Source organism: Nonomuraea sp. NPDC048826 (genome assembly GCF_043198225.1).
In the GTDB taxonomy this organism is placed as follows: domain Bacteria; phylum Actinomycetota; class Actinomycetes; order Streptosporangiales; family Streptosporangiaceae; genus Nonomuraea.
This window is the reverse complement of the sequence record NZ_JBICUQ010000005.1, coordinates 678,606-732,559: the sequence shown is the minus strand read 5'-3', so window position 1 is coordinate 732,559 and position 53,954 is coordinate 678,606. Positions and strand designations below refer to the sequence as shown.

Sequence of the window (53,954 nt, the reverse complement as noted above, 5' to 3'; positions counted from 1 at the left end):
GCGCGTCGTCGAGGCCCTGGAGCACCGAGCCGGCGCCGACCTCGTAGGAGACCTCGCTGGCCTGCTGCTCCTCGATGTTCTCGCCGTCGATCTCGGCCCGCAGGTCCATCACGACGTAGTCGCCGACGGCGGCCGCGCGCTCGACCCCGGTCAGCGTGGCGAAACGCTGGCGCAGCGCGTCGAGCTGGGTGTCGACGTCGGCGTCGGTGACCTCGGCGGAGTCGACGGTGATCTCGACGCCCTGGTAGTCGGGGACGTCGAAGCTGGGACGGACGTCGACCTCGGCGGTGAACTCGATCTGCTCACCGTCCTCGATCTTCGTGACCTCGATGTCAGGCTGGCTGACCGGGAACACGTCGACCTCGTCGACGGCCTGGCCGTAGAGCTTGGGCACCGCGTCGTTGAGGGTCTCCTCAAGCACGACCGCTCGGCCGAAGCGCTGCTCGATGATGCGCGCAGGGACCTTGCCAGGGCGGAACCCGGGGACCCGCACCTGCTGCGCGACCTTCTTGTATGCCGCATCCATGCTCGGGCGCAGCTCGTCGAACGGCACCTCGACAGTGAGCTTCACCCGGGTCGGGCTGAGCTCCTCGACAGCGGTCTTCACGGGGTGGTCTCCTTGATCAAGCTTCGAGTGATCGCGGGCGCGTCCATTCGGTACGGCTCGCGCGCCGCGCCCACGTAATCGGCGTTGGGGCACGCTCCGCAACGGCGGCATCCAAGCGCCACGGTCAGTCTAGGGCAGACCCAGCAACTCTCAGAACTCATCCGCGATGGCGCGCAGCAGCTCCACCGTCTCGTCAGGGGTCGTGCTGACCGCGCACAGCCGCTCCATGACCTCGGTGTAGCGGTCCACGTCCTCGCGCTTGTCCAGGTAGAGGGCGCTCGCGAGCTGCTCCACGTAGACGACGTCGGGCAGGTCGTTGTCCGGGAAGCGCAGGATGGTGAACGCGCCACCCTCCGCGCTGTGGCCGCCGAAGCTGAACGGCATGACCTGGATCGTGATGCTCGGCTGGCGCATCAGGTCGATCAGGTGCTCGATCTGCGCGCGCATGACCTCGGCGCCGCCGATGGGCCGGCGCAGCGCGGCCTCGTCGATGACCGCCCAGAAGACCGGGCCGTCGGGCTTGTCGAACAGCCGCTGGCGTTCCAGTCTCAGGTCGACCCGGCGGGAGATCTCGTCGGGGCCGAGTCCGGCGGAGCCCGCCGTGACGACCGCGCGCGCGTACTCCTTGGTCTGCAGCAGGCCGGGCACGAACTGGACCTCGTACGTCCTGATCCGCGTCGCGGCCTCCTCGAGGCCGACGTACGCCTGGAACCAGGTGGGGAGGATGTCGTTGAAGCGGTGCCACCAGCCGGGTTCGTTGGCGGTGGCCACCAGGTCGAGCACGGCGCCGCGGGCCTGGTCGTCGGTCACCCCGTACAGCGTCAGAAGATCGGCGACGTCGCGTTCCTTGAAACCGACCCGGCCGAGCTCCATGCGGCTGATCTTGGATTCGGACCCTCTGATGAGATGCCCCGCCTCCTCGCGGGAGACGCCCTTGCTCTCCCTCAGCTTGCGGAGTTGGGAGCCTAGAAGGATACGCAGCGCCGTAGGGCCGGAACCCGGCTGGTTCTGCGTCACTTTGCCTCCTATCAAGGTCCGCACCACACACTGACACCACATCGCCGGGTATGACAAGGTCTCAGCCTGGTGTCCGATTCGGATATGTCCGTGGATACTGAGCATGCGGCTGCACATTGCACATGCACGTGCATTTGGGTCTTGCAGCAGCACCCCGTCGTGACCCATGATGGCTTAGTGCATTTTGGGCCAAACATGCACTAGCCGATGGCGTCTGGGAGGTAACGGCGGGATGGTGGAGGACCCTCTGGCCACTGCCGACTGCCTCCAGATCACCCGCGAGGTGGGGTTCGACCAGCTGCTCACCTCGGCCAAGCCGTACACCACGGCGTGCCCGCTCCCCTTTCAGGCCGACTCGGTCAAGACGGCCCGGGACGTCACCCGCTCCACCCTCGCCCGCTGGGGCCTGTCCGAGCTGGGCGACGACGCCGCCCTCGTGGTCTCCGAGCTTGTCACGAACGCCGTCAGGTACGGCATGTACGCGCGGGGCCGGCACGAGATCACCCTGCTGCTGATGAGGGTGGCGCCGCACGTGCTGCTGGCGGTCGCCGACCCCAGCGACGACGTGCCTCGGCCCAAGGAGCCCGACTTCGTCTCCGAGAACGGCCGCGGGCTCTACATCGTCGAGACGTACAGCCAGTGCTGGGGCTGGGACCCGCTGGCGCGCGGCGGCAAGGCCGTCTGGGCCCTCTTCCACGCCGGCCCCTGATCACTCCCCCACGCCGAGCCTGATCACTCTTCCACGCCCGCCCTGATCACCGGGTCGCGGGCTCAGGACCCGCGGCGATCCAGGAAGAACCACGCGCCCAGGCAGAGCAGCGCCATCACGCAGAAGAAGGCGACCAGCTCCCGCCCGTCGACGACGAAGGCCGCCAGCACGAACACCGCGCCGGCTCCGGCGGCCAGAGAAGACACACGTATCACAGGGGCATTGTGCCGCACGCACAGTGCGCCGAGGTCGCCGCCGCATTACGCTGGAGATCGTCCCGGCTCGGCGGCGCCCCCAGGAGGCAGCGTGTCGACGATGGTGATGACCGGCGGTACGTCCGGGTTCGGCGCGATCGCCGCCGAACGGCTGGCGCGCGATGGCGCCCGTCTCCTGATCGGCGCCCGCCGTGAGGCGCCCGCGGGCGAGGCGATCCCGCTCGACCTGACGGAGCTCGCCTCTGTACGGTCCTTCGCGGAGTCCGTCCGCGCCCGGCTGGGGACCACTCCCGTCGACGCGCTGGTGCTCAACGCCGGCATGATCCTTCCTGACGTGACCGGGCGGACCGCCGACGGCTTCGAGACGGCCTTCGCCGTCAACCACCTCGCGCACTACCTTCTCGTACGCCTGCTGCTGCCGACGCTGGCCGACCGGGCGATCATCGTGCTGACGACGAGCGGCACGCACGACCCCGCCAACCGCGCCGGGCTGGAGACGCCCCGGCACGCCGACGCCGAGCTGCTGGCGCACCCCGATCGCGACCCCGGCCTCGACCCCCGGCCGGCCAAGGCGGGCGAGCACGCGTACACCGCCTCGAAACTGTGCGCCATCCTCACCGTACGATCGCTGTCGGCGCACCCCGACGTCCTGAGCCGCCGCATCACGGTGATCGCGTACGACCCCGGCCAGGTCTTCGGGACGGGGCTGTCCAAGAACCTGTCGCTTCCCCTGCGGGTGGCCTGGGTCGTGCTGGGCACCCCGCTGGGCAGGCCGATGCGCTGGTTCAACCCCTTTCTCAACGGCCGCGCCGCCGCCGGCGGCACCCTGGCCGACCTGTCACTCGGCCGCGTCACCCCGCCGGACGGACGCACGTTCACCGCCCTGCGCCGCGAGCGCCTCACCTGGCCGGACCCGTCGGAGCAGGGCCGCAGCGACGCCCTGGCCCAGGCGCTGTGGGACGACAGCGCCAGGCTCACCGGGCTTCCGCCCACGTGAGACCCCTGGTTAGACAGGAGACCATGGACGGAGATCAGCACCGATCAGGCGGCGATGACCGTCTCCCCGAGACCTACGACGAGTTCATCGCCCATCCCATGGCCCGAAGGCGGGCGATCTACCAAGATCTCTCACCACGGACGCGCAGCCGCCTGTGGGCAGAGCAGCTTGCCCGGTACCGCGCCGCCCATCCGGACTTGACCGAGGAGCAGCGACGCATCCTCGACGAAGCCCAAGAGATCATCAACGACGAGGAAACCTTCGCGCCGCGCGGCGAACCGCACCCGGGCCTCGACCGGCTCGGCGACGCCGCCGTCTCCGCGTTCGGCTGGGAAGAGGCCCGCAGGCTCATGGCGACCCTCGGCCCTGAAGAGCCCGGGGGATCATGCGGGATCGCCTGACCGGGCGACTTCGGACGCGATTCCGCATCCGCTCGCCGAGGCGCCGGCCCAGGAGTGGCCGTGTCCCGTCCTTCCTCGCAGCGCGCTGGGCGTCGTGTGCGGCCTTGCCCGCGGCTCCGGGTGAGCGGCGAAAGGGTTCTCCCCTTGTTTCGTCAGGGTATCCTGACGCCTATGACGTTCACATGCGCAGACGTGCCCGGCCACGAGGGCTTCGCCGCTCCGGTGCTCCCCACCGGGGAGCTGGCCTCGTCCGCCAGCGCCTTCACCAAGACCTTCGTCGGCTACCAGGCCGCGTGCTCCTGCGGGTGGGCAGACCGGCGCCGGTTCACGGCCTCGCCGGAAGGGATCAAGGAGGCTGAGTACCGGTGGTGGAGCCGGCACATCGCCTCCCTGCTCGCCGCGGCGCCGCCCGGCGAACTGGTGATCAAGTCGAACCTTCTCCGCGAACGCATCGCCGCCCTCGTCGCCGAACGCCCCCTGGCCGCCCTCACCCTGCTGTCCCAGATGGAGAGCTGGCAACGCGCCCTGCTCAACGAGGCGGTCGCCGGGGCCCGGGAGGCCGACGTCTCCTGGGCGCAGATCGGCGAGGCGATGGGAATCTCCAAGCAGAGCGCCCACGAGCGGTTCCGGGCGCACGTGGGCGCGTGATCCAAGCTCGGCAAGATCCACTTCCGGGGACTACCGTACCGTCGTGACGTTCACAGACACCGACGTGTCCGCTCTTCTCGCACCGGCCGGCCTGCAGTTCATCAGGCGCATGGACTCGGACAGCGTCCGGCTGCCTTCGGCCGTGGAGTAGCTGATCGCGATTTCCCTCGTCGTCCTCAGGGTCGGCATTCGCGAGCACGCTACGACTCTGTCGCTGGTGTCACGGCAAGCGCGGGGCCGTCGAGGCCGAGCAGGACGGCGCCGGTGGCTCGGGGTCTTGGTCACAGAAGGCCCCTCCCGATCCGGGAGAGGCCTGTGAGCTGGTCGGGGCGACAGGATTTGAACCTGCGACTTCTTGCTCCCAAAGCAAGCGCGCTGCCAAGCTGCGCCACGCCCCGCCGCGCCGGGTACGCGCGCGCTCCGGGACTCCGGTACGCTTACGCCCTGACGACCGGATGCAGTCTAGACCAGACTTCGACCGGTTCGCGCGGACGTAGCTCAATGGTAGAGCCCTAGTCTTCCAAACTAGCTACGCGGGTTCGATTCCCGTCGTCCGCTCCATGCGTGAAGGCCCAGGCCAGGGAGGTGCTCCCGGGTCTGGGCCTTCTGTTGTCGCCGGGGAAGCCTTGTAGGTGCCGGTCGGGGCTGTGGCACTTGCTGGGGTGACTCGTAGGCTCGGGGGATGCGGGTACGACCGATCTCGGGTGCGGCGTTGGCCGAGGAGCTCGCCGACAGGATCGCGGGGTGGCCGCGTGAGGCGTGGGTGCGGGTGATCCTCGATGGGGCGGCCGCGGCTCGGCCGGGAGAGCTGGCCGATCGGCTGACCGCGCCGCTGCGGGTGCGGGGGCGGGAGGTGCTGCGGGTGTCGGCCGGTGACTTCCTGCGGCCGGCGTCGCTGCGGCTGGAGTTCGGGCGGACGGATCCGGACGTGTTCTACGACGAGTGGCTCGACGTCGGGGCGTTGCGGCGTGAGGTGCTGGAGCCGCTGGGGCCCGGGCGGACGGGGAAGGTGCTGCCCGCGCTGTGGGACAGCGGGGCCGACCGGGCCTACCGGGTGCCGTACCGGACGTTGCCGGCCGGCGGGGTGTTGCTGCTCGACGGCACGCTGCTGCTGGGGCGGGGGTTGCCGGTCGAGCTGGCCGTGCACGTGTGGCTCTCGCCGGGGGCATTGGAGCGCCGTACGCCCGAGGACGAGCGGTGGCGGTTGCCGGCGTACGAGAGGTACGAGCGCGAAGTGCGGCCGAGGGAGGCCGCGGACGTGGTGGTGAGGGCGGATCACCCGGATCGGCTCGCGGTCGAGGCGTAGTCAGCCCGAGTCCAGGGTCAGGGCGTGGGTAAGTGGGCGGTATGAGCGATTATGGGCGTCCGCTGGAGTTCGGGTACTTCCTGGTGCCGTATGCCGATGATCCGCTGGTGGAGTACGCGCGGCTGGCCGACCGGCTGGGGCTGGATCTGGTCGGCGTGCAGGATCACCCCTACCAGCGGCGCTACGTCGAGACGTGGACGCTGCTGAGCGTGATCGCCACGGCCACCGAGCGGGTGCGGGTGTTCCCGGACGTGGCGAGCCTGCCGATGCGCCGGCCCGCGGTGCTCGCCAAGGCGGCGGCCAGCCTCGACCTGCTCAGCGGCGGCCGGGTGGAGCTGGGGCTGGGCGCCGGGGCGTTCTGGGACGCGATCGAGGCGTACGGGGGGACGCGGCGCACGCCGGGGCAGGCGATCGGCGCGCTGGAGGAGGCCGTCGCGGTCGTCAGGGCGATCTGGAGCGGCGAGGGCAACCAGCGCTTCGACGGGGAGCACTACCGGCTGGCCGGGGCGCAGGCGGGGCCGAAGCCCGCGCACCCGATGGAGATCTGGCTCGGGGTGGGCGGGCCGCGGGCGCTGGCGCTCACCGGCAGGGCGGCCGACGGGTGGCTGCCGTCCTCGTCGTGGGCGCCGCCCGAACGGCTGCCGGAGCTGCAGGCGCGCATCGACGAGTCCGCGGAGAAGGCGGGCCGGCGGCCCCGGGACGCGCGCAGGCTCTACAACGTCAACGGCACCATCACCGGCGGCGCGAGCGAGGGCTTTCTCAAGGGTCCGGCCGGGCAGTGGGTGGACGAGCTGACGGACCTGGCGGTGGCCTACGGCATGGACACGTTCATCCTGTGGCCGGAGGGCGACCAGCGGGAGCAGCTGACCAGGTTCGCCGAGGAGGTCGTGCCGGAGGTCCGCCGCCAGGTCGCGGCCGAGCGAGGCGCCTGACAGGGCTGGATTCGGGACCGGCGGCGGGAGCAGACTGGGACGATGATCCCGAGCAACTGGTACAACATCGTTCCCGATCTGCCCGTCCCGCCGCCTCCGCCGCTGCACCCGGCGACGCGGCAGCCGATCGGGCCCGATGACCTGGCGCCGCTGTTCCCGATGGAGCTCATCCGTCAGGAGGTCAGCCAGGAGCGGTACGTCCCCATCCCGCAGGAGGTGCTGGACGTCTACCGGCTGTGGCGGCCGACGCCGCTGATGCGCGCCCGCAACTTGGAGCGGTCCCTGGGCACCCCGGCGCGCATCTACTACAAGTACGAGGGCGTCTCCCCGGCCGGCTCGCACAAGCCGAACACCGCCGTCCCGCAGGCGTTCTACAACGCCCAGGAGGGCGTGCGCAGGCTCACCACCGAGACGGGCGCCGGTCAGTGGGGCAGTTCGCTGGCCTTCGCCTGCGCCCAGTTCGGCCTCGAGTGCGAGATCTGGATGGTGCGCGCCTCGTACGACCAGAAACCGTACCGTTCGGCGCTGATGCGGGTGTACGGGGCGAGCGTGCACGCGAGCCCGTCATCCGTGACGCAGTCCGGCAGCAAGGTGCTGGCCGAGCACCCCGACTCCCCCGGCAGCCTGGGCATCGCGATCAGCGAGGCGGTCGAGGCGGCCGCGTCGGCCGACGACACCAGGTACGCGCTCGGATCTGTGCTCAACCACGTGCTCATGCACCAGACGGTGATCGGTGAGGAGGCGCTGGGGCAGCTGGAGGAGATGCCGGACGTCATCGTCGGCTGCACCGGCGGCGGCTCGAACTTCGCCGGCCTGGTCTTCCCCTTCCTGCGCGAGAAGCTGGCCGGGAAGATCGACCCGGTCATCCGGGCCGTGGAGCCGGCGGCGTGCCCGTCGTTCACACGCGGCCGTTACGCGTACGACTTCGGCGACACGGCGGGGCTCACCCCGCTGATGAAGATGCACACGCTGGGCCACGACTTCGTGCCGGACCCGATCCACGCGGGCGGGCTGCGCTATCACGGCATGTCGCCGCTGCTGTCGCACATGTACGAGCTGGGCATGTTCGAGGCGGTCACCCGGTCGCAGAAGGAGTGCTTCGAGGCGGGGGTGCGCTTCGCCAGGACCGAGGGCATCCTGCCCGCTCCGGAGCCGACGCACGCGCTGGCCGAGACCATCGCCGAGGCGCTGCGCTGCAAGGAGACCGGGGAGGAGAAGGTGATCCTGACCGCGCTGTGCGGGCACGGCCACTTCGACCTGGCCGCGTACGAACGCTACCTGTCGGGTGAGATGGAGGACTTCACGCTGCCGCAGGAGCGCATCGACGAGGCGCTGAGCGGTCTGCCGGTGTGACGAGGACCCGCCGCCCGCGTCGCGGGCGGCGGGCCGGGTCCGTCAGCGCGCGGTGGGGCGCTTGCCGTGGTTGGCCTTCTTCTTCTTGCGTGCCCTGCCCTTACGAGCGCGCCTGGCCATACGCTCTCCTCTCGACGACTCTCGATGTACGGGTACGGGGTCCGACCCAACGTCCCGCGTCAGGCGCCTCCCGGCAAGGCCTCAGGTCAACCTCACAATCCCCAACATATTCGTGTCATAATTTGGTGGAATCTGTTGGAAGGAGCGGGGGCGTGCTCGCACAGCAACGCCAGCAGGCGATCCTCGAACGCGTGCGCAGCAAGGGCGGGGTCCGCGTGGCCGATCTCGTACGCGAGCTCGGCGTCTCCGACATGACCATCCGCCGCGATCTCGAGGTGCTCGCCGATCGCGGACTGCTGGAGAAGGTGCACGGCGGCGCCACCGCCATCGGCCCCGGCTCGACCGAGGAGCCGGGCTTCACCGCCAAGTCGGCCCGCCAGCAGCAGGAGAAGGAGGCCATCGCCCGTCGCGCGGCGCAGCTCGTGCGCCCCGGCACCGCGGTCGCCCTGTCCGCCGGCACCACCACGTGGTCACTGGCCCACCACCTCATCGGCGTGCCCGAGCTCACCGTGATCACCAATTCGGTGCCGGTCGCCGACGTCTTCCACCGCAATCCCCGCGCCGACCGCACGGTCGTGCTGACCGGCGGCGTGCGCACCCCCTCCGACGCCCTCGTGGGCCCCGTCGCCGTCGCCGCGATCCGCCGCCTGCACGTCGACACGCTCTTCCTCGGCGTGCACGGCATGAGCGTGCGCGCCGGGTTCACCACGCCCAACCTGCTGGAGTCCGAGACCGACCGGGAGCTCATCGGCGCCGCGCACCGGCTCGTGGTGCCCGCCGACCACACCAAGTGGAACACGGTCGGCATCAGCACCATCGCCGAGCTGTCGGAGGCCGACGTGGTCATCAGCGACGCGGGGCTGCCGGAAGAGGCGCGCAGGGAGCTGGCCGACAGGGCCGGAGAGTTGATCATCGCGGAGGGGGCGGCGTGAAGCGCACCATCACCCATCTGGCCGACGGCCGGGAGCTCATCTACTTCGACCGGAGCGACGGCGCCGACCGCGGCGCCGTCGACCGGCGGCCGCTCGATCCGCGGCCGGTGGCGTCGGAGCTGCGCTACGACCCGCTGACCGAGGAGTGGATCGCGATGGCGGGCCACCGGCAGACCCGGACGTTCCTGCCGCCGGCCGACGAGTGCCCGCTGTGCCCGTCGTCGGACACACGGGCGTCGGAGATCCCGGCGTACGACTACGACGTGGTCGTGTTCGAGAACCGCTTCCCCTCCTTCTCCGGAAATCTCGGGACTTATGCGGATGTCGGTGGGTTGAGCGAGGTCCGGCCGGGGGTGGGACGATGTGAGGTGGTGTGTTTCACCTCACAGCACGACTCCTCGTTCTCCCGGCTCTCCGACGACCAGGTGGAGCTGGTCATGGAGGCCTGGGCCGACCGTACGGCCGAACTGTCCGCGGTGGAGGGCGTCGAGCAGGTCTTCTGCTTCGAGAACCGGGGCGAGGAGATCGGCATCACGCTGTTCCACCCCCACGGGCAGATCTACGCGTACCCGTACGTGACGCCCCGCACCAAGCTGCAACTCGGCGCGGCCCGGCGGTACGCGGAGCGGCGGCCGGGGCGCAACCTTTACGCCGACGTGCTGGAGGCGGAGCGGAAGGCGGAGATCCGGGTGGTGGCGGCCAACGAGCTGTGGACGGCGTTCGTGCCGGCCGCCGCGCGCTGGCCGTTCGAGGTGCACGTCTACCCGCATCGCCAGGTGCCGGACCTGGCCGCGCTGTCGGAGGCCGAGCGGGCCGCGTTCGCGCCGCTCTACACCTCGGTGCTGCGGGCCCTGGACGGGCTGTTCGGGGTGCCGATGCCGTACATCTCGGCCTGGCACCAGGCGCCGGTCCGGCAGGACCGTGAGCTGGCCTACCTCCACCTGGAGCTGTTCAGCATCAGGCGGGCCCCGGGCAAGCTGAAGTATCTGGCAGGATCGGAGTCGGCCATGGGCGCGTTCGTCAACGACGTGCTCCCCGAGGAAGCCGCCAGCATGCTTCGATCACAGGTAGATCACTAAAGGATTTCTGTTTGGGTCGCATTACCCGTGATCTACCACTAATATGCCTTCGAGCACGGCCGTAACCGTGCGTCACGCCTAATCCCGGGCGAGTGCCCGGGAGCCGGGGACCCAACCGCACTTGGGGTGAATCCACTTCGGTGGTAGGGAACTGCTCCCGTGCCCGAACCCGTCAGCTAACCCGGCAGGCAGAGGGAGAGGACCCAGTACGTGGCGGCAGCGTCCCCCGCGCACCATGCCATCGGTTTCATCACCGCCGCGGCGGTGGCTTTCATCCCCGTCCTGACCGCGCCCGCGGCAGCGGACCCCAAGCCCAGCGAGCAGCAGCTCCGCAAGGAGCTGAAGCAGCTCAACGCGAAGGTCGACAAGCTGATCGAGCGCTACAACCTCAAGCGCGTCGAGCTGGCCGAGGCCCGCAAGGCGGCGCAGGCCGCCGAGGAGCGGCTGGCCACGGCCGAGAAGGCGCTCGACACCGCCGAGCAGCGGGTCGCCGACCTGGCCAGGCTGCAGTACCAGAACGGCGGCGGCATGCGGCTGCCCAGCCTGATGACGCTGCCCGACGGCCGCGGCGCTGCCCTGCTGGAGCAGCTCACGGCCGAGCAGCAGGCGATGGTCGCCAAGGTGGCGGCGGCCCGCGACGAGAAGAAGAAGGCGGTCGACGAGGCGGCCAAGCTGGCCAAGGAGATCGAGGCCGACGCCGCCGAGGTGACCGACCAGCGCGAAGACGCCGAGGACGTCATCAAGGACATCCAGGGCAAGCTGGAGGACCTGGTGCCGTTCGCCACCGGCCGCCGTTCCGACGGCAGCTGGGCGCCGCAGCTCCCGTCCGGCTCCGACAACATCACGCCGCGCACCCGGCTGATGAAGACGGAGCTGGCGAAGAACTTCGCCCTGCCGTTCAGCGTGGGCTGCTTCCGCGCCGGCTCCAGCGGAGAGCATCCACTGGGCCGGGCCTGCGACTTCATGATGAGCACCGGCGGTTCGATGCCGACGGCGGGCAACGCGGCACTCGGCGACCGCATCGCCGAGTGGGCCCTCAGCAACCGCGCCAAACTGGGCGTGAAGTACGTGATCTGGAAGCAGCGCATCAACCACGGCTCGGGCTGGAGCGGCATGTCCAACCGCGGCAGCATCACCGAGAACCACTTCGACCACGTCCACATCTCGATGCACTGAAAGCAGCCGGTGAGCTTCTCGGGATCGGCGACCGAGAGGCCAGTACCGCGCGGCACGTCGAGACCACGGCTGCCCCTGTCCCGGCGGCTCCGTCGACGCCATCGGCGCACTGCGTGCCTTGGGCCGCGCGGACGCGCCACCCCGTTCGTGCCGCGCCATGGGTTGCTGAAACAGGAGATAGTGCCTCTGAGTGATCAGAACTGAGAGGCAGACGACGTGGCTGAGGTGGCCGAGAGCCTGCTGGCTGTCTACGAGAGCCAGTTACGCGGCATCGTTCCGCGGGACACGCCGTGGGGAGCCGTGGTCGAGCGGGACGGGTCGCTGGTCCGCACGCACTACGGCACCCACGGAACCGTCGACCACGCCGGTCCGGTCGGCGACGACCTGGCGGAGTCGATCCGTCGGCAGCAGGCCCTCTTCGCCGCGCGCCACGAGCCGGTCGAGTGGAAGGTCTACGCCCACGACTCCCCGTTGCTCGGCGCGTCGCTGCGGGCCGCGGGGTTCGTCCCGGGGCCGATGCGCGCCGTCCTCGCGGCCGGCATCGCGGACGTCCCGTCGGCCGAAGCCCTCCGGCCGGGCATGCGCGTACGATACGAAAGCTACGGAGAACTCGAGCGACTGCTCCGCAAGGCCGCGGCCGCGCCCGAGCAGCGGCGGCCGCTCTCGGAGATGGTGGCCGACGGGATGGCCCGCAGGACGGGATCGGAGATGAAGATCCTGGTGCTGGAGCACGAGGGGCGGATCCTGGACGCGCTCTGGATCGAGCACGTGGGCGACACCGACTTCGCGGCCGTCGGAGGCATCACCGGCCCCCGGCCCGAACTGCTCCAAGCCGCGGCCGCCTGGGCCGAAGGGCGTGATCTACGCGGGTTCCGGCCCCGTACGCCGCGCTATCTCGTCGCCGAAGCACCCGACTCGCTGGTGCCCGCTTACCTCACCACGGGCTTCCATGAGATCACCCGGGTGAGCACCTACCGCTGGGCGCCCGCGGGCGAGCCGGCCAGGGAGCGGGCCACCATGCAGCTCCTGTCCGAACCCGAGCATGACGAGATCTGGAAGCGGTTCGAGACCCGGTTCGAGGTGACCTACGAGACCGCCGATCGCGGCATCGTCGAGCCTCCTGCCTCCGCAACCTGGTATCTCGGCGCCATCGAACGTTCGGACGATCCGGTGCTGGCCGAGGTGGAAGGGATCATCGCGCGCGGTGTACGTGCGGTCGCTCGACCTGGGGACCGGCTTTACCGTCTCAAGTGGTTCATCAGCGGCTCCCGCACGGATCCACTCCGTGCCGGTGGGCCCGGGCAGCCATACTGGGTGGGTTACGCCTACCTGGTCGACGAACACGTCGTCCAGGTCACCGAGGACCTCAGGATGGGCACGTTCGGCAACTGGAGCGAAGCCTCCCTGTGCGTCTTCGGCGAGGAGCTCCTGGCGTACGTGGACGAAGACCTGACCGCGCTTCTCGGCATCGTCCTCCGACGCGGCGGGCGCCCGGTCGGCAACGTCTGGAGCTTCGGTCCCTGACACCGTCAGCCCAGGACGAAGGGGACGGGCAGGTCGCGCAGCGTCGCTCGCTGGGTGGCTGTCGGCGTTCGCCGGCCGGTGCCGATCAGCAGGGTCTCCTCGTCGGTGAACGACGTGGGGAACGACGTGGGGAACGGGGTGCCGGCGATCGTCTCCAGCATCTGGCGGGACCGGGCCAGGGCCTCCTCGGGGGGTCCCGGGACGGAGGGGAGGTGGGCGACGAGGTCGAGGTGGTGGAGTGTCCACTCCAGGACGTACGCGGCGAGGTAGTCGCCCGTGCTGAGGACCTCGTCCCGGGTGGTGACCAGGGCGTGCGGGTCGGCCAGTTCGGCGGCGCGTCCGGCGGCGGAGCCCACGTCGTCGAGGTGGAAGCGGAGCAGCCGGGGATCGCCGTACGCGGCGGCGAGCCGGACCGTCAGGGCGTCGAGCGGATCCTCGCCGGTCGGCGGCGTTGAGGAGACCTCCCAGTAGGTGATCGCGTCGCGGGTGGGCGGGCCGTTCGCGGGGGTCACCAGGGTGATCAGGACGTCCTGGGCGTCGATGATCAGGTGGCACACCAGGTCGCGTACGAGCCAGCCGGCGCAGCCGGAGGGCCGGGTGAAGGCGTCGTCCGGCAGGTCGGCGACGGCCGTGCGCAAGGCTGTCCACGAGCGTCCGAAAAGGTCCATCAACGCACGCTAGCGCGGCCGGAGACCTCGTGGGGCGGCTCAGGCCACGCGGGTGGGGATGCGCGCAGCGGCTCGGCGGAGGCGGGCAGGGACGCTGCCAGGCGGCTCAGGGCAGTTGAGTGAGGAGGGACTTGGGGGCGATCTGCCGGTAGGCGTCGGTGACGAGTTCGGCGATCTCGTCCCAGTCGACGCCCTCGACGTCGAGGTGGACGCCGAGCCAGCCGCGGTGTCCGACGTACGGGGGGCGGAAGAAGCGGATCGGGTCGTGCGCCACCAGTTCCTCCTGGGCGCCGGGCGGGGCCGCGCACCAGAAGGCGAGCCGGTCGTCGTGGTGGTGGTCGGCGTACATGACGAACGTCTTCTTGCCGCGGACGAACCAGGTGGGCTCGCCGTGGCTCAGCCGTTCGGTCACCTCGGGCAGGGACAGGCAGATGGCGCGCAGCCGTTCCAGCGGGTCCATGCCCACGATTATGCGCCCCGGGCGGGCGGGGTCAGCCGGTGAGACGGAGCGGGTTGATCAGGTCGGCGTAGACCAGCAGCCCGGCCATGACGATCATGACGATGGCCAGGGCGTAGGTCAGGGGCAGCACCTTGGCGATGTCGACGTAGGACGGCTCGGGACGGCGCATGATCCGCGCCCAGGCGCGCTTGAGGCCCTCCCAGAGCCCGCCGGCGATGTGGCCGCCGTCGAGCGGCAGCAGCGGGATCAGGTTGAACATGCCGATCGCGAGGTTGAACCCGGCCAGCAGGTTGACGAAGACGAACAGCTTCTGCACGCCGGTCAGGTCGGAGGCGAGGATCTCGCCGCCCATGCGGCCCGCGCCGACGACGCCCACCGGGCCCTCGGGGTCGCGCTCGGCCCCGGAGAACGCGGCGTCCCAGACGCCGACCATCTTCTGCGGCAGGTTGACCAGGGACATCGCGACGCGGCCGGTCAGGTCGGCCATGTACGGGAAGACCGCGCCGAAGCTCTGCTGCTGCATGACCTCGGTCGGCAGCACGCCGAGGAAGCCGACGTTCTTCTCGATCACGTCGGGCTCGCCGGGCTTGGGCCGGTCCTGGGCGATGAGCGAGGTCTGCAGGGTCATGGCCGTGCCGTCGCGGACGATGCCCAGCTCGGCGGGGCCGGCGCCGTGGGAGCGGATGATCCGGGTGGCGTCCTCCCACGTCTCGATCTTCTGCCCGTCGAGGGAGACGATCTTGTCACCGGCCTTCAGCCCCGCCTGGGAGGCGGGGGTGGGCTGGTCGCCGGAGCGGCACTCGGTGCGCTGCTCGCTGATCGGGATGACGCACGTGTTGGTCTCGGGCGAGACGATCGGCGCGTAGGTGGGCACGCCGATGCCGACGAGCAGGAGCGTGTAGAGGAAGAAGGCCAGCACGAAGTTCATCGCGGGGCCGCCGGACATGACGATGACCTTCTGCCACCACTTCTTGCGGTAGAAGACGCGGCCCTCGTCGCCGGGCCTGACCTCCTCCAGCGCCACCTCCCTGGCCTGCTCGATCAGGGCCTGGAAGGGACCGGTGGAGCTGCCGCGCAGCTTGTTGGGGTCGTCGCCGGGCTTGGGCGGCAGCATGCCGATCATGCGGATGTAGCCGCCGAGCGGCAGCCACTTGATGCCGTACTCGGTCTCACCCTTGCGCCGGGACCACATGGTGGGCCCGAAGCCGACCATGTACTGGGTCACCTTGATGCCGAAGAACTTCGCTGGCAGGAGGTGGCCGATCTCGTGCAACCCGATGGACACCATCAGTCCGATGAAGAAGATGGCGATCCCCAGGAGGAAGAGCCAGTCCATATATGCGCGCTCCAGGCCGGAAGGTCTCGACGTTCCAAGACTAGTCGACCCCACCGCCCGCGGACGCTTACCCGCCCTTGACGGTATGCGGAGGAACGCCCGACCCTAGGGGCGCCAGATGAGCACCAGCGCGCAGTCGTCGTTGTGACCTGAGGCCATGGCGTTGACCAGCGCCCGCGCCCCGTCGCGGAACCCGGAGGGCAGCAGCCGCTCGGCCTCGCCGAGCAGCCGGTCGAGCCCGGCGTCGATGTCGCGCCCCGGCTGCTCGATCAGCCCGTCGGTGTAGAGCAGCAGCGCGTCGCCCTTGTGGAGGGTGCCGGTCTCGGGCTCGCAGTGGAGGTCGGGCACCACGCCGAGGACCACGCCCTTGGCGGAGGCGACCTCCCAGTTGCCGGTGCCGGCGTCGAACTTCACGACCGGCGGGTGGCCCGCGGAGGTGATGGTGTAGTCGCCGGTGGCCAGGTCGAGCCGGACGTGCACGGCGGTGACGAAACCCTCGTCGCCGCGCTGGCGGTGGAGGTAGGCGTTGCAGGCGGGCAGGAAGTCGTCGACGGAGCCGAGCAGCCCGCCGAAGGTGCCCGACAGCAGCAGCGCCCTGGTGCCGGCGTCGACGCCCTTGCCCGAGACGTCGACCAGCGCGATGTCGACCCGGTCGCCGTCGCGCATGGACACCAGGAAGTCGCCGCCGAAGGAGGAGCCGCCGGCCTGCTTGAGCACCACCTTGCCGCCCCAGTCCTTGGGCAGCGGAGGCAGCTCGCCCTGGCTCCTGAGCCGGTCGCGCAGCTCCAGCAGCATGGCGTCGCCGCGCAGGCCCTGGACGCCGAGCTTGCCGCGGGTGCGGGCCATGAGCAGGGCCAGTACGGCGGTGAACCCGATCGTCACGGTGAGGCCGACGCCGACCCGGCCCGCGCCGAGCGTGACGGCGATGTAGCCGAGCGAGACCGCCACCGCCACCAGCAGCACGACCAGGCTGCGCAGGCGGAGCTGCAGGCCGCCGATCAGCGTGACCAGGATGAGCAGCGACGGCGAGAACCACTCGGTGGACACCTGGGCCGCGAGCAGCCCGACGACGACCGTGACCACGGTCAGGGCGATCAGCAGGTTGCGGTCTCTGGCCAGCGGGCCCCGCCTGACGAACCGGACGAGCTGCACCAGGAACGGCACCCGCACCAGGATCGCGCGGAGCCGTGGCGGGATCAGCGGCGCCGGTCGGGTACTCATGATGCGCTCGACTGTATCGGGCTGGCACCGATTTGGGCAGCCGACTTGACCAAGACCTTGATCATCAACCGGCTTATTCGGTGGCCCGCCCCGGTGGCTCGCTCGTACCGTGGACGGATGACGTACCCGATCCGTCCGATCGACGAGAGCGAGTGGCCCGCGTTCGCCGGTGTGCTCGCCGAGGGTTTCAGCTGGACACCGCATCCGCAGCAGGAAGAGCGGTGGAAGAGGCAGACGGAGTTCGACCGCACGCTCGCCGTCTTCGACGGTGACACGATGGTGGCCTCCACGTCAGTGCACAGCCTCACCATGACGGTGCCGGGCGCGCGGCTCCCCGTCGCGGGCGTGACGGCCGTGGCCGTGCTTCCCTCCCATCGCCGCCGGGGCATCCTGTCGGCGCTCATGCGCAGGCAGCTCGCCGACGTGCGCGAGCGCGGCGAGTCGGTGGCGGCCCTGTACGCGTCGGAGGCGCCGATCTACGGCCGGTTCGGGTACGGGCGCGCGGCCGGGCTGATGTCGTTCACCGTCGCCAGGCACGGCGGGGCGTTCGCCCCGGGGGCGCCGGTGGACGCGGCGCTGCGGCTGCGCGTGGTCAAGCCCGTCGAGGCGCGCGGGGATTACGAGCGGCTGTTCGCCGCGGTCGCCGGCTCGCGGCCCGGCCTGTACGACCGGGGGGCGGCGTTCTGGGACGCGGTCCTGGCCGACGAGGAGCACGACCAGGGCGGCGCGGGCGTGCTGCGGTCGCTGGTGGCCGAGGACGACGGCGGGGTGCGCGGTTACGCGCTGTTCAGGGTCAAGGGCGACTGGGACGCCCACGGGATGCCCGACGGCGAGGTGCGGGTGCAGGAGGTGTTCGCCGCCGATCCGGCCGCGTACGCGCTGCTGTGGCGCGGGATCCTCGACCGCGATCTGGTGACGCGGGTCGTGGCGCACGGCAGGCCGGTGGACGACCCGCTGCTCGCGCTGATCGCCAACCCGCGGCAGCTCCGCGCCACCTGGTCCGACGAGCTGTGGGCGCGTCTCGTCCAGGTCGACAGGGCGCTGGAGTCACGGGCCTACGCGGCGCCGGTGGACGTGGTGATGGAGGTCTCGGACGCGACGTGCCCGTGGAACGCGGGCCGCTGGCGGCTGCGCGCCGACACCGCCGGGGCGGAGTGCAAGCAGGTGGACGAGGAGCCCGACCTCACGCTGGACGTGGCCGCGCTGGGCTCGGCCTATCTCGGCGAGGGGGCGCTGGCCACCATGCACGCGGCCGGGATGGTGGGCGAGCGCACCCCGGGCGCGGTGCGGGCGCTGGCCACGGCGATGAGCTGGGAGCCGAAGCCGTGGGGCGGCCTGGTCTTCTGACGTACAGTCGTCGTATGGCCCTGCAGAGCTTGCAGATCACGGCGATCACGGCGATGCGCGCGCGTGACGTGTCGCGCCCGTCGAAGGAACAGCAGGAGGCCGCCGACCGGCGGCCCCTGCGTGACGAGATGCCCAGGCGCGAGGGCAAGCGGCGCGGTTAGCCGGGGAGCGAGGGCAGCTGCCCGATGGTCTCGTAGGCCTCGACCTGGGCGATGCGCCGGCTGTGGCGTTCGCTGCCGGAGAACGCGGTGGCGAGGAACACCTCGACGAACCGCGTGGCGTCCTCGGTGGAGTGCATGCGCCCGCCGATCGAGACGATGTTGGCGTTGTTGTGCTCGCGGGCGAGCGAGGCGGTCTCCTCGCTCCAGGCCAGCGCGGCGCGGATGCCGCGCACCTTGTTGGCGGCCATCTGCTCGCCGTTGCCCGAGCCGCCGATGACCACGCCGAGGCTGCCGGGATCGCCCGCGACGCCCTCGGCGGCGCGCAGGCAGAAGACGGGATAGTCGTCCTCGGCGTCGTACACGAAGGGGCCGCAGTCGGTCACCTCGTGACCCTGGTCCTTCAGCCACGACACCAGGTGGTTCTTCAGCTCATAGCCGGCATGGTCGGCACCGATGTAGACACGCACACGTCCAGTCTTCCACAGCCGGGCACGATGGGTTCCGGCCGCCGTCCGCCTCGCTAGAGTAAGGGACGCTGATGGCCACCGGTCCTTACTGAGAGGAAGCCTCCATGCGCGAGATCCGCGTGCTCGCCGATCCCGTCCTGCGCACGCCCGCCGATCCCGTCGACAGCTTCGACCGCGAGCTGCGACGGCTGATCGACGAGATGTTCGAGGCGATGTACGCGGCCGACGGGGTGGGCCTGGCCGGCCCGCAGATCGGGGTGGGGCGCCGGCTGTTCGTCTACGACATCAGCGGGCGCAAGGGCCACGTGATCAACCCGGTGCTGACCGTCGACGACCCGGCGGAGGTCGTGGAGGAGGAGGGCTGCCTGTCCGTCCCCGACCGGCGGACCGGCCGCCCGGTCTACGCGCCGACCGCCCGCGCCGCCGGGGTGACGGTCGTGGGCGTCGATCGGCTGGAGCGGCCCGTACGGATCAGCGCGCGCGGCTCGCTGGCCCGCTGCTTCCAGCACGAGACCGACCACCTCGACGGCCGGCTGTTCGTGGACCGGCTGCCGAAGGACGAGGCGCGCAAGATCGTGCTGCGCACCTAGGGTGGGGCGCATGACAGTTCTTTCCGGCAAGGGCGCGCTCGTGACCGGAGGCTCCCGCGGCATCGGCAGGGCCGTGGTGGAGCGGCTGGCGGCCGACGGCGCGCGGGTGGTCTTCGGCTACCGGCACGACGCGGAGGCCGCCGAGCAGGTCGCGAAGCAGACGGGCGCCGTCGCGGTGCGGGCCGACCAGGGCAGTGAGGAGGACCTCGCCCGGTTGTTCGCCACGGCGGAGGAGCGGCTGCCCGGGGTCGACATCCTGGTCAACAACGCCGCCGAGACCGGCCCGGCGCTGATCGCCGACGTGACGCCCGAGTTGTACGAGCGGATGTTCGCGGTCAACACCCGCGCCGTCTTCCTGGCCTTCCAGTGGGCGGCCGGGGTGATGCGCGACGGCGGGCGGATCGTCAACGTCTCGACGCTCAACACCGAGATGCCGGCGCCCGCCACCGCTCTCTACGCGGCCACCAAGGCCGCGATCGAGCAGTTCGCCAAGGTGGCGGCGCGCGAGCTGGGCGGGCGCGGCATCACGGCCAACAACGTGCTGCCGGGCGCGACCGACACCGCCATGCTGCGCTCCGCCAACCCGCCGGAGGCGCTGGAGCAGGCACAGGGGTTCACCGCGCTGCGCCGGCTCGGGCGGCCGGAGGACGTGGCGGCCGTGGTGGCCTTCCTGGCCGGGCCCGACGGCGGGTGGGTCACCGGCCAGAGCATCCGGGCCACGGGCGGGATGATCCTCTGAGGCCGCCCGGCTAGAGCTGCACCGCCTTGACCTCGAAGAACTCCTCCAGACCGTACTCGCCCAGCTCGCGGCCGACGCCCGAGCGCTTGTAGCCGCCGAAGGGCGCCAGCGGGTTGAAGTTGCCGCCGTTGACCGCGACCTGCCCGGTGCGCAGCCTGCGCGCCACGCCGACCGCGCGCTCCTCGGTGGCCGCCCACACCGCGCCCGCGAGCCCGTACGGGGTGCCGTTGGCGATCTCGACGGCCTGGTCCTCGGTGGTGTAGGGGATGATCGACAGCACCGGGCCGAAGATCTCCTCCTGCTCGATGACCATGCCGGGCTCGACGCCCGCGAAGACGGTCGGCTCGACGTAGTAGCCCTGGGGCAGCGGGCGGTCGGTGCCGCCGGCGACCAGCCGGGCGCCTTCCTCCTGGCCCCGGTTGATGTAGCGGATCACCCGGTCGCGCTGCGCCGCCGACACCAGCGGGCCGACCCGGGTCGTCTCGTCGAACGGGTCGCCGACGGTGTAGCGGGCGGTCGCCTCGACGGCCAGGCGGACGGCCTCGTCGTAGCGGTCGCGGTGCACGATCATGCGGGTGAGCGCCGAGCAGGTCTGCCCGGCGTTGATGTAGCAGTTGGCGACGCCCACCTTGACGGCCGTGCCGAGGTCGGCGTCGGGCAGGATGACGTTCGCGGACTTGCCGCCGAGCTCCAGCGCCACCCGCTTGACCCCGTCGGAGGCCAGCGCGGCCACCCGCCGTCCGGCGACGGTGGAGCCGGTGAAGGACACCATGTCGACCTCGGGGTGGGCGGCCATGGCCTCGCCGACGACCGGGCCGCGCCCGCTGACCAGGTTGAAGACGCCGGGGGGCAGGCCCACCTCGTGGAAGATCTCGGTCAGCGCGTACGCCGCCAGCGGCGCCACCTCGCTGGGCTTGAGCACGACCGTGCAGCCTGCGGCGAGCGCCGGGGCCACCTTGGCGACGATCTGGTGCAGCGGGTAGTTCCAGGGCGTGATCGCGGCCACCACCCCGACCGGCTCCTTGACGATCAGCGAGTTGCCGACGCGGGTCTCGAGCGGGTGGCTCTCGGCCAGCTGGGCGTAGGAGGCCAGCACTCCCGCGGGCATGAGCGTCTGCACCTTCAGCGCGAACCCCAGGGGCGAGCCCATGTCGGTGGCGATGGTCCTGGCCACCTCGTCGGCCCGCTGCTTCAGCGACTCGGCGGCGGCGGCCAGCAGCTTGCCCCGCTCGGCGGGCGGCATGGCCGACCAGCCGGGGAAGGCGCGCCGCGCGGCCGCCACCGCGGCCTCGACGTCGGCCGGGACGCCCGCCGGCACCTGGTCGACGGTCTCCTCGGTGGCCGGGTTGACGACATCGATGGCCTCACCAGAGGCGGAGGCGGCCCAGGCACCGCCGATGTATAGCTGACGCATAGCCCCATCCTGGCGTGCCCCGGGTCACATTGCGAGATGGCGGGGCGTCCCGGGGTGAGCCGACTCAACCGGGAAGACAGCTTCTTCTACCGTCGCAGGGGAAAATCAGTCGAACCGCGGCTCGCTCGTACGGGAGCGCTTGAGCTCGAAGAACTCGTCGAAGCCGGTGACGAGCAGGACACCGTCCCACAGCCGGCCGGCGTCCTCGCCGCGCGGGATGGAGGAGATGACCGGGCCGAAGAACGCGTTCTGCCCGACGCGGATGACGGGGGTGCCGACCTCCTGGCCGACGAGGGTGATGCCCTCGTCGTGCGAGCGGCGCACGGCCTCGTCGTAGTCGGTGGAGTCCATGGCGTCGGCGAGCGCGGTGTCGAGACCGGCGGCGGCGAGGGCGTCCTGGACGGTGTCGCGCAGGTCGCCGAGGCGGCGGACCGCGCGCTGGTTGTGGAAGCGGGTGCCGAGCTCGGTGTAGAGAGGGCCGACGACGTGCTCGCCGTACTTGGCGGCGGCCGCGGCCACCACCCGGACCGGGCCGATCGCGCGGGCGATCTGCTCGCGGTAGGCCTCAGGGACGTCCTTGCCCTCGTTGAGCACGTTGAGGCTCATGATGTGCCAGCGCGGCTCGATGGGACGGACCTTCTCCACTTCGAGAAGCCATCGTGACGTCACCCAGGCGAAGGGGCAGAAAGGATCGAACCACAAATCCACAGGAGTCTTCTCGCTCATGTGGGCCATAACCTGGGGAGGTTCGAATCCTATTCCAGGGTCCGGCGAACCCCGACGAAGTGGTTGAAAAGGAGCGCAACTTGGCAGGCAACCTGACCCGGGACGAGGCACGCGAGCGGGCCCGCCTGTTGAAGGTCGATTCGTACGCGGTGGCGCTCGACCTGACTGCGGGTGACGAGCGCTTCGACAGTGTGACCACGGTGCGCTTCACCTGTACGAGGCCGGGCGCCGACACGTTCATCGACCTGCACGGCGCGCACGTGCGCAAGGTGACGCTCAACGGCGCGGACCTCGACGTCTCCGCCTATGACGCCGACCGGGGCCGCTTCCCGCTGACCGGGCTGGCCGAGTCCAACGAGCTGGTCGTCGACGCCGACTGCGTCTACATGCGCAGCGGCGAGGGCCTGCACCGTTTCGTCGACCCGGTCGACCAGAAGGTCTACCTGCACAGTCAGTTCGAGACGGCCGACGCCCACCGCATGTACGCGTGCTTCGACCAGCCGGACCTCAAGGCGACCTTCCAGCTGACCGTGCTCGCCCCCGGCGACTGGGAGGTGGTGTCCAACGCCGCCGCGTCGACCGTGGCGGACGAGGGCGCCGCCAAGCGGTGGACGTTCCCGGCCACGCCGGTGATGTCGACCTACATCACCGCCCTGGTGGCCGGTCCGTACCACAAGGTGACCTCCGAGCACGACGGCATCCCGCTGGGCATCTACTGCCGGGCGTCGCTGGCCGAGCACCTCGACGCGGACAACATCCTGGAGGTCACCCGCCAGGGGTTCGACTTCTTCCACAAGGTGTTCGGGGTGCGCTACCCGTTCGGCAAGTACGACCAGCTGTTCGTGCCGGAGTTCAACGCCGGGGCGATGGAGAACGCCGGGTGTGTGACGTTCCTGGAGGATTACGTCTTCCGGTCCCGGGTCACCGACGCGGTGGTGGAGCGGCGGGCCGAGACCATCCTGCACGAGATGGCCCACATGTGGTTCGGCGACCTGGTCACCATGCGCTGGTGGGACGACCTGTGGCTGAACGAGTCGTTCGCCACCTACATGTCCGTGCTCTCCCAGGCCGAGGCCACCCGGTGGGGCAAGGGCGCGTGGACCACGTTCGCCAACGTCGAGAAGGCCTGGGCCTACCGCCAGGACCAGCTCCCGTCCACCCACCCGATCGCCGCCGACATCCCCGACATGCAGGCGGTCGAGGTCAACTTCGACGGCATCACCTACGCCAAGGGCGCCTCGGTGCTCAAGCAGCTGGTCGCCTACGTCGGGCTGGACAACTTCCTGGCGGGCGTGCGCGACTACTTCGACGAGCACGCCTGGGGCAACACCGAGCTGAAGGACCTGCTCACCGCGCTGGAGCGGACCTCCGGCCGCGACCTGTCGGCGTGGTCGAAGGAGTGGCTGGAGACCGCCTGGGTCAACACGCTGCGGCCGTCGTTCGAGGTGGCCGACGGCAGGTTCACCCGGTTCGAGGTGCTGCAGGAGGCTCCGGCCGACTACCCGACGCTGCGTTCGCACCGGGTCGCGATCGGCCTCTACTCACTGGCCGACGGCGAGCTGACCCGGACCAAGCGGGTCGAGCTGGACGTGGTGGGCGCCCGCACCACCGTGGCCGAGCTGGCCGGCGAGGAGCAGCCCGACCTCGTCCTGATCAACGACGACGATCTCACGTACGCGAAGATCCGGCTGGACGAGCGGTCGCTGCGCACGCTCGTCGACGGCGGCATCGCGAAGTTCACCGAGTCGCTGCCCCGGGCGCTGTGCTGGTCGGCGGCCTGGGACATGACCCGCGACGGCGAGATGTCCACCCGCGACTACGTCAAGCTGGTGACCTCCGGCGTGGGCACGGTCAAGGACCTGACCGTGCTGCAGACGGTGCTGCGTCAGGGGCGGCAGGCGGCCCAGCAGTACGCCGACCCGGCGTGGCGGGCCGAGGGGCTGGCGCTGCTGGCCCGCGAGCTGCGGACGCTGCTGGCGGGGGCCGAGCCGGGCTCCGACCACCAACTCGCCTACCTTCAGGCGTTCGCGCCGGTCGCGACCTCCGCCGAGGACCTCGCCGTGCTGCGGGCCATCCTCGACGGGACCGACGTGCCCGAGGGGCTGAGCGTCGACGCCGACCTGCGCTGGACCCTCACCGCCGCGCTGGTCGGCGGCGGCGAGCTCGGCGAGGACGACATCGCGGCCGAGCTGCGGCGCGACCCGACGGCCACCGGCGAGCGGTCCGCGGCGCTGTGCCGGGCCACCGTCCCGACGGCGGAGGCCAAGGCGGCGGCGTGGGAGCGCATCATCGGCGGCGAGCTGCCCAACCACATCGCGCGCACCACGATCAACGGGTTCCAGGACCCCCACCACGCCGAGCTCCTGGCGCCCTACCGCGACAAGTACTTCGCCGAGGTGGGGCGCATCTACCGGGAGTGGACCTTCGACCAGGCGTCCACGTTCGCGGTCGGGTGCTTCCCCGCGCTGCTGATCGAGGAGGAGACGGTCCGGGCGGCGCAGGCCTACCTGGAGGCGGAGCAGCCGCCGCAGGCGCTGCGCCGGCTCATCCTGGAAGGCGCCGACGGCGTGAGCCGCGCCCTGCGCAACCGCGCCCGCGACGCGTCCTAGCGCTCGGCTCCTGACGCTCGGCGACGGTCCCTCCCCTTCCGGGAGGGGCCGTCCCGTTCTCTTTCCCGCCGCCGACCAGCGGCGGCCCGTCCGGGCGCTCCTGCCTCGGGAAACGGCTGCCATGACGGCGGGATCGTTATGAGCACGCGCACCGCTGACCCGGTGTTAGCGTTGATGTCGTGCTGGGTTCAGGAACCACGCTGAGTGATCGCTACCTGCTGACCGACCGGGTCGGCGGTGGCGGCATGGGCGAGGTCTGGCGCGCCACCGACACGGTGCTCGGCCGCACGGTGGCGGTCAAGGTGCTCATGCCGGCGCTGAGCGAGGACGCCGCGTTCCTCCAGCGGTTCCAGAACGAAGCCAGGGCCATGGCCACGCTCCGCCATCCGGGCGTGGTCGACGTCTACGACTACGGCGCCTGCGACGTCGGCGGCCGCCGCGTGACGTTCCTGGTGATGCAGTTCGTCGAGGGCGAGTCGCTCGACAAGCGGCTGCGCCGGTCGGCGCTCGATCCGGAGACCGCCATGCGGCTGGTCGCCGAGGTGGCCGACGCGCTGGCCGCGGCCCACGCGCAGGGCATCGTGCACCGCGACGTCAAGCCCGCCAACCTCATCGTGCGGGCCGACGGGTCGGTGGCGCTGACCGACTTCGGCATCGCCCACTCGGCGTCGGCCGGCCAGCTCACGGCCACCGGGTCGATGCTCTGCTCGGCAGGCTACTGCGCGCCCGAGATGGCCACCTCCAGCCAGGTCACCCCGGCGGTCGACCTCTACGCGCTGGGCGTGGTGGCCTACGAGTGCCTGACCGGCCGGCTGCCCTACCAGGGCGACACCCCGGTCCAGATCATCTACAAGCACCTGCACGCGCCGGTCCCGCCGCTGCCGCCCGAGGTGCCGCGCGGGCCGCGCGAGCTGGTGGCCAGGGCCATGGAGAAGACGCCCGAGCGCCGCTACGCCTCCGCCGCCGAGATGGCGCGGGCCGCCCGGACGGCCATGTCCACCCCGGACACGGCCCCCGACACCGCCCCCGACACCGCCCCCGACACCGCCCGCCACACCGCCCGCGACACGGCGCCCACGCCGATCCTGGCGCCGGCTCCGCGTCGCCGGCGCCTGGTCTCGGCCGCGCTCGCGATGGCGCTCGCGGTGCTGGTCACCGTGGGGGTCGCGGCCGTGGTGTGGATGCGTCCCGCGCAGACCGCCCAGCACGACCCCGCCCCTGCGCCCGCGACCTCGTCCGAGCAGCGGCCCACGCCCACCGTGACCGAGCACCCGACCCAGGCGGGCAACCAGGTCCCCGACTCCAGGCCGACGCGCGCCCCGGCGACCACCGGTTCCGGCACCCCCACCCCGACCGGCACGGCCACGGTGACCGCCGACCCGACGGACCCGCCGACCACCCCCGAGCCCGACCCGACCACCGAGCCCGAGCCGGACCCGACCGAGGAGCCGACCCAGGAGCCGTCCGAGCCCGACCCGCACGAGCCGACGCAGGAGCCCACGCTCTCCAAGCCGACGGGTGACATCCAGTGCGTCAGGGCACCCTGCCCCTGACGCAGAGGGCGGCGCCCAAGCGGACGATGGGGCTGCGTCGGCGGCGCGTTCCTGTGGGTGGGGCTGAGTAGGGTGATCCGGTGGAGACGACTCGTGATCTGTTCATGGCGCTGGCCCGGCGCTACGCGTTCGCCGACCTCGGGGCGCTGACGCCCGACCCCCGCATCGCGGAGGCCTGTGAGTTCGGGCAGCGGCTGCTGTCGCTCGACGCCGAGGACTTCGCCGTCGACACCAAGGCCGTGCCCGCCTCGCTCAGGCGGCAGGCGCGGGCCTGTCACATGCCGCAGACCCCGCGCGAGCAACCGCGCGGGGCGCTGGAGTCGCTGCGTCCCGCCTACGGCCTGCTGCTGGAGGTCATCGCGATCCGCTGGCACCGGCGGGAGCTGAGCCCGATGATCGCCGCGGTGCACATCGCCTCCGAATACCTGCCGTTGCTGGCGTTCGAGCCGCACCTGGGTCACGCGGGCGACCCGGCGGGCTGGCCGGAGGGGCTGAGCGTGGCCGGGAGCCGGTTCGGCGTGATCGGCGACCGCGAGTGTGACCACACCAAGTCCGAGCAGTCGGCCACCAACCGGACTCTTCGCGTGGCGGGCGAGCCCGCGGAAGGCTGGCGCGCGTACTTCGACCGGCAGCACAGCCAGGTGGCGGGCGCGCTCGCGGTGTGCGTCGCCACCTGCCGCAACCCCTGCACGGCCATGGACTGGATCGCTCCCGAGCCGCGCGCCGACCTCCAGGTGCGCGCCCGCACGGCGCTGGCGTTCGCGGAGACCCCGCTGGTACGGCTGCGTCACGCGGCGCCGGTGGGCCACGGCTTCGGCGTGCCGTCGCCCGAGGAGGTGCTCGACGCGTGGGAGCGCAGCCGCACGGCGCTCGGCAAGAACGCGGTGGGCGCGGCGGCCGCGGCCGACGACGGTTTCCCGCTGCCCGGCCTGCCGTCGTTGTTCGCCGCCGTCGCCCAGGCCCCGATCGAGCCGTCCACGCTGCTCAAGGGCGTGAGCGACCACGTCACGGCGCTGATCGGCGACTGACTCAGCGGCGGGCGGTGGCCTGCTCGGCCAGGGCGCCGATCCCGTACAGCAGACCGCCCACCAGGTCTCCGGCGCTGAACGCGGTGGCCATGGACATCGCCGTCAGCCGGCACGACGCGTCGGAGAGCCTGCGCCTGGCCTGCTCGCCGGTGACGATCTCCAGGGCGCGGCCGCCCAGGTCGACCATGATCACGACCGCGTCGTCCGCCTCCTCGTCGAGCGCGGCGTGCAGGCGTTCGGCGAAGTGCCGCCTGCCGCCGACCGGCGAGCCGAGGAAGAGCGCGAAGCGCAGGCCGCTGCGCCGCTCGGCGGCTCGCAGGGCCTCCCGCACGTCGTCGGCCTGGGCCGCGGTGAGAGTTCGCATGCCGATCACCATCCCGCCGAAGCGCCGCCGACCCGCCTGCCGGGCTCGGCGGTCTCCGCGGCGGCGACCCAGTCGATCTCGCCAGGCGGCGCCCACCGCGGCGGCCGGTCGACCAGGACCAGCCCGGACGTGCTGACGCCTCGGTCGGTGCGGCCCGGCCCGCCGATCCACACCGGCCCGGCTTCCGCCTTACGCGCGGCACCGCGCCCCGGTATGAAGACGAGCAGGCTGATCAACACGAACAACCCCAGCGACACCCCGATGAGAAAGAGCAGGATCTCCAGCGCGCTGTCCACATCACGAACGTAATCCCGGGCCGTGCGTCCGGCCAGACCCATGGACGAGAGTCTTGACAGGAGATGACCAAGACCTGGTCAACATGATCGGCACGGCCTCCGGCAGAGCTAGGATCGCTCCCGGACGCCCCCGAACCTCTCTAGAGAAGAACGTAATAAGTACCCGGAAACCGGGCGTAGGACACAGTGAGCTGGGCCATAAAACTATGGACAAGGCAGCACTAGGAATGCATCAGACCCGCGGGCTACGGTGAGCGACGTGGACTCCGACCCTCAGCGTGAAGACGGTCACGACACGTCCCCGATCTGGGTGAGGGACAGACCGGAAAACGAGCAGACCGCCAAGCCATCGGCGCCCACCACCACCTATGCGCCGGTCGAGCGGACCTCCATGCGTGTGCTGCTCCAGCAGCCGCGCTTCCGGCGCATGCGCAACCGCGCTCTGCTGGCCCTGGCCGTCGGCGTCGCCGTGGGCCTGCTCGTCATGGACTGGCGGGTCGGCGCGACCGCGGGCGTGCTCGCCGCCATCGGCGAGGCCGTCTACCGCGCGCGTTCCAACTCGACGGTGCCCGCCTGGCGGCGGTCCTCCGTGGCCGAGCGCCGCACCGAGGCGCAGCTCCGGCAGCTTGAGCGCCGCGGCTACCGTACGCTCCACGCCCGCGCCATCCCCGGCACCGAGGCGCAGATCGACCATCTGGTCGTCGGGCCCACGGGGGTGTACGCGGTCGACTCGGAGAAGTGGGACAAGCGGCTCCCCGTACGCGTCCAGATGGGCAAGAAGCTCTTCCACGGCCCCTTCGACAAGAAGGACCGGCTGGTCGAGGCCAAGGGCGAGGCCACCAGGGCCGCCGAGCTGATCAGCAAGGCCTACGGCCACCAGGTCTCCGTGGTGCCCTCGCTGGCCATCTACGGCCCGCCGGTGCCCTGGAAGATCATGACGATCAAGGGCGTGGACGTCTACGAAGGCGGCCGGGCGCGCCGATGGATCACCAAGCGGGAGCACGCGCTCACCGAGACCGAGATCAACAAGATCTACGAGATCGCCGCCCAGGTGCTCCCCCCGCGCTACGGCGAGGGCTGATCACCGGAGCCTCCTCAGGACGTCGCGGCGATCCCGGGTAACCGGGCCGCGCCGGGGAAGCGGGAGAGAGATGGCGGGGCCGGGCGTGCGCGCGGCCCCGGACGCCCGTTGATCCCCCTGAGGAGAGCCCCCATGGTCACACTCGGTTTCCACGCCTCGCACGAACAGCTCGCGCCGAGCGCCCTGCTGGAGGCGGTGTGCCGGGCCGAGGAGGCGGGCTTCGCCGCCGCGATGTGCTCCGACCACTTCGCGCCGTGGAGCCACGCCCAGGGTCATTCCGGTTATGCCTGGTCCTGGCTGGGAGCCGCGCTGGCCCGTACCAGCTTGCCGTTCGGCGTCGTCAGCGCGCCCGGCCAGCGTTACCACCCGGCGGTGGCCGCGCAGAAGGCGGCCACGTTGCGCGAGATGTTCCCTGGCCGGTTCTGGATGGCGCTGGGCAGCGGCGAGGCGCTCAACGAGCACATCACCGGCGACCGGTGGCCGGCCAAGGCGGAGCGCAACGCGCGGCTGCTTGAGTGCGTCGACGTCATGCGGGCGCTGTTCGCCGGGGAGTGCGTGTCGCACGACGGGCTGGTCAGGGTCGACCGCGCGCGCCTCTACACCCTCCCCGAGTCGCCGCCTCCGCTGATCGGCGCGGCCGTCACCGCCGAGACGGCCAAGTGGGCCGGTTCGTGGGCCGACGGGCTCATCACCGTCAACCAGGACGTGTCCCGGCTGCGCCAGGTTATCCAGGCGTTCCGCGAGGGCGGCGGCGAGGGCAAGCCGATCTACCTCCAGGTCCACCTGTCGTGGGCCGAGGACGAGGACACGGCGCTGCGCATCGCGCACGAGCAGTGGCGCACGGGGATGTTCGGCGGCGAGGTGGCCTGGAACCTGGAGACCCCGTCCGCGTTCGAGCAGGCCGCCGTGGCGGTCAGGCCCGAGGACATGCGGGCCTCGGTGCTGGTCTCCGCCGACCTGGAACGCCAGGCGGGCTGGCTGGCCGAGCTCGCCGGGCTGGGCTTCGACGGGCTCTATCTGCACCACGTGGGCCAGGAGCAGCACGCCTTCATCGACGCCTTCGGCGAGAAGGTCCTCCCCCAGCTGTCGCGACCGTCCTGATCCCGCGCGTTCTGATCCCGCGCGTTCTGATCCCGCGTACGGGCTATGAGGCCGGTCCGTCGCCGGCCGGCAGGCGGGCCGCGAAGGCGTCCAGCGCGGCGGCGAGGTCGGCGCTGGACGGCGGCCGGCCCGTCAGGCGCGGCCCGAGCGCGGCCCCGAACCCGCTGATCCGGACCATCAGGTCGACCATCACCTCGCGGTCCGGCCACGGGAACGACGGCTGCGCGATGAGCAGCGCGGCGCAGCCGTGCGCCGCGGACCACAGGGCGAGGGCGAGCTGCTCGGGCTCGCCCCGCAGCACGCCCGACTCGACGCAGGCGCGCACCGCGTCCAGCATGTAGCCGAAGCACGCGCGGGCGGCGGGCGGCACCGCCTCTCCCGTCGAGGGGGTCATCATCAGCACCCGGTACTGCACCGGACGGTCGAGCGCGAAGCGGATGTAGGCCCGGCCGCACCGGCCCAGCCGCTGGAACGGATCGGGGTCGCGGCAGTCGGCGACGAGCCTGCCGAGCTCGTCCCACACCCGCAGGCAGACCGCTTCCAGCAGCTCGTCCTTGTCGGCGAAGTGCAGGTAGACCGAGGGCGTGGAGACCCCGGCGCGGGCGGCGACCGCGCGGATGGTGAGCGCCTCCTCGGTGCCGGTCTCGTCCAGCAGCTCCTCGGCCGCGCGCAGCAGCTCCTCGCGCAGCAGCGCGCCGTCGCCGCGGCGGGCCCGGACCCGTTTCTCCGTCACGCCTCTAGGTTGACGTCGTTAGGTTAACGGTGTCAATCTGACGTCCTGCGAAAGGGAACAGATGACGGAATTCGACGAGGCGACGGCGGTCGAGCCCACCGGTGCGGGCACGTACGAGACCAGGCTCGACGCCACCTGGAGCGTGGGCGACAAGCTGCACGGCGGCTACCTGATGGCGGTGCTTGCCAGAGCGGCGCTGGAGAACGCGGCGGGCCCCGGCCACCCGCACGTGACCGCCGTGAGCGCGTCCTTCGTCGAGCCGCCCGAGCCCGGCCCGGCCGAGGTGCGGGTGGAGGCGCTGCGCACCGGCAGGACCATCACCCAGGTCAGGGCGGAGCTGACGCAGCAGGGCCGGCCGCGGGTGGCGGCGCTGGTGACACTCGGGCTGCTGGACGACGCCGAGCCGCACTGGACGTCGGTGCGGGCGGTCGAGATGCCTCCGGAGGACTCCTGCTTCCTGGCGCCGCGCGAGGTGCCGGGCAACGCGTTCCCGGTGCCGTTGATGGACGTGCTGGAGCTGCGCCTCCACCCCGAGCAGCTGGGCTTCGTGTTCGGGGAGCCCAGCAGGGAAGGGCGGCTCGACAGCTGGCAGCGGCTCAAGGACGGCGCCGCGTGGGACCCGCTCAGCCTGCTGCTCGCCCTCGACCCGGTGCCTCCGGCCTCCTACGACCTCGGCCTGCCGGGCTGGGCGCCGACGATCCAGCTCACCGCGCACGTGCTGCGCCTGCCCTCCCCCGGCCCGGTCCAGGTGCGCCTGTCGGTCACCGAGGTCGGCGGTGGGAGGATGGACGAGACGGCCATGGTGTGGGACTCCACGGGCCGGCTGGTGGCGCAGGCGACGCAGCTCGCGGCGATCCGCGTCCCCGCCTGACGCGTATCGGGTCGTGGACAACCGTCTCAACTACCGGGCGGCGAGCCGTACCATGGATGGACGCACGACGATGGGAGAAGCTCCATGCCCCCGCTCAGGTCACGTACGGTCACCCACGGCAGGAACATGGTCGGTGCCCGGGCCCTGCTCCGGGCGACCGGCGTAGCCGGGAGCGACTTCGGCAAGCCCATCGTCGCGGTGGCCAACAGCTTCACCCAGTTCGTGCCGGGTCACGTCCATCTGCGCGACGTCGGCGACGTGGTGTCCGCGGCGATCCGCGAGGCCGGGGCCATCCCCCGCGAGTTCAACACGATCGCGGTCGACGACGGCATCGCCATGGGCCACGGCGGCATGCTCTACTCGCTGCCGTCGCGCGAGCTCATCGCCGACGCCGTCGAGTACATGGTCAACGCCCACTGCGCCGACGCGCTGATCTGCGTGTCCAACTGCGACAAGATCACCCCGGGCATGCTGCTGGCCGCGTTCCGGCTCAACATCCCGACGGTCTTCGTCTCCGGCGGGCCGATGGAGGCCGGCAAGACGCCCGGCCGCAAGCTCGACCTGATCGACCCGATGATCGCCTCCGCCGACGAGTCCGTCACCGACGCCGAGCTGCTGGAGATGGAGGAGAACGCCTGCCCGACCTGCGGGTCGTGCTCCGGCATGTTCACCGCCAACTCCATGAACTGCCTGGCCGAGGCGATCGGTCTGGCGCTGCCGGGCAACGGCACGATCCTGGCCACCCACCGGGCCCGCAAGGACCTGTTCGAGGAGGCCGGCCGCACCCTCGTCGAGATCAGCCGCCGCTACTACGAGGAGGGCGACGAGTCGGTGCTGCCGCGCTCGATCGCCACCCGCGAGGCGTTCGAGAACGCCATGGCGCTCGACGTGGCGATGGGCGGCTCCACCAACACGATCCTCCACATCCTGGCCGCGGCCCGCGAGGCGCAGGTCGACTTCGGGCTCAAGGAGATCAACGAGATCTCGCTGCGGGTGCCGTGCCTGTGTAAGGTCGCCCCGGCCACCAGCAAGTACCACGTCGAGGACGTCCACCGCGCCGGCGGCATCCCGGCCATCCTGGGCGAGCTCGACCGGGCCGGGCTGCTCCACCGCGACGTCCCGACGGTCAACGGCGGCACGCTCGGCGACCTGCTGGCCGACTGGGACCCGGTGTCGCCCACGGTCAAGCCCGAGGCGATCGAGCTGTGGCACGCCGCGCCGGGCAACGTCCGCACGGTCAAGCCCTACTCGCAGGACAACCGGTGGGACGACCTCGACCTCGACCGGGCCGCCGGGTGCGTGCGCGACCTGGAGCACGCCTACACCGCCGACGGCGGCCTGGCCGTGCTCTACGGCAACATCGCCCGCGACGGCGCCGTGGTGAAGACCGCCGGGGTCGACGAGTCGATCTGGAGGTTCACCGGGCCGGCCGTCGTGTTCGAGTCGCAGGAGCAGGCGGTCGAGGGCATCCTGGGCGACCGGGTCAAGGCGGGCGACGTGGTGGTCATCCGCTACGAGGGCCCCAAGGGCGGCCCCGGCATGCAGGAGATGCTCTACCCGACCTCGTTCCTCAAGGGCAAGGGCCTGGGCAAGACGTGCGCCCTGGTCACCGACGGCCGCTTCTCCGGCGGCACGTCCGGACTGTCGATCGGCCACGCCTCACCCGAGGCGGCCGAGGGCGGCGCGATCGCGCTCGTCGAGGACGGCGACATCATCGAGATCGACATCCCCAACCGCACGATGGAGCTGCGCGTCCCCGAGGCCGAGCTGGCCGCCCGCCGCGAGCGGCTGCTGGCCGAGCTCGGCGGTCACCGCCCGCGCGACCGCGAGCGGCCGGTGAGCGCGGCGCTGCAGGCGTACGCGGCCATGACCACCTCGGCCTCCACCGGCGCCTCGCGCGACCTGTCCCAGCTGTCCACGTGACCCGAACGGCAGGCGACACTCCTGTCGCCTGCCGTACACACTTTCGAAAATGTCAGTGGCTTTACCTATTCTTGGGGTATGGCTGAAGTCGTGAAGCCCCAGACGCAACCGCTGACGACCGCCGAGATCGCCGCACTCGCACTGTCCCTGGCTCACCTGGGGTCGGGCCCGCAGGCCGTCACCGCACGGCGCGGCCTGCAGCACGCCCTCGACCATCTCGACCTCGACGACGACGTCATCGCCGCCACCCTCGACACCCTCATCGAGCCGCTGCCCGCCGACGTGGCCGCCCGGGCCCGGCTCATCGCCGACGCCATCACCAGCCGCATGATGGTCCGTCTCCACTACCGCGACGCCGCCGGCAGCATCACCAGCCGCGAGGTCGAGCCGGTGACCTGCCTGGTCCACCGTGATTACTGGTATCTCGTGGGAGTGTGCCGGATGCGCCGGGCGATCCGGGCCTTCCGGTTCGACCGCATCATCGCGGTCGAGCCCACCCTGACCCCTTCCCGCCCTCACCTGGCCGACCGTTTCCTGCCGTTCCAGCGCCGCAAGCGCACCAGGGCCGCCTGACCTCCCCCCGGGCGGCGTGCCCATCCCACCAGGCACGCCGCCCACCGGGGGCCGCCTGTTGCTGTGGGTCGTACGGCGCCGATGCTCTGTCGGTCGGCTCGCTCAGGCGCGGGCGTTGATCAGTCGTCAGCGTGGGTCCGGGCCCTCGGTGACGCCCCAGGTCTCCGCGCGCCGGCCGTCGTCGATGCGGAGGATCTCGATGAGCACAGGCGCGCCCTGGGGCCCTATCCCCTCGCCACGCGCGCCGCAACCGTGAGCACGTACCTTCCTCGCGACGCGCGCCCGCAACCGTGAGCAGGTACTGAGGCCCGCGCAGCAGTTGTCCGACAGCTCTGCGGGCAGGCGTCACCATCGCCGCGCTCATGCCCCGGCTGCGAACACTAGGCGCAGCAGCCACCGCCGCAGCAGCCGCCGCCCGAGGCGGGGCGGGGGGCGGTGGCGGTGGCGGAGCCGGTCATGCCGACCGTGGTGAGCAGCTTGACCGTGTCGTCGTGGCCCTCCGGGCAGCTGGCCGGGTCGCTCGACGCCGACATCGGCCGGGACACCTCGAACGTGGAGCCGCAGGCGCGGCAGCGGTAGTCGTAACGCGGCATGCGACCAGGGTACCCAAGGTCACCACCGTCGTCAGGGCCGGATGGTCACCTGGGCGTAGTCGGCGACCGGTTCGAACCCGATCGACTGGTAGACCGCGTTGCTCGTCGGGTTGGCCAGGTCGGTGAAGAGCACGATCTGGTCGCAGCGTTCCGCCAGCCCGACCGTGCACACGTGGGCGGTGACGGCGGCCCCGTACCCTCGCCTGCGGCGCGCCGGCGGCGTGTAGACCGGGGCGACGCGGCAGACGCCGCCGACCGCGACGGACAGCCCGGCCATCGACACCGGCTCGCCGCCGTCCTCCCACAGGAACAGCTCGCCCGCGGCCACCCGCCGCGTGACGCGGGACATGATGTCGCCCCCTTCGAGCGCCACCTCGTCGAAGAAGGCCCGGGTCCAGCCCGCGAGCAGCGGCACGTCGTCGCCGGTTGCGGGCCTGCCGCGGCCGGGCGCCTGGGGGACGGTGAGCGTGCCCAGCCGGTAGAGCCGCTCGGGCAGCACCCGGCCGGGGCTGCCCAGCGCGTGCTGCACCTCGCGGGTGACTTCTACCGGCCCGACGAACTCCGGGACGTCGCCCCCCAGGGCCGCCACGAGCGGCGCGATGGCCTCGACCGGCATCCGGGCCAGCACGCAAGGGTGCGGCGGGGTGCGGAAGACGGCGCCGCGCACCTGGCCGCCGTCGGTCCACCAGCCGTAGAGCGCGCCGTCGGCGGGCAGGCCCGCGCGGATCCCGGCCAGGGCGGTGAGGGCGACCGTGTTGCGCACGGGGTCGGCCATCAGGAACGGCTCAGCTGCCTTGGCGTACGCCTCCACGTCCCGGGTGAATGTCCACATACCCGGATGGTGGCAGGCAGGAGGCGGGCGCCGCAAAGGGCGCGCAAAGGGCGCGCAAAGGGCGCGCAAGGGGACCGCGGGCCCGGCACGGGGTGCCGGGCCCGGGTCAGGCCGCCGCCTCCAGGTAGGGCGCCCATTGGGGGTCGCCGATGAGCGAGGCGCCGATCAGCCGCCAGTGAGCGCCCCGCGGGACGGACGGGGCGACCCGCAGGGACCATCCGAGCTCCTCAAGGAACTTGTCGGCCTTCCTGTGGTTGCACGGCGAGCACGAGGCGACGCAGTTCTCCCACGTGTGCGTGCCGCCCTTGGAGCGGGGGACGACGTGGTCGATGGTCTCGGCCCGCTGCCCGCAGTAGGCGCACCGGTAGTCGTCGCGCCGCATGAGGGCGGCCCTGGTCAGGGGGATGCGGGACCGGTACGGGATGCGGACGTATCGTCTGAGCCGGATGACCGACGGCACGTCGAGGGTGCGACTGGCGGAGCGCAGCACGGCTCCGCGGCCGTCGCGGTGGACGATGTCGGCCTTCTCCCGCAGCACGAGCACGATGGCGCGGTGCAGGGAAAGCGTGGTCAGGGGCTCGTAGGTGGCGTTGAGCAGCAGGACTTGGCGCATCATCGGGCCTCTCCCTGCTGCACCCGTATCAAAGGGGACATGCCGCGGCATGTCCCGGCTATTCGCCCCTCCTGGGGCATCGACACAACCCTCACGTGGACCTCCGCCGGACGGCCCAGCGGATGGACACCACGGCACCGTCCTGTCAGCAAGTCTGGCGTTTACCGCAGCGTCCCCGCCACCCCTTAACCACCGGCCCGGAATGACCAGAGGGACGCACGTTACGGTTTATTCCCGCATCACCTGGGCTTTACGCCCGCCGCCGGGCCCCGTGCTGTGCCGTAGGGTTCGAGCATGACGCGAGAGTCCTACCCGGCGGCGCCACGCGAGGAGACCGCCGACGTCCTGCACGGCATCACCGTTCCCGACCCGTACCGCTGGCTGGAGGATCCCGGCAGCCCGGAGACGGAGCGTTGGCTGGTCGAGCAGGCCGAGCTGTTCAAGCGGTCGAGCGAGCCGCAGCGGTTCAAGTCGCGGATCGCCGAGCTGCTGAAGTCGGGGTCGGTGGGCACGCCCGCGTGGCGCGGCGGGCGCTACTTCTTCAGCCGCCGCACGCCCGAGCAGGAGCACGCGGTCTACTACGTGGTGGAGCCCGACGGCACCGAGCGGGCGCTGGTCGACCCGATGGCGCTCGACCCGTCGGGGCTGACGACGCTGGACGCGGTGCAGCCCGACAAGGAGGGGCGGCTGCTGGCCTACCAGATCTCGGTGGGCGGCGACGAGGAGTCGGTGCTCTACGTGATCGACGTGGCGACGGGCTCGCGGGTGGAGGGGCCGATCGACCGTTGCCGCTACTCGCCGATCGCTTGGCTGCCGGGCGGGGAGGCGTTCTACTACGTGCGCCGGCTGCCGAGCACGGAAGTGCCGGAGGACGAGCGGCAGTTCCACCGCCGCGTCTACCTGCACCGGATCGGCACGTCCACCGAGGACGACGTGATGATCTTCGGTGACGGCATGAAGATGACCAACTACTACGGCGTCTCGGTGTCGCGCGACGGCCGCTGGCTGCAGATCTCGGCCAGCGAGGGCACGGCCCCGCGCAACGACCTGTGGATCGCCGACCTGACCTCCTCCGCCGCCGACCGGCCGGAGCTGCGGGTGGTGCAGGAGGGCGTCGACGCGCAGACCGGGCTGGTGTTCGGCCGCGACGGCCGGGTCTACGTGCACACCGACCGCGACGCGCCCCGGGCCCGGGTGTGCGTCACCGACCCGGAGCGGCCGGAGTTCGAGGCCTGGCGCGACCTGATCCCGCAGGACCCGGAGGCGGTGCTGTCCGACTTCGCGATCCTCGACGACCTCGACCGCCCGGTGATGCTGGTGGGCTGGACCCGCCACGCGATCAGCGAGATCAGCGTGCACGACCTGGCGACCGGCGAGCGGCTCGGCCAGGTGCCGACGCCCGGCCTGGGCACCATCGGCGGCATCGCGGAGCGGCCGGAAGGCGGCCACGAGGCGTGGTTCGGCTACACCGACAACACCACCCCGCCGACCATCCAGCGCTACGACGCGCGGACGGGCGAGACCACGCTCTGGGCCGCCTCGCCGGGCGCGGTGGACGTCCCCACGGTCCGCACCGAGCAGGTGGTCTACCGGTCGAAGGACGGCACGGACGTGCGCATGCTCGTCATCGCGCCGGTCGAAGGCGAGGGGCCGAGGCCGACGATCCTCTACGGGTACGGCGGGTTCGGGGTGTCGATGACCCCGGGTTACTCGGCGTCGATCCTGAGCTGGGTCGAGGCGGGCGGCGTGTACGCGATCGCCAACCTGCGCGGCGGCGGCGAGGAGGGCGAAGACTGGCACCGCTCGGGCATGCTCGGCCACAAGCAGAACGTGTTCGACGACTTCCACGCGGCGGCCGAGCATCTCATCGAGACCGGCGTGACCACCCCCGCCCTGCTCGGCATCTCGGGCGGCTCCAACGGCGGCCTGCTGGTGGGCGCCGCGCTCACCCAGCGCCCCGAGCTCTATCGGGCCGTGGTCTGCTCGGCGCCGCTGCTCGACATGATCCGGTACGAGAAGTTCGGGCTGGGCGCGACCTGGAACGTCGAGTACGGTTCGGCCGACGACCCCGAGCAGTTCGGCTGGCTGCGCGCCTACTCTCCTTACCACCAGGTCAAGGAGGGGGTGCGTTATCCCGCGACGCTGTTCACGGTGTTCCAGTCCGACACCCGGGTGCACCCGCTGCACGCGTGGAAGATGTGCGCCGCGCTCCAGCACGCCACCGCCGGCGACGGGCCGATCCTGCTGCGCAACGAGACCGAGGTGGGCCACGGCGCCCGCTCGATCAGCCGGTCGGTCGACCTGTCGGCCGACACGCTGACCTTCATGGCGAAGCAGCTCGGCCTATAGTCGAAAACATGAGCGAACGGGGACTGACCATGGCCGGGTCGGTCCCCGGCGCTGCCCTCCGCCCCTACGCGCGTCGCCTGGCCGACTACCGCGAGGACCACGGCGAGCCGCTGACCCGGGTCGAGCCGGCCATCACGGGCGTGGTGCTGATCCTCGGGTTCGCCGGGCCGATGGAGGTGGACGGCGAGCGGCTGGTCTCGTTCGGGGCCGGGCCGTCCGACCGGTTCACAATCACCCGGATGACCGAGCCGACCGAGGGGGTGCAGGTCGATCTCACGCCCTTCGGGGCCAGGCGGTTGTTCGGGATGCCGCTGCGGCACCTGGCCAACCTGGCGGTGCCGGCCGGTGAGCTGCTCGGCCGGTGGGGGCGGGAGGCGGCCGAGCGGCTGGCCGCCGCGCCGCCCGGGGCGGAGCGGCTGGCGCTGGCCGAACGGCTGCTCGCCGGGCGGCTGGCCGACGGGCCCGAGCCTGATCAGGAGGTCCGGTGGGCGTGGGCGCGGCTGCTGGAGTCGGGCGGCGCGGTCCCGGTCGCGTCGCTGGCCGCGGCGCTGGAGCGCAGCCACCGCCACCTGGTGTCCCGCTTCCGCGACCAGGTCGGGCTGACGCCGAAGGCGGCGGCGCGGGTGATCCGCTTCCACCGGGCGGCGGAGCAGTTGCGCTCGGGCGCCGCGATCGCCGAGGTGGCGGCGGCGTGCGGCTTCTACGACCAGGCGCACATGAACCGCGAGTTCCGCGTGCTGGCCGCGGTCACGCCCGGTCAGATTCGTCCAAGACCCAGGATGCCGGCCGCCGGACACTGATCTCATGAAGGTCTACGCACTCTCCCGCTACCCCGACTGCGCCGCGGCGATCGACTTCCTCACCGGCGCCTTCGGTTTCAAGGCGCAGGACGTGTCCAAGGACGACGAGGGCGCGGTGGTTCACGCCGAGCTGGCCGTCGGCGACGACGTGATCATGCTGGGGCGGGGCGCCACCGGCGGTCCCGGCGTCTACATCGCCGTGGAGGACGTCGACGCCCACCACGACCGCGCCGTGGCGGCCGGCGCGAAGATCACCATGGAGCTGGTGGAGCAGCCGTACGGCTCCCGCGAGTACGCCGCCGTGGACCCGCAGGGCAACACCTGGTTCTTCGGCACCTATCGTCCGTGACGGGCCCGCGCGGCGGGGCAGTGGCCTTCGCATGCGCGTGCTGACCATGAACCTGTGGGCCCGCCACGGCGACTGGCCCGCCCGCCGCGACGTGCTGGCGAGCGGCCTGCGCGAGCTGCGGCCGGACCTGGTCGCGTTTCAGGAGTCCGTGGTCCACGAAGGGTACGACCAGGTCGCCGACCTGCTCGGGGACGGCTACCACGTGGTCCACCAGAGTCACGGCGAGCCCGACGGCACCCGGGCGTCGATCGCGAGCCGGTGGCCGCTGGGCGCCGCGCGCCAGGCCAGGATGCCCGTGACGCGGCGGGTCGACCTGACGGAGTTCGCCGCGTGGGTGGGCGTCGTCGAGGTGCGCGGTCCCGTACCGCTGATCTTCATGAACCACAAGCCGTCGTTCCGGCTCGGCCACGAGCGGGAACGCGAGCTGCAGGCGGTGGCGTCGGCGCGGCTGGCGGAGCGGATGCTCGCCGGCCGCGACCTGCCGGTGGTGGTGGCCGGCGACTTCGACGCCACGCCGGACTCGGCCGGTCTGCGGTTCTGGCGCGGGCTGCAGTCGCTGGAGGGCATGAGCGTCTGCTACCGGGACGCCTGGGAGTGGGCGCACCCGGACGCGGACGGGCACACCTTCAGCCCGGTGAACCCGCTGGTGACCGAGGGCAACTGGCCGAGGGAGACCGGGCGGCGGATCGACTACGTGCTGGTGCGCTGCGGGCCCACCGGGCCTCCGCTGGGGCTGGAGGCGTGCTTCCGGGTGTTCGACCGGCCGGTGGGCGGCGTGTGGGCGAGTGATCACTTCGGTGTGGTGGCCGATCTGAAGTAGTGACGCAGCACCCGGTGCCACGGGTTGGCCCGGACGTCCAGCAGGGCGGCGACGCCGAGGCAGTACTTGCTGACGTTCACCGGGCGGATCCCCATGCGGCGCAGCGCCCGGTCGGCGGCGGCGTCCCCGTCGGCGGACTTCGACTCCAGCAGGACGCGGTCGCGCCGGGCCGGGAGCGCCCGCCGGCCGTCGTGGCAGACGAGGCCGCTGTCGCAGGTCAGCCGGGCGGCCCCGGACCGGTCGACGAGGGTGACCCGGCGGTAGTCGGTGGACAGCACCGGGCCGAGCGACGCCGGCCTGGGCAGCCGCAGCCCGGAGGCCAGGGTGGTGGAGAGGTAGTCGAGCGCCTCGGGGGTGAGCGCGTGCGGGGCCGCGCCGTCGTACGGGATGCGCTGTTTGTCGGTGCTGCCGCTCGCGCCCTTCAGCTTCACCTCCAGCCAGCGCCCGCCGCCGTCCAGGTACGTGCGCGTACGGATCTTGAAGCGGCGGCGGCGCTGCTGCCGGTGCTGGCGGAAGGTGAGCAGGTCCGGCGTGTCGAAGTAGGTGGAGGTGTAGCGGAACTGGCGCCGCCCGCCGATCTCCAGCACCGCGAACCGGTCGCCGAGCTCGCCGGCCAGGCGCGGCAGGACGGAAGCGGGCACCAGGTACTTGCGGTCCACCCGGGACATCAGGGGGGCATGAGCGGCGACCTCCTCCAGCGTGACGGGCGCCAGGCCGGCGGCCACCCCGGCGAGCAGGACCCCGGCGTCGGGCCACTCGGTCATCGCCACGCCACCGCCCGCCGCTCCGCCGGGGCCTCGTAGCGGACGTCCACCACGGTGACGTCCCGCACGTAGTCGACCTGGGTGACCACGCACTGCAGCACCCGCCCGCCGAGCCGGCTCTCCAAATCGGCGCGGAGCAGGGCGGGGTCGGTGTGCACCACGTCCAGCGTCACCACCTGCTGGCAGGTACGGCCGAGCAGCCGCGGGTGGTCGGCCACGTACATCACCGCCAGCAGCGCCGCGTCGAGGAACAGCGCGGTCAGCGGCCAGGCCGCGGCGATGCCGTTGACCAGGCCGAGCGCGATGGCGATGAAGTAGTACGCGATCTCCTGCTGGGTGATCTCCGCGGACCGGAGCCGGATGATGGCCAGCACGCCGAACAGCCCGAACCCGACCGCCAGGTCCACCCGCTGGACCAGCATGAGCGAGACCACGGCGAAGATGCCGGTGTTCAGCGCCACGTAGGCGAAGAGCAGGTCGCGCCGGTGATGGCGGCGGTAGTACAGGCCGTACGCGAGCGTGACGATCGCGGCCAGGTCCATCGCGAAGGCGAGGAGCGTGGTCGGTCTCAAGGGTCCTCCCGGGGGGTCTTGCGCTGTCGTGAACAGCGTCGCGCCCGGCGGTGAAGCGCCTGTGAGCCGATCGTGAGGACGTTCTCATCCAGGACGGCGCCGCCGGTTCACGGGGTCGCCCGCAGCCGGTAGCCCGTCCCCCGCACGGTCTCGATCCGTTCGGCGCCGATCTTGCGGCGCAGGTAGCGCACGTACACGTCGACCACGTTGGAGCCCGGGTCGAAGTCGAACCCCCACACGTGGCTGAGCAGTTGCTCCCGCGTCAGCACCTGGTCGGGGTGGCGGCAGAACGCCTCCGCGAGCGCGAACTCCCGCGTCGACAGATCCACCGCCCGCTCCCCCACGTACGCGCGCCGCGTGCGCAGGTCGAGCGCCAGGTCGGCGACCCGCAGCACGGTCACTTCGGGGGCGCGGTCGGCGCGCAGCCGCAGCCGCACCCGGGCCAGCAGTTCCTCGAACGCGAACGGCTTGGCGATGTAGTCGTCGGCGCCGCCCTCCAGCCCGGCCACCTTGTCGGTGACGCTGTCGCGGGCGGTCAGGATGATCACCGGGATGCCGACCTTGGCCTCCCTGAGCCGCCGCAGCACCGTGAAGCCGTCGCTCAGCGGCAGCCCGATGTCCAGGATGAGCAGGTCGAACGCGCCGCTGCCCGCCATGTCGAAGGCGGCCGGGCCGTCGCTCACCACGGCGGTGACGAAGCCGTTGCCGCGCAGCCCCTTCTCCACGAAGGACGCGATCCGCGCCTCGTCCTCGGCGATCAGAATCCGGTTCACCGTACCTCCCGCATCGGGATCGTGATCACGAAACGCGCCCCGCCCCCGGGGGCGTCCTCCACCGCGACGACGCCGCCGTGGGCCTCGGCGATGGATCTGACGATGGCCAGGCCGAGCCCGGCGCCCTCGTGCGCGCCGGTCCGCCCGCCGGCCCGTACGAACCGCCGGAAGATCCGCTCACGGTCGGCGATCGGCACGCCCGGCCCGTCGTCGCGCACCCACAGCCGCACGGCCCCGTCCTGTACGGCGGAGCCGACGGTGATCCGGCCGTCGGCGGCGGTGTGGCGCACGGCGTTGGCCGCGAGCTGCATGAGCGCCTGCGTGAGCCGCTGCCGGTCGGCGAGGACGCGCGCCTCGGCGACCTCGTCCACCCGCCAGCGCCGCTCGCCGAGCGCCCGCGCCTTGGCCACCACGCTGACGGTCAGATCGGCCAGCTCGACCACCTCGACGTCGAGGAAGCCGGGCTGCTCGGCCTTGGCCAGGGTGAGCAGGTCGTCGACCATCCGGTTCATCCGGTCCAGCTCGTCGGTGACCAGGGCGAGGGTCTCGGCCCGGTCGTCGGGGTCGTCGCCCATCAGCTCCAGGTGGCCGCGGATCACCGTGATGGGGGTGCGCAGTTCGTGGCCGGCGTCGTCGACGAAGTCCCGCTGCACGGCGAAGGCCTGTTCGAGCCGGTCGAGCATGCGGTTGAAGGTGCCGGCCAGCGCGGACACGTCGTCGTCCCCGGGCACGTCGAGCCGCCTGGTGAGGTCGGAGGAGTCGCTGATCCGCTCGGCCGTCTGCCGCACCAGCCGGACAGGGGTAAGCACCCGCCCCGCCACGAACCAGCCCGCCGCGCCGGCCAGCACCAGCGACGCCAGCGACGCGAGGGCGAGCACGCGCATCGCGTCCAGCACCTCGTCGCGGTAGTGGTCGTAGAAGACGGCGATGACGAGCTGCCCCCGCCGGGCGTCGCCGGTCACCTCGACCGGGATGACGGCGTAACGGACGGTGCCTGCGGCGCTCTCGGTCTCGCCGCTCACCGGCTCGGTGGCCCGGCCCAGGCGGGCCACGAGCGCGTCGTCGGTGTCGAGCCGGGCCGGCGGCGGGACCCCGGTCACCTTGTGCGGCCGCCCGTCCACGATCGTGAAGAACGTCTCCCACTCGTCGGGCGGGTTGTAGGACAGGTAGTCGGCCAGCAGCGTGTCCACGTCACGGGCGTCGACGGCGGTCGCGGCGTAGCGGCGCAGCTTCTCCGCCTCGTTGCCGAACTCGGCGTCGATCCGGTCGTCGATCAGCCGGTCGAGGATCGCCCAGGTGGCGAAGATCGCCACGGAGAGGGCGAGCGCGACGACCGCGAGCATCCATCCGACGATGCGGCCCCGGGCCGTCACCCGCATGCCGGATCAGTCATCGTCACCGTCGTCGCCGTCATCGTCGCCGTGATCGTCGCCGTCGTCATCGTCGTCGTCCCCGCCCGGCCTGGGCGACGGGGGTCTGACGGGTTCGGCCTTGGCCTCACGCGACACGGACGGGGTCCTGGCGGACGCCTCAGGCGTGTCGTCCTCGCTCGCGGGAGTCTCGGGCGCGGGGGTCGCCGTGCTCTCCGTGGGCTGGGGGGTCGCCGCGTCCTCCGTGGGCTCGGGGATCGCCGCGTCCTCGGTGGGCTCGGGAATCGCCGCGTCCTCGGTGGGCTCGGCGTTGCCGGGCGGCTCGTTCGAGACCACCACCGGCCCGCCCAGCTCAGGACCGCTCGCGGCCACCCGGACGAATCCGATCGTCACGACCGCGGCCACGAGCAGTCCGGCCAGGATGGCGAGGAGGGGCGCTCGGCTCTTCATGCGGTCCAGCATGCCGGTTCACGAGGAGAGCCGCCTGAAAGCCGGATGAGAGAACTCTCATCCGGCCTGCGTTCGGCATGGTCAGCCGGGCAGCGTCTCCCCGCCGATGGGCGCCAGCACCTCGCCGGTGTAGTACGACGACATCAGCTCCGAGGCGAAGAACACGTACGAGGGCGCGATCTCGTCGGGGTCGGCCGCCCGCTTCATCGGCACCTGCTTGCCGAAGTCCTCGACCTTCTCCTTGGGGAACGTGGCCGGGATGAGCGGCGTCCAGACCGGGCCGGGCGCCACGGCGTTGACCCGGATGCCCCGGTCGACCAGGTTCTGCGCCATCGCGTAGGTGAAGGCGTTGATCGCACCCTTGGTCGCGGAGTAGTCGAGGAGCGTCTTGTTGCCGCGCAGGCCGTTGATCGAGGACGTGTTGACGATCGCCGACCCCTCCCTCAGGTGGGGCAGCGCCGCCTTGGTGACGCGGTAGTAGCTGTGGATGTTGACCGCGAACGTGCGCTCCCACTGCTCGTCGGTCAGCTCCTCCAGCGAGTCGGCCGGCTCCTGGTAGGCGACGTTGTTCACGACGACGTCCAGGCCGCCCAGCTCTGAGACGGTGCGCTCGACGACCTGGACGCAGTGGTCGCGGTCGCCCAGGTCGCCGGGGAGCAGCACGCAGCGCCGCCCTTCGGCCTCGATCAGCTTCCTGGTGTGGTTGGCGTCCTCGTGCTCGCTCAGGTAGGCGATCGCGACGTCGGCGCCTTCCTTGGCGAAGGCGATCGAGACGGCCCGCCCGATGCCGGAGTCGCCTCCGGTGACGAGCGCCCGCTTGCCGGCGAGCAGGCCCCTGCCCTCGTAGCGGCGCATCTCGTCGCGGGGCTCCGGCGCCATCTCGCCGGAGTCTCCGGGATAGGACTGGGTCTGCGGAGGTGGTGTGGCGTTCGGTTCTTCAGGCATGTCCAGCGCGTGCCCCGGTGGGGGCACGGCTAACACGGGAGCTCAGCGCGGGAACACGATCGTCTTGTGGCCGTCGAGCAGGACGCGCTGCTCGGTGTGCCACTTGACCGCCCTGGCCAGGGTCAGGCTCTCGACGTCGCGGCCGATGGCGGCCAGGTCTTCGGGCGAGTGGCTGTGGTTGACCCGGGCGACCTCCTGCTCGATGATCGGCCCCTCGTCGAGGTCGGACGTGACGTAGTGGGCGGTCGCGCCGATCAGCTTGACGCCGCGGTCGTGCGCCTGGCGGTAGGGTTTGGCGCCCTTGAACGACGGCAGGAACGAGTGGTGGATGTTGATCGCGCGCCCGCTCAGCTTGGCGCAGAGCCCCTCCGACAGCACCTGCATGTAGCGGGCCAGCACCACGAGGTCGACCTGGTAGTGCTCGACCAGCGCGAGCACCTCGGCCTCCTGCTTCGGCTTGGTGTCGGGCGTGACCGGCAGGTGGTGGTAGTCGATGCCGTGGGACTGGGTCAGCGGGCGCAGGTCGGGGTGGTTGGAGACGACCGCGACCACCTCGATGTCGAGGGCGCCGCTGCGCACCCGGTAGAGCAGGTCGTTGAGGCAGTGGTCGAACCGGCTGACCATGATCAGCACCTTGGGCTTCCTGGCCACGTCGCGGAGCTGGAACTCCATGCCGAAGTCGGGGGCCAGGGCGGCGAAGGCGGCACGCACCTCGTCCTCGCCGAGCGGTGAGGCGAACTGCACCCGCATGAAGAAGCGCGCGCTGTCGCGGTCGCCGAACTGCTGGCTCTCGGTGATGTTGCAGCCGTGTCCGGACAGCAAACTGGACACGGCGGCCACGACTCCGGGCCGGTCGGGGCAGGACAGCGTGAGGACGTACTCGGCAACGCTCATGGATCGCTCTCGGTGAGGTCTGCGCGGCTGATCCATCGAGATTACCGCCCCGCGAACCACGCCCTCACCTGCCTTATTCACTCGATCTTGGGTAGATCTCCGGTATAGGCCCGTCTTTCCGGAGGTTGCCCCATGCCCGTGGACGCCGTGGTGCTCTTCGCCGTCGCCGGGCTGTTCGCGATCGTGTCGGGCATGAACGACGGCGGCGCGCTCCTGGCCACCGGGCTCAAGCTGCCTGCCCTGCGTCCCGCCACCGGCATCCTGGCCATGGTCGTGGTGATCGCGCTGGTGCCGCTGGCCACCCACGAGGTGGCTCTGACGCTGGTGAACCGGCTGGCCACCTTCGACGGCCCCGGCGGCCGGGCGGCCACCGCGATCGCCGTGCTGAGCGCGCTGGCCGTGGTCACCGTGCTGACCGCCAAGGGCCGGCCGACCAGCCTCACGCTGGCCCTGGTCGGCGGGCTGACCGGGGCGGGCCTGGGCTGGGGGCTGCCGGTCTCGGGTCCGTACGTGGCGCTGGTGCTCGGCTTCGGGCTGGCCGCGCCCTTCGTGGGCGGCCTGGTGGCGTGGGCGGTGACGACGCTGCTGGTCCGGTTCTCCAACGTGCGCCAGCTGAGCGGCTGGCACCGGATCGGGTTCGCGCTGCAGATCATCGCGTACGCGGCCAACGACGGGCAGAAGATGCTGGCCATCTTCATGATCGCGATTGGTTTCTCGGACGCGCCGCCGCGGTACACGATCCTGGTGGCCGTGCTGTTCGGCCTCGGCGCGATGTACGGGCTGCCGAAGGCGGGCCGCACGCTCAGCCGGGAGATCATCGCCTTCCGCCCGCTGCACGGCGTCGCGGCGGAGCTGTCGGCCGGGACCGCCGTGCTCGGCTGTTCCGCCGTGGGCATGCCGGTCAGCATGACGCAGGCGATCGCCGGCGGGCTGATCGGCGCGGGCGTGGTGCGCGGCAGCGGCCGGGTCCGCTGGTACGCGGCTGTCAAGATCGTGGTGGCCTGGGTGCTGACGTTGCCGGCCAGCGGCTTGCTGGCCGCGGTGGCGGCCTACGCCGGGAAGGGAGTCATGGGGTGAAGGGCGGCAGGCTGGTGAGGCGGCTGCGCAGGATCCGCGATCTGCTGACGGGGCGGATGGACACCGCGCTGTCCGACGCGCTGCTCGGTCAGTTGAAGGCCACCAAGGAGGGCGCGTGGCTGGCCATGGCGATGATCGGCGGCGAGGTCGGCAGGACGGGCGCGCACGAGCAGATGCGCACCATCGAGCACCTGGGCGACGAGGAGCGCCGTCTCCTGGTCGAGGAGCTGGAGTCGGCCCTGATCACGCCCATCGACCGGGAGGACCTGTTCCGCCTGTCGCGCTCGATCGACGACGTGCTGGACTCGCTGCGCGACTTCGTCCGTGAGTCGCATCTCTACCGCGTGCCCGACCAGATCCGCTTCACCCCGCTGCTCGACCAGGTGATCGTCGGCATCGACGCGCTGGAGACCGCCGTCCGCGACCTCGTCTCCAGCCCGTCGGCGGTGGTGCACGACGCGCTGGAGGCCAAGAAGGCCGGCAGCGCGATCCGGCGGATGTACCAGTACGAGATCTCCCGCATCTTCTCCGGGGAGCTGACGGCCGAGCGCATGAAAGAGCGCGAGCTCGTACGCCGCCTGGAGATCGTCGGCATCGCCATCAGCGAGGCCGCCGACTCGATCGCCGACGGCGCCATGAAACGCTGAGGCGGACGGAACGAGCTACGTCCGGTGGCCCAGCTCCTCCAGGGACATGGTCAGCAGGGAGCGGAGCAGGGACCCCGACACCCGTTCGTGCTCGGACTCGACGGACATCCCGGCCAGCACGTCGGCGCGGTAGGACTCCCGCGCGCCCGCGTCGGTGTAGGGCTGGGCGGTCAGCGCGACCACCACCGTCGCGCGGGTGCTCTCCGACGGCAGCACGGCCACGGCGTGAGTGCGCAGGCAGGTCTCGTCCGGCTCGCCGAACCAGCCGCACTTGACCCCCGACCCGGGCGCGCCCAGCGCCTCCCGGATGCCGAACGCCTGCTCGCCCGCCACCTGCCGCATCCACTCCAGCACGTCGCCCGCCACCGGGTCGCCGGCCAGCGCCGCCTGGGCGAGCGCGGCGTAGGCGGTCGCCACCTCGTCGGCGGCCACCTCGATCGAGCCGAACCTGGACGGGTCGCCGTTGTGCATCGGCCAGGAGACGCCGGTGCGCTGGTAAATGTCGTCCAGGATGACCAGCGGGCCGACGGCCAGCCACAGGCTGCGGGTGTCGGCGTTGGACGAGATGACCACGGCGGGCTCGGCGTGCCTGCGCCACCGCTCGGCGTCGGGGATGCGGCCGGCCGTCACCCACGCGTACAGCGGCTTGAGCAGGGAGGCGCAGCGCAGCCGGTGCGGCCCGGAGCGCACGGCCACGGTGCGCGCCGGCGGGCCGCCGTGGCCCCGGCTGACGCCGGCCGCCTGGGCGCTCGCGCCCGGCTGAAGATCGCATAGTAGCTGGTTGAACCCCACGCGCCCCACGCTAGCCGCCGAGCCGCCCGGGAGTCGGGTGATTGGGCCCGACGGTGACCCGTGGCGGCCGGAAGGCTCAGCTCCCGGCCGCGCGGGCCTCGTCCGCCTCGGCCTCCTCGGTACGGCCGAGCGCGCGCAGCGCGACCGCCCGGTTGGCGTACAGGTCGGGCTGCGGGCCCAGCTCGATCGCCCGCGTCAGGTCGTCCACCGCCCCTTCCAGGTCCCCGGTCTCGTACCGGAGCACCCCCCGGTTGCCCCAGGCGGCCACGAGCCCGGGCGCCCGCTCGATCGCCAGGTCCAGCGCCCGGCGCGCCTCCGCCGGCCGTTCCGCCGCCGTCTCCAGCTGGCCCAGCACCGTGAGCAGGTGCGGGTTCCCCGGCGCCCGCGCGAGCCCGGCCTCGACGTCCGCCCGCGCCTCCGCGTCGCGGTCCAGCGCGGCGAGCAGCCCGGCCCGGTTGATGTACGCGTCCACGTACGAGGGATCCAGCTCGATCACCATGGCCAGGTCGGCCAGGGCCTCGGCCATGTCCTCCTGGACGACGCGCACCTCGGCCCGGTTGTAGAACGCCTCGGGCAGCGGCGGCCCGACCCGCAGCGCCGACTCGTAGTCCGCCAGCGCCTCGGCGTACCGGCCCAGCTTGAACAGCAGGTTGCCGCGGTCGACGTAGTAGTCGGGGAACATCGGGTCGGCGGCGATGGCGGCGGAGTAGTCCTCCAGCGCCTCCTTGGCCAGGCCCAGCCCGGTCAGCAGCTGGGCCCGGTTGGCCAGCAGCACCATCCGGTGCACCGGATGCCGGTCGCCCAGCTCCCCGGCCAGCTCGATGGCCGACTCGACCAGCGCCAGCGCCTCGGCGGGGCGGCCCTCGCGCAGCTCGACCAGCGCCAGCCCGTTGCGGTCGAAGCCGAGCTTGAACGCCCGTTGCAGGCGGTCGGGCAGCAGCGTGGAGATGGCGATGGCCTGGTTGATCCAGCCGCGCGCCCTGCCCAGGTCGCGCCGCTCCGGGTCGGGGTCGCGGGCGTCCAGCATGGCCAGCCCGTACGCGGTGGCGGCGTGCACGGCCGGGTCCTGGCTGGACCGGCGGGCCCGCTCCCACACGACGCGCGCCTCGGCCCGCCGGCCGAGGCCGCCGAGCGCGGTCGCGGTGCGCTGGGCGAGCCGCCACCACCACTCGCCGCCGGGCTCGGCCCGCGCCAGCGCGCGCTCGCCCAGTTCGGCCGCCGCGTGCAGGAAGCCTTCCCGTACGCACCGGTCCACGAGCGTCCACAGCTCCCCGGCGCCGCGGGTGTCGGGCGGCGGGGCGGGGCCGTCGGCGTGCACGTCGATCTCCAGGACCGACGGCGGGACCCTGCGCCTGAGCACGTCGAGCAGCTCGGTGTCGGTGGGGTCGGCGTGGTCGGCGTTGCGGACTTCCACGCGGCAGCCCGGCTCCACGACTCCTCGGACGAACTCGGCGACCCCGTTGGCCAGCCGCAGCGTGCGGCGGGGCGCGGGGACGAGGATGCGCTCCTCGTCGGGCAGCAGCGCGTCGAGGGTCACCCTGCGGGCGGGTACGAGATCCGCGAGCGCCGGCGCGACGGCCCTGATCTCGATGTCGTGCTCGGTCACCAGCTCGGGGCACCGGTCGAGGGCCTCCGGCACCAGCCTGCCCAGAAGAGCCGCCCCGACGGTGTAAGGACCGAGCGGCTGCCGATGACCGTCGATGGCGGGCATCAGCAGCCGCGCGTTCCCGAACCGGGCGGGCGGACCGCCCTGAGCTCTGAGGTGGGACCTTCCCTCTGTCACCCCTGGTGAATGACGCTGGAGGTCCCGCCGAGCCGCACGGTTCCAGGCTTGCGGACAACGATGCGCTTCATCTTGCACCTCTTCACTGGGGTATTTTTCATTATTCGGACACCCCAGCGAATATCAAGATTTATACCCGATAAGTCAGACTATAATTACTGAGAAGTGTTCCACATTTCCACCGGCAATCAACCTATTGCGATCGAAACCGACAGGGGAAGGTCGCACCCGATCTTTTTCCGCCGGGTTCGTTCATGACCTCGCACAGGCACAGTCCCAGGCGCGGCACCGACTGGCAGCATCCCTTCTCGGCCTCGTTGCCGGCCCGGACGATCCGGCTGGCCCGCTCGATGAGCCGCTCCAGGCTCGGCTCCCCCGTCCCCTTGGCGGCGCGGCCCTGCCACGGGCAGGTCTCGGTGCTGAAGCACATCCCGGAGGCCGGCGTGCTCACCACCTGGCCGCCCAGGCGGAGCGGGTCCTCGCGCTTGCTCTTCAGCTCGCCCAGCACCCTCGACGCCCGCCGCGAGACCATGAGCAGGTCACGGCGGCGCGACTGGGGCTCGTCGAGCCCCGCCGAGCCGGACGACGGCACCGCGAGCAGCATCGCCGCCGCCATCAGCCCGCCGCCGAGCACCATGCTCCAGCCGATCTGCTCGCCGAACCAGAGCACCGAGATGGCCGCCACCCAGAACGGCTGCGACGACATCAGCACGGCGCTGGGCACCGCGGGCACGTGCGCCTGACCGTACGAGCGAGCCAGGAAGCCGAGCGCGCACGAGACCACGGACAGGTGGCCGAGCACCACCCAGTCGGACACGGTGCCCGGCGTCGTGATGCCGTCGCGCACGGCCACCACCCCGGTCAGCAGGCCGATGGCGCCGAGTTGGATGACCGTCAGCGCGTACGCGTTGAACTGCTCGCCCTTCCTGGTCAGGCGGGCCAGCAACAGCGTGTGACCCGAGTAGAGCGCCGCCGCGGAGAGCGTCACGCCGAGGGCCAGCAGCGAGAACCCGCCGTCCTCCACGCCGCGCAGCAGCGTGAACGCGGTCATGCCGGCCAGCGCCAGCACCACCCCGATCCACACCCGGGAGGGCACCCTGGCCTTGAACAGCGCCAGCGCCAGGATCGGTGTGATCACGACACTGCACCCGACGGCGAACCCCGAGACCGCCGCGGGCAGGCTGTCCAGCGCCACGGCCTGCGCGCTCTGCCCCACTCCGAACATGACACCCAGGACGATGCCGTTGACCCACGTCCCCCGGGAGAGCCCCCTCAGGCAGCCGGGCCGGATGGCGAGCAGCGTCAGGGCCGCCAGCGTGTAGCGCTCCGCGATCAGATCCTCGACCGGTAAGCGGTCGATGAGATCTTTCATCAGCGGGAAGGCCGACCCCCATGCGGCGCTGACGAACAACAGAAGCACGGCTCCCATGAGGGGTCGGGGAGCGGCCACGACTGCCATGCACGGAAGCATCTCACCGAGGTTCGCGGCAGCCGGATCGCTGATGGTCTGCGGTGATGCTCCTCTACCACCGGGAGTGAAGAGCCTCACTCGAAGGACCGGACATCCTTATCCTCTAAATTGAGCGAACCGGCAATTCCCCACATATCGCCGCGCTCTCTTCGGCCGCATCTGCCAACCACCAAAAGATCCCACAAAAAGGAAAAAGCGCCCAAAACGGGCGCTTTTCTGGGATGTCCCCTAGATTTCCGCGGGCGTGGAAGACAGCCGTTTCTCCCCGTAGACGACGGTGAGGCCGCCCACCCGTTCGCGCCCGATCTCCTGCCAGCCGTGCCGCTCGTACAGCGCCAGAGCGGCCCCCTGGTTGAGCGTGGTGTCGCCGCGCAGCCGCCGGAAGCCCAGCTCGGCCGCGCGCTGTTCGAGCGCGGAGAGCATGGCCGCGCCGTAGCCGCGCCGCTGGAACTCCGGATGCACCCGCAGCCGGCACACCTCGGCGCTCTCGCTGTCGACCGGTTTCAGCCCGCCCATGGCGACGACCCTCCCGCCGGCCTCACCGACCAGGAAATCGCCCCCGCACGCCAGGTAGATCTCCTGGATGCGGGGGAAGTCGTCGTCGTAGTAGACCCCGTCGCCCGGCACGAGACCCACCTCGGCGAGGCAGATCTGATGCAGGGTGAGGATGGTGTCGAGGTCAGACCACCGGTAGCGGCGAATCCTCAGCTTCATGCACCGCCAGTCCCTTCTCCCGCGGTGAGCGGCTGGCGCCGCAGCTGCGCTTGGTAGGCGGGCAGGGCCGGATGGTTGGGCTCACGGGCCTTGACCGACTGCTCCAGCGCGATCGCGGGACGCATGATGAAATCGGTGCGGTATTCGTCGCCGAGCAGGCGCAGCGCCTCGGTGCCGATGCGCAGCGCCTCGCCCGTCTCACCCTCGATCAGCCGGCACTGGGCCTGGTCCAGCCGGATCAGCGTCTGGTCGAGGATGTGGTCCTGATACTGGTGCAGCGCCTGGTCGAGCACGACCTCCGCCTCCAGGGTCTGGCCCAGCTTGGTGAGCACGTCGCCCTGGTAGAAGTAGAGCTGCTTCTCGGTGTAGCCGAAGGCCATGTCCTCGCGTTCGCCCCCCTTGATGTGGGAGAAGGCGTTGCGGGCCCGGGCGAGCGCCCGTTTGGCCTGGTCGACCACCTCTTTGCGGCTGTCGGTGCCCGAGAGCATGGCCAGCGCCCTGGCCTCGACGACCGGGGCCATGGCCTGCGCCGCGCACGGCGTCTGGCCGGCCAGGTCGCGGCTCTTCTTGGCGAGGTTGAGCGCCTCGCGGGCGTCGCCGTAGTAGAGCGGGACGAGCGCCTCGCGCGCGGTCACCCACGCGCGCAGGGCGCGGTCGCCGGTCTCGTCGGCGGCGGTGCGGCCGGTGCGGAAGAACGACCGGGCGAGCCGGTGGTCGCCCAGGTTGATCATGATCATGCCACTCAGCCCGGAGAGCTGGGCGGCCATCCGGCACAGCCGTTCCTGCAGGTCGATGGGCTGGCGCCGGGTCATCGCGTTGCGCACGGCGCTCAGCTCCAGCAGCACGTCGCAGAGCAGCCGGAGCGGCGCGGTGGTCGTGTACTGCCGGCCGAACGCGAGCGTGGCCTCCTCCCACTGGTCGAGCATGGCGGGAGAGACGGTGGACGACACGAGCGTGTAGTCCATCCGCCGGCGGATGCCCTCGCAGGCGCCCAGGATCGGGCCGTCGAGCTTGGTCGCGCCCGCGTCGTTGTCGAGCAGTTTCAGCAGGGCGCGCCGGAGGATGTTCT

General features: G+C 71.6%; 58 protein-coding genes, 2 tRNA genes and 1 riboswitch (2 of these 61 cut by a window edge). Of the genes, 30 read left to right on the top strand and 30 right to left on the bottom strand.

All coding sequences use genetic code 11. The features are described 5' to 3' along the window. Nucleotides 1-607, bottom strand: partial view of a trigger factor gene (gene tig / locus ACGFI7_RS21745; protein ID WP_393407107.1) — the start only. 776 nt of this gene lie to the left of the window's left edge; 607 of the gene's 1,383 nt are visible here — the first part of the coding sequence; the start codon lies at nt 605-607; its stop codon lies beyond the left edge, outside the window. 150 nt (nt 608-757) lie between these two features. Next, nucleotides 758-1,624 carry a helix-turn-helix domain-containing protein gene (locus tag ACGFI7_RS21740; protein WP_393407104.1) on the bottom strand — a complete coding sequence of 289 codons (867 nt, stop codon included), beginning with the start codon at nt 1,622-1,624 and terminating at the stop codon, nt 758-760. A 232-nt stretch (nt 1,625-1,856) separates the two neighbouring features. Here ACGFI7_RS21740 and ACGFI7_RS21735 point away from each other — a divergent pair, with 232 nt between their 5' ends. After that, nucleotides 1,857-2,333: an ATP-binding protein gene (locus ACGFI7_RS21735; protein WP_393407102.1), complete on the top strand. Its 477-nt coding sequence runs from the start codon at nt 1,857-1,859 to the stop codon at nt 2,331-2,333. A gap of 62 nt (nt 2,334-2,395) precedes the next feature. On the opposite strand, the gene ACGFI7_RS21730 is transcribed toward ACGFI7_RS21735, so the two are convergent. After that, the gene (locus ACGFI7_RS21730) at nt 2,396-2,548 is read right to left on the bottom strand and encodes a hypothetical protein (protein WP_393407099.1); all 153 of its coding nucleotides are present in this window, start codon (nt 2,546-2,548) and stop codon (nt 2,396-2,398) included. Nucleotides 2,549-2,648: 100 nt separating this feature from the next. On the opposite strand from ACGFI7_RS21730, the gene ACGFI7_RS21725 reads away from it, so the two are divergent. The 3 genes from ACGFI7_RS21725 (at nt 2,649) to ACGFI7_RS21715 (ending at nt 4,594) form a co-directional block, all read left to right on the top strand. Then, nucleotides 2,649-3,545, top strand: a complete 897-nt coding sequence (locus ACGFI7_RS21725; protein ID WP_393407168.1) for an SDR family NAD(P)-dependent oxidoreductase — start codon at nt 2,649-2,651, stop codon at nt 3,543-3,545. A 23-nt stretch (nt 3,546-3,568) separates the two neighbouring features. Continuing rightward, nucleotides 3,569-3,946 (top strand): bacteriocin fulvocin C-related protein, encoded by a 378-nt coding sequence (locus tag ACGFI7_RS21720; RefSeq protein WP_393407096.1) that lies wholly within the window; start codon nt 3,569-3,571, stop codon nt 3,944-3,946. A gap of 171 nt (nt 3,947-4,117) precedes the next feature. Then, nucleotides 4,118-4,594: a hypothetical protein gene (locus tag ACGFI7_RS21715; protein WP_393407093.1), complete on the top strand. Its 477-nt coding sequence runs from the start codon at nt 4,118-4,120 to the stop codon at nt 4,592-4,594. Nucleotides 4,595-4,915: 321 nt separating this feature from the next. Here the strand turns inward: ACGFI7_RS21715 and ACGFI7_RS21710 are convergent. After that, a tRNA-Pro gene (locus ACGFI7_RS21710) sits at nt 4,916-4,992 on the bottom strand. Between the two features lie 89 nt (nt 4,993-5,081). Between ACGFI7_RS21710 and ACGFI7_RS21705 the strand changes: the two genes are divergently transcribed. From ACGFI7_RS21705 to ACGFI7_RS21690, 4 genes are all read left to right on the top strand, one after another. Next, nucleotides 5,082-5,155: transfer RNA gene (locus tag ACGFI7_RS21705), tRNA-Gly, on the top strand. A gap of 121 nt (nt 5,156-5,276) precedes the next feature. Next, nucleotides 5,277-5,900 carry a uridine kinase gene (locus ACGFI7_RS21700; RefSeq protein ID WP_393407091.1) on the top strand — a complete coding sequence of 208 codons (624 nt, stop codon included), beginning with the start codon at nt 5,277-5,279 and terminating at the stop codon, nt 5,898-5,900. Between the two features lie 41 nt (nt 5,901-5,941). Beyond that, complete coding sequence (locus ACGFI7_RS21695) at nt 5,942-6,832, top strand: LLM class flavin-dependent oxidoreductase (protein WP_393407089.1); 891 nt, start codon at nt 5,942-5,944, stop codon at nt 6,830-6,832. 42 nt (nt 6,833-6,874) lie between these two features. Beyond that, the gene (locus ACGFI7_RS21690; protein WP_393407087.1) at nt 6,875-8,185 is read left to right on the top strand and encodes a TrpB-like pyridoxal phosphate-dependent enzyme; all 1,311 of its coding nucleotides are present in this window, start codon (nt 6,875-6,877) and stop codon (nt 8,183-8,185) included. 42 nt (nt 8,186-8,227) lie between these two features. On the opposite strand, the gene ACGFI7_RS21685 is transcribed toward ACGFI7_RS21690, so the two are convergent. Continuing rightward, entirely contained in the window at nt 8,228-8,305 is a 78-nt protein-coding gene (locus ACGFI7_RS21685; RefSeq protein ID WP_372513659.1) for a 50S ribosomal protein bL37, read from the bottom strand. Between the two features lie 152 nt (nt 8,306-8,457). Here ACGFI7_RS21685 and ACGFI7_RS21680 point away from each other — a divergent pair, with 152 nt between their 5' ends. From ACGFI7_RS21680 to ACGFI7_RS21665, 4 genes are all read left to right on the top strand, one after another. Then, complete coding sequence (locus ACGFI7_RS21680; protein ID WP_393407085.1) at nt 8,458-9,237, top strand: DeoR/GlpR family DNA-binding transcription regulator; 780 nt, start codon at nt 8,458-8,460, stop codon at nt 9,235-9,237. Further along, nucleotides 9,234-10,316 (top strand): galactose-1-phosphate uridylyltransferase, encoded by a 1,083-nt coding sequence (gene galT, locus ACGFI7_RS21675; RefSeq protein WP_393407083.1) that lies wholly within the window; start codon nt 9,234-9,236, stop codon nt 10,314-10,316. The genes ACGFI7_RS21680 and galT overlap by 4 nt, the downstream gene beginning before the upstream one ends. Nucleotides 10,317-10,381: 65 nt before the next feature. Further along, nucleotides 10,382-10,521, top strand: a riboswitch (cyclic di-AMP (ydaO/yuaA leader). 5 nt (nt 10,522-10,526) lie between these two features. Beyond that, nucleotides 10,527-11,492 (top strand): coiled-coil domain-containing protein, encoded by a 966-nt coding sequence (locus ACGFI7_RS21670; protein ID WP_393407081.1) that lies wholly within the window; start codon nt 10,527-10,529, stop codon nt 11,490-11,492. Nucleotides 11,493-11,708: 216 nt separating this feature from the next. Continuing rightward, complete coding sequence (locus tag ACGFI7_RS21665; protein ID WP_393407078.1) at nt 11,709-13,016, top strand: DUF2716 domain-containing protein; 1,308 nt, start codon at nt 11,709-11,711, stop codon at nt 13,014-13,016. A 5-nt stretch (nt 13,017-13,021) separates the two neighbouring features. Here ACGFI7_RS21665 and ACGFI7_RS21660 read toward each other — a convergent pair whose 3' ends face one another. From ACGFI7_RS21660 to ACGFI7_RS21645, 4 genes are all read right to left on the bottom strand, one after another. After that, entirely contained in the window at nt 13,022-13,684 is a 663-nt protein-coding gene (locus ACGFI7_RS21660) for a maleylpyruvate isomerase N-terminal domain-containing protein (RefSeq protein WP_393407075.1), read from the bottom strand. 106 nt (nt 13,685-13,790) lie between these two features. Continuing rightward, the gene (locus ACGFI7_RS21655; RefSeq protein WP_393407073.1) at nt 13,791-14,144 is read right to left on the bottom strand and encodes an MmcQ/YjbR family DNA-binding protein; all 354 of its coding nucleotides are present in this window, start codon (nt 14,142-14,144) and stop codon (nt 13,791-13,793) included. A 31-nt stretch (nt 14,145-14,175) separates the two neighbouring features. After that, nucleotides 14,176-15,480 carry a M50 family metallopeptidase gene (locus tag ACGFI7_RS21650; RefSeq protein WP_393407071.1) on the bottom strand — a complete coding sequence of 435 codons (1,305 nt, stop codon included), beginning with the start codon at nt 15,478-15,480 and terminating at the stop codon, nt 14,176-14,178. Nucleotides 15,481-15,585: 105 nt separating this feature from the next. Then, nucleotides 15,586-16,701, bottom strand: coding sequence for a PP2C family protein-serine/threonine phosphatase (locus ACGFI7_RS21645; protein ID WP_393407068.1), 1,116 nt, complete (start codon nt 16,699-16,701; stop codon nt 15,586-15,588). A gap of 117 nt (nt 16,702-16,818) precedes the next feature. On the opposite strand from ACGFI7_RS21645, the gene ACGFI7_RS21640 reads away from it, so the two are divergent. Both ACGFI7_RS21640 and ACGFI7_RS21635 read left to right on the top strand, forming a co-directional pair. Next, on the top strand, nt 16,819-18,048 hold the full coding sequence (locus ACGFI7_RS21640) for a GNAT family N-acetyltransferase (RefSeq protein WP_393407065.1): 1,230 nt from the start codon (nt 16,819-16,821) through the stop codon (nt 18,046-18,048). A gap of 14 nt (nt 18,049-18,062) precedes the next feature. Continuing rightward, nucleotides 18,063-18,209 (top strand): hypothetical protein, encoded by a 147-nt coding sequence (locus ACGFI7_RS21635; protein ID WP_393407062.1) that lies wholly within the window; start codon nt 18,063-18,065, stop codon nt 18,207-18,209. Here ACGFI7_RS21635 and ACGFI7_RS21630 read toward each other — a convergent pair. Beyond that, a complete protein-coding gene (locus ACGFI7_RS21630) occupies nt 18,206-18,676 on the bottom strand; it encodes a ribose-5-phosphate isomerase (RefSeq protein ID WP_393407059.1) in 471 nt (156 codons plus the stop codon). The genes ACGFI7_RS21635 and ACGFI7_RS21630 overlap by 4 nt on opposite strands. A gap of 104 nt (nt 18,677-18,780) precedes the next feature. Between ACGFI7_RS21630 and def the strand changes: the two genes are divergently transcribed. Together def and ACGFI7_RS21620 are read left to right on the top strand one after the other, a co-directional pair. Next, nucleotides 18,781-19,266 (top strand): peptide deformylase, encoded by a 486-nt coding sequence (gene def / locus ACGFI7_RS21625; RefSeq protein ID WP_393407056.1) that lies wholly within the window; start codon nt 18,781-18,783, stop codon nt 19,264-19,266. A gap of 10 nt (nt 19,267-19,276) precedes the next feature. Then, a complete protein-coding gene (locus ACGFI7_RS21620) occupies nt 19,277-20,005 on the top strand; it encodes an SDR family oxidoreductase (protein ID WP_393407053.1) in 729 nt (242 codons plus the stop codon). Nucleotides 20,006-20,015: 10 nt separating this feature from the next. Here the strand turns inward: ACGFI7_RS21620 and ACGFI7_RS21615 are convergent, their stop codons facing one another. Together ACGFI7_RS21615 and ACGFI7_RS21610 are read right to left on the bottom strand one after the other, a co-directional pair. Further along, a complete protein-coding gene (locus ACGFI7_RS21615) occupies nt 20,016-21,419 on the bottom strand; it encodes an aldehyde dehydrogenase family protein (protein ID WP_393407050.1) in 1,404 nt (467 codons plus the stop codon). 105 nt (nt 21,420-21,524) lie between these two features. Further along, nucleotides 21,525-22,145 (bottom strand): disulfide bond formation protein DsbA, encoded by a 621-nt coding sequence (locus ACGFI7_RS21610; protein WP_393407047.1) that lies wholly within the window; start codon nt 22,143-22,145, stop codon nt 21,525-21,527. Between the two features lie 80 nt (nt 22,146-22,225). Here ACGFI7_RS21610 and pepN point away from each other — a divergent pair, with 80 nt between their 5' ends. The 3 genes from pepN (at nt 22,226) to ACGFI7_RS21595 (ending at nt 27,335) form a co-directional block, all read left to right on the top strand. Further along, nucleotides 22,226-24,754: an aminopeptidase N gene (pepN, locus tag ACGFI7_RS21605; protein ID WP_393407044.1), complete on the top strand. Its 2,529-nt coding sequence runs from the start codon at nt 22,226-22,228 to the stop codon at nt 24,752-24,754. Between the two features lie 179 nt (nt 24,755-24,933). Beyond that, nucleotides 24,934-26,307 (top strand): protein kinase, encoded by a 1,374-nt coding sequence (locus tag ACGFI7_RS21600; RefSeq protein ID WP_393407042.1) that lies wholly within the window; start codon nt 24,934-24,936, stop codon nt 26,305-26,307. An 80-nt stretch (nt 26,308-26,387) separates the two neighbouring features. Further along, nucleotides 26,388-27,335, top strand: coding sequence for a hypothetical protein (locus tag ACGFI7_RS21595; RefSeq protein WP_393407039.1), 948 nt, complete (start codon nt 26,388-26,390; stop codon nt 27,333-27,335). A 1-nt stretch (nt 27,336) separates the two neighbouring features. Here ACGFI7_RS21595 and ACGFI7_RS21590 read toward each other — a convergent pair whose 3' ends face one another. Both ACGFI7_RS21590 and ACGFI7_RS21585 read right to left on the bottom strand, forming a co-directional pair. Then, nucleotides 27,337-27,699 carry a DUF5130 family protein gene (locus ACGFI7_RS21590; protein WP_393407036.1) on the bottom strand — a complete coding sequence of 121 codons (363 nt, stop codon included), beginning with the start codon at nt 27,697-27,699 and terminating at the stop codon, nt 27,337-27,339. 5 nt (nt 27,700-27,704) lie between these two features. Continuing rightward, nucleotides 27,705-27,995, bottom strand: a complete 291-nt coding sequence (locus tag ACGFI7_RS21585; protein ID WP_393407034.1) for a hypothetical protein — start codon at nt 27,993-27,995, stop codon at nt 27,705-27,707. 391 nt (nt 27,996-28,386) lie between these two features. On the opposite strand from ACGFI7_RS21585, the gene ACGFI7_RS21580 reads away from it, so the two are divergent. Together ACGFI7_RS21580 and ACGFI7_RS21575 are read left to right on the top strand one after the other, a co-directional pair. Continuing rightward, nucleotides 28,387-29,076 carry a nuclease-related domain-containing protein gene (locus ACGFI7_RS21580; RefSeq protein ID WP_393407032.1) on the top strand — a complete coding sequence of 230 codons (690 nt, stop codon included), beginning with the start codon at nt 28,387-28,389 and terminating at the stop codon, nt 29,074-29,076. 132 nt (nt 29,077-29,208) lie between these two features. After that, nucleotides 29,209-30,177 (top strand): TIGR03885 family FMN-dependent LLM class oxidoreductase, encoded by a 969-nt coding sequence (locus tag ACGFI7_RS21575; protein WP_393407029.1) that lies wholly within the window; start codon nt 29,209-29,211, stop codon nt 30,175-30,177. A 43-nt stretch (nt 30,178-30,220) separates the two neighbouring features. On the opposite strand, the gene ACGFI7_RS21570 is transcribed toward ACGFI7_RS21575, so the two are convergent. Continuing rightward, the gene (locus tag ACGFI7_RS21570) at nt 30,221-30,910 is read right to left on the bottom strand and encodes a TetR/AcrR family transcriptional regulator (RefSeq protein ID WP_393407026.1); all 690 of its coding nucleotides are present in this window, start codon (nt 30,908-30,910) and stop codon (nt 30,221-30,223) included. 61 nt (nt 30,911-30,971) lie between these two features. Here ACGFI7_RS21570 and ACGFI7_RS21565 point away from each other — a divergent pair, with 61 nt between their 5' ends. The 3 genes from ACGFI7_RS21565 (at nt 30,972) to ACGFI7_RS21555 (ending at nt 34,277) form a co-directional block, all read left to right on the top strand. Further along, a complete protein-coding gene (locus ACGFI7_RS21565; RefSeq protein WP_393407023.1) occupies nt 30,972-31,781 on the top strand; it encodes a thioesterase family protein in 810 nt (269 codons plus the stop codon). A gap of 84 nt (nt 31,782-31,865) precedes the next feature. Further along, nucleotides 31,866-33,704, top strand: a complete 1,839-nt coding sequence (gene ilvD, locus ACGFI7_RS21560) for a dihydroxy-acid dehydratase (protein WP_393407021.1) — start codon at nt 31,866-31,868, stop codon at nt 33,702-33,704. 78 nt (nt 33,705-33,782) lie between these two features. Beyond that, entirely contained in the window at nt 33,783-34,277 is a 495-nt protein-coding gene (locus ACGFI7_RS21555; protein ID WP_393407018.1) for a helix-turn-helix transcriptional regulator, read from the top strand. A 380-nt stretch (nt 34,278-34,657) separates the two neighbouring features. On the opposite strand, the gene ACGFI7_RS21550 is transcribed toward ACGFI7_RS21555, so the two are convergent. From ACGFI7_RS21550 to ACGFI7_RS21540, 3 genes are all read right to left on the bottom strand, one after another. After that, entirely contained in the window at nt 34,658-34,870 is a 213-nt protein-coding gene (locus ACGFI7_RS21550; protein ID WP_393407016.1) for a zinc ribbon domain-containing protein, read from the bottom strand. Between the two features lie 31 nt (nt 34,871-34,901). Beyond that, nucleotides 34,902-35,702 carry a GNAT family N-acetyltransferase gene (locus ACGFI7_RS21545; protein ID WP_393407014.1) on the bottom strand — a complete coding sequence of 267 codons (801 nt, stop codon included), beginning with the start codon at nt 35,700-35,702 and terminating at the stop codon, nt 34,902-34,904. Between the two features lie 106 nt (nt 35,703-35,808). Then, complete coding sequence (locus tag ACGFI7_RS21540; protein ID WP_393407165.1) at nt 35,809-36,315, bottom strand: HNH endonuclease; 507 nt, start codon at nt 36,313-36,315, stop codon at nt 35,809-35,811. 294 nt (nt 36,316-36,609) lie between these two features. Between ACGFI7_RS21540 and ACGFI7_RS21535 the strand changes: the two genes are divergently transcribed. From ACGFI7_RS21535 to ACGFI7_RS21520, 4 genes are read left to right on the top strand one after another with little or no spacing between them, the layout of a single operon-like run. Then, on the top strand, nt 36,610-38,664 hold the full coding sequence (locus tag ACGFI7_RS21535; RefSeq protein ID WP_393407011.1) for a prolyl oligopeptidase family protein: 2,055 nt from the start codon (nt 36,610-36,612) through the stop codon (nt 38,662-38,664). An 8-nt stretch (nt 38,665-38,672) separates the two neighbouring features. Continuing rightward, the gene (locus ACGFI7_RS21530) at nt 38,673-39,464 is read left to right on the top strand and encodes a helix-turn-helix domain-containing protein (protein ID WP_393407008.1); all 792 of its coding nucleotides are present in this window, start codon (nt 38,673-38,675) and stop codon (nt 39,462-39,464) included. Between the two features lie 4 nt (nt 39,465-39,468). Continuing rightward, nucleotides 39,469-39,813, top strand: a complete 345-nt coding sequence (locus ACGFI7_RS21525; RefSeq protein WP_393407006.1) for a VOC family protein — start codon at nt 39,469-39,471, stop codon at nt 39,811-39,813. A gap of 31 nt (nt 39,814-39,844) precedes the next feature. After that, the gene (locus tag ACGFI7_RS21520; RefSeq protein ID WP_393407003.1) at nt 39,845-40,633 is read left to right on the top strand and encodes an endonuclease/exonuclease/phosphatase family protein; all 789 of its coding nucleotides are present in this window, start codon (nt 39,845-39,847) and stop codon (nt 40,631-40,633) included. On the opposite strand, the gene ACGFI7_RS21515 is transcribed toward ACGFI7_RS21520, so the two are convergent. The 7 genes from ACGFI7_RS21515 to purU all read right to left on the bottom strand — a co-directional run bounded on the left by ACGFI7_RS21515 (nt 40,603) and on the right by purU (nt 46,401). Continuing rightward, nucleotides 40,603-41,397 carry a polyphosphate polymerase domain-containing protein gene (locus tag ACGFI7_RS21515; protein ID WP_393407001.1) on the bottom strand — a complete coding sequence of 265 codons (795 nt, stop codon included), beginning with the start codon at nt 41,395-41,397 and terminating at the stop codon, nt 40,603-40,605. The genes ACGFI7_RS21520 and ACGFI7_RS21515 overlap by 31 nt on opposite strands. Further along, nucleotides 41,394-41,939: a DUF4956 domain-containing protein gene (locus ACGFI7_RS21510; protein WP_393407163.1), complete on the bottom strand. Its 546-nt coding sequence runs from the start codon at nt 41,937-41,939 to the stop codon at nt 41,394-41,396. The genes ACGFI7_RS21515 and ACGFI7_RS21510 overlap by 4 nt, the downstream gene beginning before the upstream one ends. Before the next feature lie 137 nt (nt 41,940-42,076). Continuing rightward, nucleotides 42,077-42,742: a response regulator transcription factor gene (locus tag ACGFI7_RS21505; RefSeq protein ID WP_393406999.1), complete on the bottom strand. Its 666-nt coding sequence runs from the start codon at nt 42,740-42,742 to the stop codon at nt 42,077-42,079. Next, nucleotides 42,739-44,085 carry an ATP-binding protein gene (locus ACGFI7_RS21500; RefSeq protein ID WP_393406997.1) on the bottom strand — a complete coding sequence of 449 codons (1,347 nt, stop codon included), beginning with the start codon at nt 44,083-44,085 and terminating at the stop codon, nt 42,739-42,741. The genes ACGFI7_RS21505 and ACGFI7_RS21500 overlap by 4 nt, the downstream gene beginning before the upstream one ends. Before the next feature lie 42 nt (nt 44,086-44,127). Beyond that, nucleotides 44,128-44,562 carry a hypothetical protein gene (locus ACGFI7_RS21495; protein ID WP_393406994.1) on the bottom strand — a complete coding sequence of 145 codons (435 nt, stop codon included), beginning with the start codon at nt 44,560-44,562 and terminating at the stop codon, nt 44,128-44,130. 81 nt (nt 44,563-44,643) lie between these two features. Next, nucleotides 44,644-45,507: an SDR family oxidoreductase gene (locus ACGFI7_RS21490; protein WP_393406991.1), complete on the bottom strand. Its 864-nt coding sequence runs from the start codon at nt 45,505-45,507 to the stop codon at nt 44,644-44,646. Between the two features lie 42 nt (nt 45,508-45,549). Further along, nucleotides 45,550-46,401 carry a formyltetrahydrofolate deformylase gene (purU, locus tag ACGFI7_RS21485; protein ID WP_393406988.1) on the bottom strand — a complete coding sequence of 284 codons (852 nt, stop codon included), beginning with the start codon at nt 46,399-46,401 and terminating at the stop codon, nt 45,550-45,552. A 132-nt stretch (nt 46,402-46,533) separates the two neighbouring features. Between purU and ACGFI7_RS21480 the strand changes: the two genes are divergently transcribed. Together ACGFI7_RS21480 and ACGFI7_RS21475 are read left to right on the top strand one after the other, a co-directional pair. Beyond that, complete coding sequence (locus tag ACGFI7_RS21480; protein WP_393406986.1) at nt 46,534-47,478, top strand: anion permease; 945 nt, start codon at nt 46,534-46,536, stop codon at nt 47,476-47,478. After that, nucleotides 47,475-48,125, top strand: a complete 651-nt coding sequence (locus tag ACGFI7_RS21475) for a DUF47 domain-containing protein (RefSeq protein WP_393406982.1) — start codon at nt 47,475-47,477, stop codon at nt 48,123-48,125. Before ACGFI7_RS21480 ends, ACGFI7_RS21475 begins: the two co-directional genes overlap by 4 nt. A gap of 15 nt (nt 48,126-48,140) precedes the next feature. On the opposite strand, the gene ACGFI7_RS21470 is transcribed toward ACGFI7_RS21475, so the two are convergent. From ACGFI7_RS21470 to ACGFI7_RS21450, 5 genes are all read right to left on the bottom strand, one after another. Further along, a complete protein-coding gene (locus ACGFI7_RS21470; RefSeq protein ID WP_393406979.1) occupies nt 48,141-48,917 on the bottom strand; it encodes a hypothetical protein in 777 nt (258 codons plus the stop codon). A 76-nt stretch (nt 48,918-48,993) separates the two neighbouring features. Next, nucleotides 48,994-50,700 (bottom strand): tetratricopeptide repeat protein, encoded by a 1,707-nt coding sequence (locus ACGFI7_RS21465; protein ID WP_393406976.1) that lies wholly within the window; start codon nt 50,698-50,700, stop codon nt 48,994-48,996. A 193-nt stretch (nt 50,701-50,893) separates the two neighbouring features. Then, nucleotides 50,894-52,120 (bottom strand): DMT family transporter, encoded by a 1,227-nt coding sequence (locus ACGFI7_RS21460; protein WP_393406973.1) that lies wholly within the window; start codon nt 52,118-52,120, stop codon nt 50,894-50,896. Nucleotides 52,121-52,399: 279 nt separating this feature from the next. Then, nucleotides 52,400-52,885: a GNAT family N-acetyltransferase gene (locus ACGFI7_RS21455; protein ID WP_393406971.1), complete on the bottom strand. Its 486-nt coding sequence runs from the start codon at nt 52,883-52,885 to the stop codon at nt 52,400-52,402. Continuing rightward, nucleotides 52,882-53,954 carry the 3' portion of an XRE family transcriptional regulator gene (locus tag ACGFI7_RS21450; RefSeq protein WP_393406969.1) on the bottom strand. Its footprint extends 466 nt past the window's final position, so the window shows 1,073 of its 1,539 coding nt (coding positions 467-1,539); its start codon lies beyond the right edge, outside the window; its stop codon occupies nt 52,882-52,884. The genes ACGFI7_RS21455 and ACGFI7_RS21450 overlap by 4 nt, the downstream gene beginning before the upstream one ends.

What these genes read in the sequence shown, in the direction of transcription:
- ACGFI7_RS21735 (WP_393407102.1), top strand. Translation starts at nt 1,857, where the DNA reads ATGGTGGAGGACCCTCTGGCCACTGCCGACTGCCTCCAGATCACCCGC.
- ACGFI7_RS21725 (WP_393407168.1), top strand. Translation starts at nt 2,649, where the DNA reads ATGGTGATGACCGGCGGTACGTCCGGGTTCGGCGCGATCGCCGCCGAA.
- ACGFI7_RS21720 (WP_393407096.1), top strand. Translation starts at nt 3,569, where the DNA reads ATGGACGGAGATCAGCACCGATCAGGCGGCGATGACCGTCTCCCCGAG.
- ACGFI7_RS21715 (WP_393407093.1), top strand. Translation starts at nt 4,118, where the DNA reads ATGACGTTCACATGCGCAGACGTGCCCGGCCACGAGGGCTTCGCCGCT.
- ACGFI7_RS21700 (WP_393407091.1), top strand. Translation starts at nt 5,277, where the DNA reads ATGCGGGTACGACCGATCTCGGGTGCGGCGTTGGCCGAGGAGCTCGCC.
- ACGFI7_RS21695 (WP_393407089.1), top strand. Translation starts at nt 5,942, where the DNA reads ATGAGCGATTATGGGCGTCCGCTGGAGTTCGGGTACTTCCTGGTGCCG.
- ACGFI7_RS21690 (WP_393407087.1), top strand. Translation starts at nt 6,875, where the DNA reads ATGATCCCGAGCAACTGGTACAACATCGTTCCCGATCTGCCCGTCCCG.
- ACGFI7_RS21685 (WP_372513659.1), bottom strand. Translation starts at nt 8,305, where the DNA reads ATGGCCAGGCGCGCTCGTAAGGGCAGGGCACGCAAGAAGAAGAAGGCC.
- ACGFI7_RS21660 (WP_393407075.1), bottom strand. Translation starts at nt 13,684, where the DNA reads ATGGACCTTTTCGGACGCTCGTGGACAGCCTTGCGCACGGCCGTCGCC.
- ACGFI7_RS21655 (WP_393407073.1), bottom strand. Translation starts at nt 14,144, where the DNA reads ATGGACCCGCTGGAACGGCTGCGCGCCATCTGCCTGTCCCTGCCCGAG.
- ACGFI7_RS21650 (WP_393407071.1), bottom strand. Translation starts at nt 15,480, where the DNA reads ATGGACTGGCTCTTCCTCCTGGGGATCGCCATCTTCTTCATCGGACTG.
- ACGFI7_RS21645 (WP_393407068.1), bottom strand. Translation starts at nt 16,701, where the DNA reads ATGAGTACCCGACCGGCGCCGCTGATCCCGCCACGGCTCCGCGCGATC.
- ACGFI7_RS21640 (WP_393407065.1), top strand. Translation starts at nt 16,819, where the DNA reads ATGACGTACCCGATCCGTCCGATCGACGAGAGCGAGTGGCCCGCGTTC.
- ACGFI7_RS21635 (WP_393407062.1), top strand. Translation starts at nt 18,063, where the DNA reads ATGGCCCTGCAGAGCTTGCAGATCACGGCGATCACGGCGATGCGCGCG.
- def (WP_393407056.1), top strand. Translation starts at nt 18,781, where the DNA reads ATGCGCGAGATCCGCGTGCTCGCCGATCCCGTCCTGCGCACGCCCGCC.
- ACGFI7_RS21620 (WP_393407053.1), top strand. Translation starts at nt 19,277, where the DNA reads ATGACAGTTCTTTCCGGCAAGGGCGCGCTCGTGACCGGAGGCTCCCGC.
- ACGFI7_RS21615 (WP_393407050.1), bottom strand. Translation starts at nt 21,419, where the DNA reads ATGCGTCAGCTATACATCGGCGGTGCCTGGGCCGCCTCCGCCTCTGGT.
- ACGFI7_RS21610 (WP_393407047.1), bottom strand. Translation starts at nt 22,145, where the DNA reads ATGAGCGAGAAGACTCCTGTGGATTTGTGGTTCGATCCTTTCTGCCCC.
- ACGFI7_RS21590 (WP_393407036.1), bottom strand. Translation starts at nt 27,699, where the DNA reads ATGCGAACTCTCACCGCGGCCCAGGCCGACGACGTGCGGGAGGCCCTG.
- ACGFI7_RS21580 (WP_393407032.1), top strand. Translation starts at nt 28,387, where the DNA reads ATGCGTGTGCTGCTCCAGCAGCCGCGCTTCCGGCGCATGCGCAACCGC.
- ACGFI7_RS21575 (WP_393407029.1), top strand. Translation starts at nt 29,209, where the DNA reads ATGGTCACACTCGGTTTCCACGCCTCGCACGAACAGCTCGCGCCGAGC.
- ACGFI7_RS21565 (WP_393407023.1), top strand. Translation starts at nt 30,972, where the DNA reads ATGACGGAATTCGACGAGGCGACGGCGGTCGAGCCCACCGGTGCGGGC.
- ilvD (WP_393407021.1), top strand. Translation starts at nt 31,866, where the DNA reads ATGCCCCCGCTCAGGTCACGTACGGTCACCCACGGCAGGAACATGGTC.
- ACGFI7_RS21555 (WP_393407018.1), top strand. Translation starts at nt 33,783, where the DNA reads ATGGCTGAAGTCGTGAAGCCCCAGACGCAACCGCTGACGACCGCCGAG.
- ACGFI7_RS21550 (WP_393407016.1), bottom strand. Translation starts at nt 34,870, where the DNA reads ATGCCGCGTTACGACTACCGCTGCCGCGCCTGCGGCTCCACGTTCGAG.
- ACGFI7_RS21545 (WP_393407014.1), bottom strand. Translation starts at nt 35,702, where the DNA reads ATGTGGACATTCACCCGGGACGTGGAGGCGTACGCCAAGGCAGCTGAG.
- ACGFI7_RS21540 (WP_393407165.1), bottom strand. Translation starts at nt 36,315, where the DNA reads ATGCGCCAAGTCCTGCTGCTCAACGCCACCTACGAGCCCCTGACCACG.
- ACGFI7_RS21535 (WP_393407011.1), top strand. Translation starts at nt 36,610, where the DNA reads ATGACGCGAGAGTCCTACCCGGCGGCGCCACGCGAGGAGACCGCCGAC.
- ACGFI7_RS21530 (WP_393407008.1), top strand. Translation starts at nt 38,673, where the DNA reads ATGAGCGAACGGGGACTGACCATGGCCGGGTCGGTCCCCGGCGCTGCC.
- ACGFI7_RS21525 (WP_393407006.1), top strand. Translation starts at nt 39,469, where the DNA reads ATGAAGGTCTACGCACTCTCCCGCTACCCCGACTGCGCCGCGGCGATC.
- ACGFI7_RS21520 (WP_393407003.1), top strand. Translation starts at nt 39,845, where the DNA reads ATGCGCGTGCTGACCATGAACCTGTGGGCCCGCCACGGCGACTGGCCC.
- ACGFI7_RS21515 (WP_393407001.1), bottom strand. Translation starts at nt 41,397, where the DNA reads ATGACCGAGTGGCCCGACGCCGGGGTCCTGCTCGCCGGGGTGGCCGCC.
- ACGFI7_RS21510 (WP_393407163.1), bottom strand. Translation starts at nt 41,939, where the DNA reads ATGGACCTGGCCGCGATCGTCACGCTCGCGTACGGCCTGTACTACCGC.
- ACGFI7_RS21500 (WP_393406997.1), bottom strand. Translation starts at nt 44,085, where the DNA reads ATGCTCGCGGTCGTCGCGCTCGCCCTCTCCGTGGCGATCTTCGCCACC.
- ACGFI7_RS21495 (WP_393406994.1), bottom strand. Translation starts at nt 44,562, where the DNA reads ATGAAGAGCCGAGCGCCCCTCCTCGCCATCCTGGCCGGACTGCTCGTG.
- ACGFI7_RS21490 (WP_393406991.1), bottom strand. Translation starts at nt 45,507, where the DNA reads ATGCCTGAAGAACCGAACGCCACACCACCTCCGCAGACCCAGTCCTAT.
- purU (WP_393406988.1), bottom strand. Translation starts at nt 46,401, where the DNA reads ATGAGCGTTGCCGAGTACGTCCTCACGCTGTCCTGCCCCGACCGGCCC.
- ACGFI7_RS21480 (WP_393406986.1), top strand. Translation starts at nt 46,534, where the DNA reads ATGCCCGTGGACGCCGTGGTGCTCTTCGCCGTCGCCGGGCTGTTCGCG.
- ACGFI7_RS21455 (WP_393406971.1), bottom strand. Translation starts at nt 52,885, where the DNA reads ATGAAGCTGAGGATTCGCCGCTACCGGTGGTCTGACCTCGACACCATC.